Here is a 57,671-nt window from a genome sequence, read left to right as displayed (position 1 = left end):
CCAACATGCAAAATAGTATGAGTGAAGAGATGTACGCAAACGCACCAAATAAGAAGTGCAGGCGGTTTGCCATTTTAAGACCTTTAACGTTCAATAACCCTAAATGCTGTATGTTGCCCTGCACCCAACGACGGTCGCGAATTGCGTAGTCAACAATGTTACTTGGCACTTCTTCATAGCTGCCCGTGGTGTCGGTAAGCAAGTAGGCCTGCCAGCCAGCACGGCGCAGTAGCGCAGCCTCAACAAAGTCATGACTTAAAATTTCACCACCAAAAGGCGCGCGCCCTTCAAGGGTAGGTAGCCCGCAATGCTGCATAAATGGTGCAATACGAATAATGGCATTGTGCCCCCAATAGTTTGCACTGTCTGTTTGCCAAAACGATAGACCTGTCGCCAACATTGGGCTGTAAAGATGAGCAGCAAACTGCACAAAACGACCAAAGAAGGTGTTTTGACGTACCGGCATTGGAATGGTCTGCACTAACGCCGTATCAGGGTTTTGCTCAATACGACGCGCCAAGTCTTGCATGCGCTCTCCAGTCATTACGCTGTCGGCATCTAATACAATCATTGACTCGTAATTTGCACCCCAGCGTTCACAAAACTCTTTAAGGTTGCCCACTTTTCTGTGCAGATTCTGTTCGCGACGACGGTAAAATACTTGGCTAGAGAAGGCACCTAAACGTTTCTTCAGTCGGGAAAAGGCACGTAGCTCTGCATCCGCTTTTTCCATATCGCGGGTGTCGCTGAGCATGAAAAAGTCGAATTTAGAACTGTTGTCACTTTCCATTAATTCGCGAATACAAGCTTCAAACCCCACCATAATACGGCGGGTATCTTCGTTATAAACCGGCATGACCACGGCGTGCTTTTGCGTTAATGGCGCAGTAGCATCAGGAGACGTTTGATTTCTGCGCAAGCTCAACGGGTCGACGTTAAAAAGCTGCAAAAAGAAACCGATAATGCCTGTCCAAAACGCCATACACAACCATGCGAACAGGGTTAGCCCCAACCCCAGCTGTGCAATCTCTAGGTTGGTAAGGCCGTTAGGTAAAAAGATTTCGTACAAACTCCAACCGGCCAGTGCCGTGCTTGGAATAACTAGCATTGCCATGATAAACAAACGCATATGCTCTCCTTTTAAGATGAAATGTGAAGCACGTGCAGTGCCATCACTTTTAACCTGAGGCACGGCTTTAGCCTCGTCCGATACCGCTGCGCAAGCGCGATTATTTTGGTTGGTAGACATAATTCCAAACCTCACTCACACGTTTACCGTCTTTCTCAATGTAAGCGCGCATATCTACCGTCTGCTTTTCTTTCGGCTTAACAAAGAAGGTGGCTCGCCACTCTTGTCCGTCAGCTACGGGGTAAAGTCGCTGCTGAGAGATCGTGCCGTTGGTACCCTGTACCACCAGCTTCATCGACTCGTTATCAAAAGCAATGGCAGAAGGCGCGCTGAAGTCCACGCTGAACTGTCGTGTCGTATTTAGACTGTCGTTTTTAAACTCGTCACCCGGCAACACAGCCTTGCCTTGGCGGGTACGTACTACTGAGGCCAGTTCACTGACAAACGGATTTTGTTCTACGGTTTTAAGCTCGTAAGCGAAATACAGTGATTCGCCCGAATTGAATGGCTTTTCAGGCGTCCAAAAAGCCACAATATTGTCGTGTATTTCGGATTTAGTCGGAATTTCGACGACTTCTAATCGGCCTTTCTCAAAACCAGCTTCTGGCGTCACCCATAGCCCTGGGCGTATATGGTAATTGGCCTCTGCGTCGAGGTAATTATCCCATTCGCCGTCGCGTTGAAGCATGCCGAATCCTTTAGGGTTTGCGTCGCTAAGTGACGTGACTTGAAGGCGTGCAGGGTTAGTCAGCGGGCGCCAAATTTCTTCACCAGCGTGAGTTACCATGAGTACACCGTCACTATCATGCACCTCTGGACGATAGTCGTCATGACGCTTTTCTGTGTTCTCGCCATACAAGAACATACTGGTAAATGGTGCAATGCCTAGCTTGCTCACGTCATCTCTGGCAAATAACCAACTCTCTACCTTAACGCTGGTATCAATATCAGGCTGTATAACAAATTTGTACGCGCCCGCTACAGAAGGGCTTTCAAGACGCGCATAAACAGTAATAGGCTTACCCTCACTCGGTTCTATGACCCAGAACTCAGTGAAGTGGGGGAACTCTTCGCCTTTGGCTAGCGCCGTATCAATCGCAAGACCTCGTGCTGAGATACCGTACACTTGATTTTTACCTACAAGACGGAAGTACGATGCCCCCAAAAACACAGCAAATTCGTCTTTGTACTCTTCGTTCTTGATAGGGTAGTGAACGCGAAACCCAGCAAACCCTGACTTTTCGTCCGTTAGCCCAGCTAACCCTGACGCAGACCCGTCATAGTTGAACATGTCACTGTTGAACGCTAGGCGTTCAGGCTTATTGCTTTCACCAATAGTGTGGATAGTGACGGGGTATTCATATAAAAAACCCGGGTGAAAAAACTGCAGTTCGTAGTCATTCTCACCATGCCAAAGACTCTGCTCGGGCTTGAAGCGAATTGAACGATACGTGGTGTAGTCAATTTCTTTAAGCTTGCTGTTTAACCCGTGATCGTCCTGCTCGTAGCTCTCTGTCGCTGACTGGCGTGCAGCATCAATAATTGACTGAAGAACCGGCGATGCTTTTTGAGGCTGATTGTCGTTGTTAACCTCAACTGCACCTGCTTGTTGAAACGCAAATAATGCGATGACACTGCTCATCGCTAAAAGAAGGTGTGACAGCTTATTGCGCTGACGCACATTCGTTTGTAAATCTTTACCGAAAATTGAAACTGGCTTAGCCATTTGTCCTCTCCTTATGAAAACAATGGTTATCCAGATGACCATCAACAACTCGTTACACGCCTTACCTACTGAAAAGCGTTTTTTACAAAAACGGTATTGATTGAAGCCACGCGAGAAAGGCGCTCTCTTCCTTTCTGTGTTCACTGACATCGCGGATATCGCGAAAGCCGAATTCCTTGCCTAATGGCTTGAGTGAACGTTGGATAACTCATAATGACTTGAGCAAAAGCTGTTCCAACACGAAATAGCCGCCGTTATTTTTTATATTTTTCATAATTTACAATGCTTTACAAACACACACATTGTGGATTATTGGAGAACACTGGCTTGTAAAAATGTCCGATGAGTTAGACAAAAGGATAACTGTTGTTTTTTAGAGACAGTTTTGTGTGCCAACGTTTTACTAGGAATACATCAAACTTTGATTTTGAACATTTCAAATGTGTAGCCTCTAAAAAGCCAGACGTATTTTATCTATAAATATTAGCAACATAGATAAATTAAGACATATCAAAATAGTGATTTAGTACGAAGTTGGCAAACGCTTTGCTATTCATCATGTAGATAAATAAATCGGACACTATTTCTTAACGGAAATAATAAAGATGGCATGAAGACGGTTTTCGTTTCTTTGACCATCAACCCAGTAACACTTTGTTGCGCGCTATAAACGCGCCGCCTTACAACAATTTTTGCAGAACGTCTGAAATGGACGGAAGCAACGTAAGGGGGTTACTGAACATACTAAGGAGTTATCACATGCGTAAATCAATCACACTTATTGCTGCTTTAACTGCAGCGGCACTTCCTCTTACAGCTATGGCCGACAAGCCTGACTGGCGTTACGTAGAAGGTGGTTACACCAAAATGGACTTTGACGACAATGAGTCTTTTGAACCAGACGGTTTAACCGTTAACGGTAAATACCTATTGAATAGCAACTGGTACCTAAACGGCGAGTATAGCTTCTTTGAAGAGGGCAACTTTGACTTTGATATGCTGACACTAGGTGCGGGTTACCGTTTACCTGTTAACGCGACAACAGACGCGTATTTTGGTGCCAACTTAGAGCGTATTGACGGTGACGTAAACGACGAAACAGGTTACAGCATTAATGCTGGCCTTCGCTCGATGATCACAGAGCAGGTAGAGCTGGCGGGTGAAGTTGGCTACTACGATGTAGACGATGGTGAAGCGACATTTAGAGTAGGCGCTAACTATTACATCACGCCACAATGGGCTGTGGGTGCAAACTACAGAATCATTGATGATTTAGACATTATGCAGGTAACTGCACGTTACGCGTTTTAAGCCTTCCTCTCCTCAGGTAGGTAGCCGGGTTGCTCGACCCGGCTTTTTTATGTCTATTGTTCTTCAGCTTCGCTTGGCTCAATATCTTCTTTTCTTTTGATATCTACACTTTCATGAAGCTCTGAATAGACCAGCACCGCCTCACCCGATTTGAGTCTGTTTAACACTTGCTGCACTTTCACATCTAGCGCAACTTCTTCAGCGCCGTAGTCCGTGCCCTCTCGCAGAGCAAAAGACTCAGCCAGGCTATAAAGCGTATCGGCTTCTAGCGCGTCAATGGGGATTATCATTCACACTCCTGATAAAAAGCGTTTGGGTAAATTATTAGGACATCAACATTAGCGACTGACGTAACGACACGTAGTATTTACAGGTAAGGCTTCACTTACAAAGCGTTTCACCCGTTCGTGCAGCCATACTTTAGGATTTAATATAGAACCCTGCATGAACCCAACGTGACCGCCTCGTTCACTTAGCTCCACGATAACGTTGCGCGCAAGCTCTTCTTCCTTAGGCACAATTAAGTGATTCATAAAGGGATCATCTATGCTATGCAATACCAGTGTAGGACAGTGGATCGCGCTTAAAAAGTGATACGCACTACACTTTTCATAGTAGTCTTGAGCGTCTGCAAAGCCGTGAAGCGGCGCTGTGATCTTCTCGTCGAATTGGGTAAAGCTGGTGATCTCTTCCACATCAGTTTTTGTTAGCTGTATAAGCTTGCGATAATCGATGTACTCCATTTTCTTACGCAGCGTATCTTTCATGCTAGTAAGTAAATACTTTTGATATACGCGAGAAAAACCTTGGTTAATTGATTTAGCGCACTCTGAAAGTTTAAGAGGTGAAGAAATGGCAATCGCTGCCTTAAGCCACTTTTGCGCAGGGTTTTCGCCCAACAGTTTCAATAGCATGTTGCCGCCAAGGGAAAAGCCGATGGCCACTTTAGGAATTCGTGGAAATTTATCGTGAAGCCACTCTAAGAAAAAGCTGGGGTCTTCTGTTTCTCCACTGTGATAAGCCCGCGCCTTTAAGTTTGGCACGCCGCTACAGCCGCGATAGTGCATCATCACCACCTGCCAACCATTCACCGACAATTGAGCCATCATATCGTTCGCGTAATGCGACTTAATGCTGCCTTCTAAACCATGAAACATCACCACGATACCCGATGTTTCCTGCGGTTTTGGCCCCCACGCCACATCGACGAAGTCGTCATCGGGTAATGTGAGACGCTCCATGTCGTAAGACAAAGGCAACCGCTTTTGAATAAAACGCGGCCATATGGTTTGCACATGACGGTTCTTCGCCCACCCTGGCACCTTAAAGCTGCTTTTTATTATCTTTCCATGCGATAGCGCTGATTTACTCATTTTGTTTTCTTATTGTGTTTTTACGATAGATGGTTAACCACTAGGCTCACTAGTTGGCGCGCCTCGTTGTTGTCTCGCAGTCCGTATGCATTTATAAACGCTGCGATAGACGCGTTAAATACGTTAGACGATACAGATTGCCCTTGACCCAGATGCGTGACTGGCTGCTCATTGAACGACGCAACAATATCGTGCTGCTGCTGTCTTTCAAGCTCTAGCTCTTGTGCTTTGAGTGCGTCATATTCTGCTTGGTCTCCGCCTTTTTCGGGGCTCGCAGCCTTTCGCCTTGCACGGTGATACTGTAACTTTTCTTCGGTCGCACTTGATGCCGCAATCACTGCCTTAAGCTGTGGCAAATTAATGATGACATTATTCTCTAAACACCAGCAAATCAGCAAGAGAACGTTTACATTAACCTTGTGGTTGTCTTGCAGTAAAAGCGCAAGGGGAGCCATATCACCTTTGGTATAGCGAGAAACGCTATACTCCCAAAACGCGCGGTTTTCGATATTAGGCGTTGGCATTGTCATACTCTTCTCGTTTTAACTCAATTTGCTCTTGGGCATCTAGCCATGCCATCTCTTCTTCCTCAAGCTGTTGCTTAAGCTGAGTTTGCTTGTCGAGTAGGCCCATAAGCTGCGCCTTTTTGTCTTCGCTGTAAAGCGAAGTATCGGCAAGTGACGCTTCCACCTCAGCCAAAGCAGCACCACATTTTTCCATGGCTTTTTCGTGTTTTTCAATGGCTTTTTTAAGTGGCGCAACCCTTTGCCTAAACTCGGCTTCACGGCGTTTTTCTTCTTTACGATCTAATTTGCGTTCCGGCTTACTCTGCGCGCCAGTCTCTTGTAGCTCTTCGTTTTTGGCGTCGCTGTTGGCCTTGGCTTTTTCCGCTGCCTGCTGCTTTAAAATCCAGTCGCGATAGTCGTCCAAGTCGCCTTTAAATGGTTCAACTTCGCCACTGTCTACCAAATAGAAATCCTCACATACCGAGGAGAGTAAGAAGCGGTCGTGCGAGACCAGTACCATGGCGCCTTCAAAACCTTGAAGCGCGATATTTAGCGCATGGCGCATTTCCAAATCTAAGTGGTTGGTAGGCTCATCCAGCAGCAATAAGTTAGGCTTCTGATAAACAATTAACGCCAATACTAAGCGCGCCTTTTCACCGCCCGACATAGGTGCCACGGGCGCTAACGCTTCATCGCCATTAAATCCAAATCCGCCCAGATAGTCGCGAAGTTGCTGCTCGGTGGCTTTTTCGTCAATGCGCTGCAAATGAAGAAGCGGAGTAGCGTTAGCATCTAATGTTTCTAACTGATGCTGAGCAAAGTAACCAATCTTAAGGCCTTTAGCCGTATTAAAAATACCTTGTTTTGGCGCATGCACGCCCGCCAATAGTTTGATTAGCGTAGACTTACCCTGCCCGTTTCGACCTAGAAGACCTATTCTGCTGCCAGGTACTAAATTGAGTTTCACCTGTTGCAGCACAATATGGTCGTCGTAACCCAGCTGTATCTTTTCCATTTGCACAAGCGGGTTTGGCAGTGCCGACGGCGGCGCAAAAGAAAAGCTAAATGGGCTTGCCATATGGGCTGGCAACAAGGTTTCCATTTTCTCCAACTGCTTAATACGACTTTGCGCTTGCTTAGCTTTACTCGCTTTAGCTTTAAACCGGGTAATAAACGAATTGAGGTGCGCTACTTTTTGCTGCTGCTTTTCATATTCAATGTTTTGCAAGCGAATACGTTCAGCGCGCTGGGTTTCGTAAGACGAGTAGTTACCGGTGTAGGTGATAAGCTTCTGTTGTTCAACACTGATAATTTGCGCAACCGTGTTGTCGATAAAAGCTTTATCGTGAGAAATCAGCAATAGCGTTCCCGCATAGCGTTGAAGCCATTTCTCTAGCCAAATAACGGCGTCTAAGTCTAAGTGGTTAGTAGGTTCATCAAGCAGCAGTAAGTCTGAAGGACAAAGTAGCGCTTGAGCTAGGTTTAGGCGCATACGCCAGCCACCTGAAAAATCGCTAACTGGCGCGCTTAACTGCACATTGGTAAACCCAAGACCCGACAGAATGGTCGCTGCGCGAGCTTCCACGTCGTATGCTCCCGCTTGTTCGAGCTGCCCGTGAATTTGGCCAATCTTTACACCGTCGCCGCTTTTTTCAGCGGCTTCTAATTGCGCCTGTAGATTACGTAAATGTTTGTCACCGTCCACCACATAGTCTATCGCAGTTCGGTCAGTTGCTGGCGTTTCCTGTGCCACGCTTACAATTCGCCAGTCATTCGGTACGCTGCAGTCGCCAGCATCGACACTTAACTCACTTCTCAGCAGTGCAAAAAGCGTGGACTTTCCGCAGCCGTTGCTGCCAATCAGCGCTACTTTGTGGCCTGGAAAAACCTGCGCCGACGCCTCTTCTAGCAACATTTTGCGACCGCGAAGTAGCGATACATTTGAAAGCTTTATCATGAGTAACCTGTGATGGAACAAACTAGGGCGCGTATAATATCAAAAACTTAAGGTAAAAGCTGATCAACACTTACCATTTCAAGGTATAATAATCGCGAAATTCTCCAAAGGTGTATGTATGTCAAAACGTGTAAAACGCCGCTTTGTTGCAGGGGCTACGTGCCCCAAATGCCAAGAGCTAGATACGATTTCGTTATATTTTGAAAATAACGTAGAAAAGTTGGAGTGCGTTGCGTGTGGATACAATGAAGCGCAAACTGATGAAAAGGTGAGTGCCGCCACACGCTCAAACGAAAATGTGATTGGCATCTTTAAACCGCACTAACATTCCTACCCACGTCTCAGTAAATCTTACCTTAAAGCCTGTGTAACACCTTACAACGCTGTGCTCAGGCTTTTTGCAAACGTCTCTTCATGCCACGCCAACACTGGGTATCCTCGTTACCTAACGAAAGAGGTTGCTCAGGCATAATTTTTGTATTTCCTTTGCAAAGGAGTGAAATATGAAACATGCTAAAAAACGTGTCTGCTATGTCCTTATAGCCTTGTTGCTTACGCTTATTGCCATAAGACTTTACTTGCCTTACGCCGCAGCGTCATACATCAACACGACGCTGAGTCAGTCAAAAGAGTATAACGGCCGCGTGGGCGATGTAGATTTAATGCTATGGCGTGGCGCATATAGTTTAGAACATGTTTTGCTTTATAAGGCGAACGGGCAAGTAGATAGGCCGCTGTTTAAAGCTGACTATGTGGAGTTTACGCTTTCATGGTCACAACTTTTCAAAGGTGCAGCGGTAGGAAAAGTCATTGTTAATTCCCCCGAGATTAATTTTGTAGACGGCAACACGGAGGAGAGAAGCCAGTCTGGTAAGGATGAAAACTGGTTATCTATCGCCGACCAACTCTTCCCGTTACGCATCGACAAGCTAACTATTAACCAAGGAAAAGTCGCTTTCCACAACCCCGATACTTCTCCGGCTATCGACATTGCGCTTCATGATATTCAGCTTGAAGTGAATAACTTGGTGAATAGCGATAACTTGTCAGACTCACGTGTAGCAACGGCCAAAGCGCAAGGACAAACGGCACAGCAGGGCACGATATCCTTAAACGCTAAACTCAACCCCGCAACAACAGCCCCCACATTTGACGTTGATATTCAAGCTGACAACGTTGGGCTAGTGAACTTTAAGAATCTACTTGATACCTACGCACCGTTTGATCTGGAAGCCGGCACCCTCACGCTTGCGGCTGAAGTGGCGTCTAATGAAGGGAAAGTAAAAGGCTATATCAAACCCATATTGCATAATGTGGAGGTATTTTCTTGGAAGGGTGACATTGAACGTGACGGCGATGGTTTTATTGAAGGCAGTATCGAAGCCATTTCCGCGTTTGTCACCGAACTGTTTGAAAACCAAAGCGAAGACCAAATTGCCACACGCATTCCTGTTGAAGGCGATTTATCAAGCCCTGACACCCAAACATGGGAGGCATTTACCGCGATTTTAAAAAATGCATTTATCGAAGCTTTTAACGGCGATGTGGAGAAAAGTATAGAGTTGGATAGACTCGAGCTGGATAAGTTGGAAGCGCCGGAAGGCTCTGAAAATTAAGAGCCCTCGCCGCTGAGTGCGCTTAAATAGTACAGCTATCGCCACAGTCGTTGGCGCCGTCGCGCATACCTTCAATCTCTTGACTCTCTTGCTTGTCTTTTTCAGCCTGTTTCTCTGCTACTGACTGCTCAACAGAGTCAAAATCGATGCTATCAAACGCATCCATATCAAAATCGCTCATAACTCACTCTCTTAAATAGTAAAAAAGGCTTCTTTTTGCTGAAGCCTTTGTATCGGGGCGCAAGTGTAATTCAAATGTATATCCTGGCTAAATGAAGACTTCGCCTAACTCATAACAAGATGAACTAGCGTGATGTTTTTTCAACACTACTGCACATCAACGAAGCGCCTTTGATGTCTTCTCAGGCCTCTCCCCACGATGAGCGCCCCGCAATAAGTGTCATCGCCAATGGACGTGATCCACATGAATACCGCGTTGCAATTACTAGTGCGCTTCAATTGTTTTAGTAATGCGGAGGCGGGGTTTCTTCTGATTGCTTAGCAATATTAGACGGCTCGATAGACTTAACGCGGTCAACGACATGGCGTACTTTAAAAGCTAAATCGTCAAGCTGCTTTTGTTGCGAAGACAGCGCTTCATTAAGTGCCTCGATAGTGTGTTCTTGAAAGGCTACCTTCATCTGTAACTCTTCAATATAGCTATTGGCGCTATCTATTTGCTGTTGTAGATGCTCAGCGCTTTTCTCTGTCATGTAAATTCTCTATCTCTCTCGTTGCCATTCTTCGGCAAGGCCACTACTGCTTATGGACAATATATTATCATTGGGGAGGAAGGCGACGCCATACACAACTGCGGTTGGTGGTGAAACTGACTCTCGTGATGCAACCTGTATAGACTGCACTTGCTCGCCAGTTTCCAAATCCCACAGGTATACTTTTCTCGCGGGAGAGCCTGTTAGTAAAAACTGACCATCTTTGGAAAACTCAACGTCTGTGAAGATTTTCTGACGCGCTGCATATTTGAGGGATGCCACAGGCTGCCCGGTTTGCACATTCCACACTTGCGACTTGCTCTGGCTGTCCGCAGTAAAAGCAAAGCGGCCTTCATCATCAAGCGCTACTTTTGTTACTCGCGTGGGGTGGGCGAATGTATGAATTATTTGCCCAGTGTCAGTGCTCCATAAATACGCTATGTAATCATTGCCCCCCGTCAATGCGAACTTACCGTTAGGAGAAATATCAATGGAGTTAACCTTTTCCTGATGCCCTAAAAACTCTAGTCGACGCGAAGTACGAGGTTCAAAGTACATAACTTTGCCATTTGAGCGCGCCACCAATATGCCGTTACCATTATTGGTAACCACCACATCTCTAATTGATGACTCGTCAATGCGCCAAAAACCTTCAGGCTCGCCGGTCTCCAGACTCCATAAGGCAAACGCCTCTCGGTCAGCGGTCACAACATAGCTTTTGTCGGCGCTAATGTGTACTGACATGACCAGGTTGTCACCTTCACCTTGGTGGCTCCAGTGATAAAGGGGATCACTTTGTCCAATTCGCCATACGTTTACCCCATTATTCACGCCAGAAACCACCGCTAACGTGCCGTCGGTAGAAATATCTGCGGCATAGGCGCCTTCTTCTACATGACGCCACTGCTGTATTGGCGTAGTATCAGGGACAGAGCATCCCATGGAATTACCTATAAGTACGATGAGTAACGCTATTCTATGGAACATTTGAGGCCTAAACATAATCAAATGGGTTTCGCTTTGTAAACGCTAGGTTTAACATAGCATGGATCACGCATCTTTAACTATCGTGCACACTGCCTTGGATGCAGCAGTATAGACATAGACGCATGATGATAAAAATTTATGGAGACGTTTTTATGCAGAAGTCGCTCGTTGCCTTATCTACTATCGCTGCGCTAGGCCTTTTCGCTTGCCAGCCAAATACATCTGATGAGGCCGCTTCTACAAGCGCTGATAGTGCAAAAACAACTTCTGTTTCAGCAGAAGAAATGACAGATACGCAAAAGCAAGCTTACGCCATGGGCGCAAGCATGGGTTTGTTCGTTAGCAACCGTGCCGAACAACAAGAGCAACTGGGTTTAACATTAGACCAAGATGCGCTACAACAAGGCTTTAAAGACGGTCTAAACGACACCCTTAAGTTTACGCCAGAGCAGATTCAGCAAATCGCTCAACAAGGCGAAGAAGTACTTCGCGCTAAGCAGCAAGAAATGGCAGAACAAGCCGCTGAAAAAAATATTGAAGCTGGCCTAGCATACCTAGAAGAAAACGGTAAGAAAGAAGGTGTGGTAACTACCGAGTCTGGTCTTCAGTACGAAGTACTTGAAGAAGGCGAGGGTGCAAGCCCAGAAGCGACAGACATGGTTAAAGTTCACTACCGTGGCACCTTGCTAGATGGCACAGAGTTCGACTCATCTTACAAGCGTGGCGAACCAGCAGAATTTCCACTTAATCGCGTTATTTCTGGTTGGACTGAAGGCGTTCAATTGATGAAAGAAGGCGCAAAGTATCGCTTCCATATCCCATCTGAACTTGCTTATGGTGCACGTTCTACTGGCGCAATCACGCCAAACTCGACGCTTATCTTTGACGTTGAGTTGCTAGAAGTGGTTAAGCCTGAAGCAGAAGCGCCAACGGAATAAGTTAGTGCTTTAAGAAAAAGAGAAAGCCGACGCATAGCGTCGGCTTTTTTGTTTTAGTGAGTCAGCGTGATCCTTGCTTACCTTTTCCCTACGAGCCAGTGGATTTTCACCACGCGCGTACCCAAATAGTAAAGTGGGTTATTCAATATGCTTGGTGCCTCGAATTACACTACTAAGCTTAGTCTAAATCGACCAAATTTCACGGTCTATTCCAAGCCTTTTTGGAACAATTTCGCCTTAAAACTTCGTGCTTAAAACAAAAGGTTTTAACGCTGAGGGGCGCGCCGTCTTTCTGTGTGTACCTTAAACGTAGCAAAATGATTTAACAGAGACTGACCCACCTTATACATAGCACAACCTAAAATAAGATATATCACGGTTTGCATACTATTTAAGCGAACAACGATATCAAGCAAGGCATACAACAATAACAGCGCGCCACTTAAAAACAGCATAAAACCGATGATAGTACCGCTGGTTTGGAACGGATCGTTCCCCGACCTTCGACGGTTCAACATTGGTATCCTGTTACGCATTCATTTCCCCTAATGGTTTGACTATTATTTATACTACGACACTAAACGAAAGGTTTATGTTCAATAATTATTCAATCTGGCTCTTTTGTCACTTTTTGACGTACAGAAAGATTGCGTTTTGCCTTATTACCCACATAAAGTAGGGGTAATTAGCTGGATTATTTATAGGACATTGTGAAAACACCGCTTATCACTCGAAAGGGCTACTTAAAGCTTAAACAAGAACTGGATTTCTTGTGGCGTGAAGAACGACCTGAAATTACTCGCAAGGTAACCTGGGCAGCGAGCCTTGGTGACAGAAGCGAGAATGCCGACTACCAGTACAATAAGAAGAAGCTACGGGAAATTGATCGCCGCGTACGCTACCTTCGCAAGTGCTTGGAAAACCTAAAGGTTGTGGACTACGATTCACAGCAAGAGGGTAAGGTCTTCTTTGGTGCCTGGGTTGAAATTGAAAACGAAGCGGGCAAGGTGATGGAACTTAGGCTCGTGGGCTACGACGAAATTTTCGGCCGCAAGGATTACATTTCTATCGACTCTCCGATGGCGCGAGCACTGCTTGGCAAAGAAGAAGACGATGAGTTTGTTGTAAAAACCGAGACGGGCACGAAAGAGTGGTGGATAAACCGTATTTGGTACGACGCAACAGACAAACTGTGAGCACTAATATGCCCTATTTAATCACCCATTTGTAACACAATGATCAGACGACTTCCCCTACACCGCGGTGATATACTCACCGCTCCTATTTTCACTACCGACGCTGTGTATATAAGCCTTTCACACACCGTTTATTCGCCATTGCCTGACGCGAATTATTAGTATCTTAGAGCGACTTATGATTATCAATAAAATTGCAGATGAACTTAGCGTTCAACCTTCGCAAGTAACTGCCGCTGTTAAACTTCTTGATGAAGGGTCTACCGTACCTTTTATCGCGCGCTACCGAAAAGAAGTGACACAAGGCCTTGATGACACACAGCTGCGTACCTTGGAGCAGCGCTTAACCTACCTGCGAGAGCTTGAAGAGCGCCGCGATGTAATCCTTAAATCTATCGAGGAACAGGGCAAACTAACCGACGAGCTTAAAAGCAGTATCACCAGTGCTGACAGCAAAACTACCTTGGAAGATTTGTACTTACCGTACAAGCCCCGTCGACGCACTAAAGGCCAGATTGCTATTGAAGCGGGCCTTGAACCTTTAGCTGATACCTTATTTTCTGCCCCAGATACCGATGCTGAAAGTGCAGCAAGCGAATACGTTAACGCAGATAGTGGCATTGCTGATACTAAAGCAGCATTAGAAGGCGCCCGCTATATCTTAATGGAGCGCTTCGCCGAAGACGCTACACTGCTGGCAAAAGTGCGCAAGTACTTAACTGAAAATGCTTATGTAAAAAGCACGGTTGTATCAGGTAAAGAGCAAGAAGCCGCCAAATATAAAGACTATTTCGAACACAGTGAAAAGTACAAGAACGTACCATCTCACCGCGCGTTGGCGATGTTTAGAGGCCGCAACGAAGGCATGCTACACATCCAGCTAGATGCCGACCCGCAGTCAGAAGACAACGGCCCATCGCATTGCGAACATATTATTGCCAGCCATTACGATATTATGCACCGCGGCCGTGGTGCAGATGACTTCTTAGCTCAAGTTGTACAGTGGACGTGGAAAATCAAAATTGGTTTACACATGGAAACTGAGCTATTCAGCGCCCTTCGTGAGCGCGCTGAAGAGGAAGCCATTGAGGTATTTGCTAAAAACTTAAACGACCTGTTGATGGCTGCACCTGCAGGTGCAAAAACCACTATGGGATTAGATCCAGGTTTGAGAACCGGCGTTAAGGTAGCGGTCGTAGACAGCACAGGAAAAGTGGTCGCAACCAACACCATATTCCCGCATGCGCCACAAAATCAGTGGGATAAATCTATTCGCACGCTCACCACGTTGTGCAAGCAATACAAAGTAGATTTAATCAGCATTGGCAACGGTACTGGCTCGCGCGAGACAGACAAACTCGTTGGCGAAATGCTCAAGAACAACAGCGAGCTTACTGCACAAAAAATTATGGTCAGTGAAGCGGGTGCATCGGTGTATTCAGCCTCTGAGCTTGCTTCAAAAGAATTGCCTGACCTTGACGTGTCAATCCGCGGCGCAGTGTCTATCGCTCGACGCTTGCAAGACCCGCTGGCAGAGCTGGTTAAAATTGAACCTAAAGCTATTGGTGTAGGCCAATATCAGCATGACGTAAGCCAAAGCCAGTTAGGCAAGTCGCTAGACCGTGTTATTGAAGACTGTGTAAACGCCGTTGGCGTTGACTTAAACACTGCTTCGCCCGCGCTGTTGAGCTACGTATCGGGCTTAAATAAAACCCTAGCGCATAACATTGTTAATTTCAGAGACACCAATGGTGCTTTCCCAGACCGTAAAGCGCTATTGAAAGTCGAACGTTTAGGGCCTAAAGCCTTTGAGCAAGCGGCAGGCTTCCTTCGCATTGTAAACGGCACAAACCCACTTGATGCCTCTGCGGTTCACCCCGAAGCGTACCCAGTGGTAGATAAAATTGTAGATACGACCGCTGTTGCTGTTAATGACATCATCGGCAATACCGAGCTTCTAAAAAGCCTGTCGCCAGATACCTTTACCAGCGACGCATTCGGTTTGCCAACGGTTAAAGACATTCTAAAAGAGCTGGATAAACCAGGCCGCGATCCTCGTCCAGAGTTTAAAACTGCCGCGTTTAAAGAAGGCGTTGAAACCATCAACGATCTTAAACCAGGCATGATTTTAGAGGGTGTGGTTAGCAACGTGGCCAACTTTGGCGCGTTCGTTGATGTAGGCGTACATCAGGATGGACTGGTGCATATTTCAGCACTGACTAACAAGTTTATCTCAGACCCGCGCGAGGTAGTTAAAGCAGGCGATATCGTCAAAGTAAAAGTGCTTGAAGTAGACGTACCGCGCAAGCGTATCTCCTTCACCATGCGCTTAGACGATACACCGAGTCAAAGCAATAATGCAGGCGGCAAACCAGCAGCAGGAAAGCCACAAAGTAAAGGGGCTGGGCGTGCTAACGCAAAAGCAAACCCTCGTTCAAATCAGGGTGGCGGCAATCGCAATAGCCAACCTCAAAATAGCGCTATGGGCAACGCCTTTGCCGATGCCTTTGCTAAAGCGAAAAAGTAAACGGTAGCGCTTAACCGTGACTTTGAAGCAACAAGGCCCTCTTTTTTAAAGTGGGCCTTTTCTTATCTCAGAGCAGTTTGGAGAGCAATTGAAAAGCCGAATGATCGTTCCGCCCTAGGAGCTAGAACAATAATGCTGCAAAAAAGCTTCGTGAGATGGCATATTTTGCAGCCCCTTCTGTACTGCCATCTCTATGCCTTGTAAGAATCTTTGCAGTTCGTGTACGGGCATACCTCTTACACTGGAGTGATAACTTTTAGGTATTATTCCCTGCCCCAGCATAACTTGCGTCCATGAATCGACTCTGAAAAGCTCTCCGTCTTCCTGAAAGGCATGGCCAAACTCTTCAAACAACTGCATACGGTGCTTCAATGTTTCGGGCACTTCCATGTCATGGCAATACTGCCAGAATGGGCTGTCCTTACGATGCGTAGCGTGATAATGGAGAATAATGAAGTCCCTAATTTTAACAATCTCATCAAGTGTTTGACGATTATATTCCTTGGCAATACGTTCGCTGACTCCACTATTAGGAAAGAGTTTTAAAAAGCGAATGACGCCCATTATGATCAGATGAATACTGGTGGACTCCAGAGGCTCTACAAAACCACTCGACAACCCAAGCGCTAGACAATTCTTATTCCACGCCTGAAGGCGTCGGCCAGTTTTAAACTTTATCACTCTAGGTGTGGTGATCGTTTTACCTATTACGTTATCGAGAAGACGTTGTTTAGCATCATCATCTGACAAATATTGACTGCAATAAACCAGTCCATTACCAGTCCGGTGTTGCAGAGGAATCTTCCATTGCCAACCACTGTCATGCGCTATGGCCATTGTAATAGGGCGTGGGGCGCCGACAGATTCAGTTTGCACGGCTATAGCCCTGTCACAGGGCAGCCATTGTGACCAATCTTCGTAGCCTGTTTTCAACGTTTCCTCGATGAGTAAACCTTTGAATCCGGTGCAATCGATAAAGAAGTCACCATGTATTACTTCGCCCGAAGCGAGTTGAAGATACTCTATATAGCCCGTTTCCTTATTTTGGTGAACGTATTCGATCTTTCCTTCTTTTCGAACAACACCTCTTGTTTCACAGTAATCGTGGAGCATCTGGGCATATAGGCTGGAATCCAGGTGATAAGCATACTGAGTATTTGAATTCTGAGAAGTGGCGAATTTATCTTGCTTAGCAGCTTGAAGCTCAAAACAATAGTTGCCAAAATCTTTAACCACTCCTTGTTCTTTGCCATACAGCCAGAAGTGATGGAAGGGTGCGACAAAACTCTCTCGCCCAGTAACGCCAAATGAGTGAATATAAGCATCACCATTTTGGCCCCAGTTTTCAAACTGTATGCCAAGCTTAAAGGTGGCCGACGTCGCCTGCATAAATTCCTTTTCGTCAATACCCAGCAATTTGTGGAATACGCGCATAGGAGGGATAGTGGCTTCGCCAACACCAACTGTTCCAATTTCGTCAGATTCGACCAACGTGATGCTAATTGTAGGACCCATTTGCTTAGCAATTGCTGCCGCCGCTGTCCAACCCGCAGTCCCGCCTCCAGCAATGACGATCTTTTTCACGCTTTTATTCACTATTGTCTCTCTTTTCTTATCTATTCAGTTTGTTTACCAGCATAGCTCGCAGTTGGCGGGATTTTAGTTCATCTAATGGAGAAAGAAGTCCGTGTGATTCAGGAGGTAGGTGCTGAGTAGGTAATAATTCATCGTTAAAAATATAATAGTCGAACACGTGTTTCCAAGCAGCTTTTTCGTGAGCAGGTTTGTCTCGAAGGCTCAAGATAGAATGGTATAAAGCGTTCATTGCTGAGCCCATAAATCGCTCAGCATTGCTCCACCAGTAGTTAACTAAAATATTAAATTTATCCAATCCTTCTACTTGATGCCACCACATGCTGGGGATAAAAATGGCGTCACCAGGCTCTAATTCGGCAGTGATACCTTTTTCTTCAGCCTGTTTAAACTTAGGGTGTTTTTGATAATCAGGGTCGCAAAAATTTACCATAGAGATTGCTTGTCCTCCTGGCGTAGGCGATAAGGGTCCAGGATACAGATTTTCGATTTGATCTGGTGGAAACAATATGAACTTGCGCCGGCCTTTTACTACACATGCCATGTTATCTGATGCATCGTAATGACATTTGGCGATAGACTTATTGCCTATCCAAATGCTCGGAATCGGAGATTCAGAATTAGGTGCTAGTTTCGCAAACGACATATCGAGATCATTTTTTTGGCGAAGGCCGGGGAAACTTGAATCTATAACGTTTGAAGCGATATACACGCTTGGCGGCGCTGAATCCTCAAGATAAGTTATAATTAGGTCTAAGACATCGCCTATATGAGCTTTTTCTTTTTTGAAATTGAGTTGGGTTGCATTGTCGTTATACCCGTACTGCCCATCGAGCCCAGCTTCCCCAAAGTAGGTCAGGGTAGGCCGACCATTGTAGAAAGCTTTCAGATACTCCGCGGCGGCGATATCGGAATGTAGGCTTTTTTTTACAAGCTCCCAGTGATTAACAAGCCCCCTGAGGACTATAGGTTCGTCGTAACTATGCAAATCGTCTGGTATGTTTCCCGATTTGCTGGGACGAAGTTCTCTCGCTTTTCGAGTAATAGGTATCATCTTTTTAAATACTATTGTGAGAGATGAAGGTTTTTGAGGTTTATAAGCTTTCTTACATTTGTCATAGATGCCACCACTGCGAAGGCAAGTTGTAAGTAACCGGATTTACTTAACGCCTGCAATTCGCTACCTGTCAATGCTGCGAGTCTTTCTTCATGAATTGTATAGTTACCACTTAACCTTCGCTTTTCACCATTACTTAATTCAAATTCAATATTGACAGGCTCTATAAGATCTAACGCTAAAAATTGTTTAAACATATCACTTTGGATTTCCAAACCACTATCTATAACCGACAAACACGATGATATATGGTTCAAATATGGGCTATTTCCTCCATGAGTAAGGAAAAGCGATTGCCCTTCACTGTTACTCACTTTAGGGTGATCCATATCAATGTGTATAACAGCATTTTTTTCTTCGCTGTGACTAGATTGTTGAAAGCCAATTAGAAAAGGCCCTTTATTAAGGACTGCGGGTACGTAATCAGCCTTCCACCCCGATGGATAAGAGGCGTCTAAAAACAAGTTTTCGTTTTTTTCCAGACCCAGTAATACTACACATTGATAACCGTCGAATTCGCCATCTCGACGGAAAAAAATAGGATAGTGTTTTTGTAGTTCAATGAATTCAGATGGGAAAGCTAAAACACTAGCCTGATCATCACCATACCGTGCGGCGTAGTGAGTAATAACTTTTGTATCTTTGTGATTGACGTTGTTTAACAGCACGTGTTTTGTCATCTGTCTCCCCTTAATCACATGGTCTGAATGCACCCAATGTGATTGCTGTGAAAGCCTTTTATATTGCCCACAACAACACTAAAATAAAACATGTAATACACACATTCAGACAATTAAAAAGGCCGCTGTACCGCGGCTAAAAATAGCTATTTGCGCTGGCAAGCTATTGTTGCCAGCGCTTGAAACAACTCACTTAGAACTTATAGCGGGCACCAAGGTTGTATCGCGCTCCAAGCTCCGTCAAGAACCACATTTGCGTTTTGTTTCGTGCAAAGTCTCGTGCGTTCTCGCCCGTTACATTTATACCCTCGACGAAAACACTGAATTGCTCATTTATGTTATAGCTAAGGTTTACATCAACTTGTGTGTAAGCTTCGGTATACCGGGGGTTATTTGAGCCACCTCGGTTAGCTTCAGCTAAAAATTCATCGCGCCAGTTAACAGCTATTCGCGCTTGGAATTTGTCATCTTCGTACAAGCCCACTAGGTTAGCCGTATCGCTTAGCCCAATTAAAGCAAACTGTGACGTATTAGGATCTGCGTTGTTATCAAAGCCTACATCACCGTTTACGAAGGTATAGTTGGCCTGAACGCCAAAGCCTGTCTCGCCAAAGAAATGCTGAACAGCAAACTCTGCCCCGTAGATTTTCGCAGAGCGGTTGTTATCAGGAGTGTTAGTCCTAAACACATACTCTGGGTCTGACTCATCGGCGAGAATATCCCATCCTGGAGTTTCTGCGAGTTGCTGTATCTGTTCGGGCGTGCCAGTGTAGTCAGCCGCTCCGTTAGGAAAGGCTTCTGGCTGGCTTAGCAATACGGTCATTGCGTATAAAGATGTATCATCTACAGCGATACCCAAATCTTGGAGAGCGGCGGCGGCTTCCAGAGCACGAGGACCCGCGGTTGGGTTGCGTATACCTAGAATGGTCTGGTCTACTTGACGGCTGCCTAAGAAATTAGCCACATCTTTTTGAAAGAATCCTGCAGAAACATAGCTCGTAGAATCGTAGTACCATTCTAGCGACACATCTGTATTCGACGACTCAAGTGGCAACAAGCCTGGGTTTGAGGCGTTCGCCGTAGGTATTGCACCTAATAACGTAGAACCGCCGCCACCACCGAAGTTGCTCGCCGACACACCGAGACTGCCAAGTCCTGCACGAGCAATAGTTTTGCTATAAGAGAAGCGACCAATCAAATCTTCGCTAATTTCCAGTTTCAAATCTAAGCTAGGTAGTAAATAATCATAGCTGTTCTCAGCTGATGCTGGCGTTGGGGGGACATCAGAATTTACAAAGGGAACGATATCGTTATTATCTTCCCAACGGAATAAAGTTTGACCTACTAGAGAGGTTGATTTCACATCTGTTTCTTCGTAACGAAGCCCGGTTAGCACGCTGAAATACATGCCGCCAAGTTCTCCATCTAATGAAACTTGTGCATACGCCGCTAAAGTGTCCTCTTGAATTGTATCGTCAAACGACAAGGCTTGCTCGGTTGACGATGGAATGCCTGGATATAAAGATTCAGCGGCTGTATAAAGTTCACGAGCGTCAGCAATAAAACCAAAGCCACCCGGTAGTACACCGTAATCGTCAAATTCACCAGGTAGATCGAAAGGTTGAATTAAGTCACCAAACTCGCCAGGATTAGCAACCCCCCAGTTACCTAAGGCAATGTTGTTGCCTGCGGTTTGGAACGAACGAGATTCCATTTCCCGAGCTTCAACACCAAAGTCGAAACGACCATTATCTAACACATATTCGCCGTCTAATTTAAACTGTGTGATCTTCGAGCGCTGAGCTGCGTTACGAATACGCGCAATTGACGAACCTACATCACCGGCATCAACTACTCCGTTATTATTGGCACCACGAATACTGTCGTCGTAAACATTTAGATAAGTAGGTAGCTCCGAATCGTAGAACCACTCCCTCTCTACTACAGTAGGGGCGCCTAAGCCCACCGCAATTTCTCCCGAGCCACGTGGGCCGGTACCACGACTGTGCATCTCCGAGTCATGCGCATCAAACGTAAGTGAAAAGTCGTTATTTACTAAATATTTAAAGTTTACACCTATTGAGTCTAGCGTATTAGTTTGCTCTCGCCACTGTTGCTCATAGCCTTCATCTGTTCCGCCAGCATAGGTCTCTCTCATATAGATAGGAGTTTTTACAGTGCTGTTATCGAATTCCACAACCTGTGTATTGCTGCCAGTTTGCACCCAGTTAGTAATTTCGCCACGTTGTTCAACTATTTCGTTTTCAGCAAAGGTGTAGTCAACGGAGGCTGTGAACTGCTCTGTAGGAGCAAACTGAAGAGTTAACTGCACATTATCGCGAACGCGCTGAGTATTTGAGAATGCGTAACGAATGTCATTTGGGCGAGCGTATAACTGGCCTTGCTGGGGAGCATTGATATATTCAGCACTTGTCGTATTCCACAGCCTATCTGGATCAGCAAGATCGTCCCAATAATCGATATTCCAGTCATTTACCGTCGCACCGGTGTAACCTGAGTCACGCTCTTGGTGGATCGCAGCTACGCTAACGCCCCAGGTCGCGTCATCGTTAGCGTAACTAACAATCGCCGAGGCCTCTGGAGTTACATCGTCTCCCGTTCTATTTGTCGTGTCATGTACCGCTTTTACACCCGCAGTAGCCGTAAAACCTTCATTGTCTAAGGGTTTAGCTGTCACGATATTAATGGTTGCACCAATGCCGCCCGTTGCAATATTGGCCTTACCTGTTTTATATACTTCTACCGCTCTAACGGCCTCTGAAGCCAAATTTTGGAAATCAAATGAACGGGTGTTACCCCCACGAGTTGTTCCGTCAGCACCAGAACCCGCACCATAAGTAATAGCCGCAGGCATTGTACGACCATTGAGTGTAATCATATTATTACCACCCGCGAAACCGCGAACAGTCACTTCTGAACCTTCGCCGTTAGTCCGGCTGATTGAAACACCGGTAATACGCTGTAACGATTCTGCGAGGTTAGTATCTGGGAACTTACCAATATCTTCAGCTGAAATTGCATCTACGATACCAGCAGAATAACGCTTAATAGATGCGGCTTCTTGCAAACTACCTCTTATACCTGTTACTTCGATAATCTCTGTTTCTTGATCATCTTGTTCCTGAGCAAGTACGGGAGTTGAAATTGTAACTCCCAAAATTAAGGATAAACTTGTTGCCAACTGTGTTTTGGCAAACTTTCTTTTCGACATGTGCCTTCTCCAGATCCCGCATTAATGAGTGTATTAATTCGTTAACATCATCTGTACCGCTATTCGTTATTTTCAAATTACACCGATGATTGTTTAACGCCTCAATAATAGCGCTCGAGATAAGACAAAAGCTTTTATGTAATTTATCAAACCGTTAACTAAATTTTAACATGGCGTGAGTTTTTACTGCTCTAAGTAGGATTAGTTCGACAAGTATGAGCATGAAATAAAATCGTATAGTAATTACCACTGGGCTCGAACCGAACTCTTTTTCGCTGAGGATAGGTAGTGCCATTGTTGCAACTTAAAAACTAGCCACTTTACTTTCCTTACCCTTTTGATTTTCGCTTCTATAAGCTGATGGCGTTGAATTAAAGTGCTTGTTGAAAACAGAATACATATATTGGAGTGAGGGATAACCGCATTTTTCGGCAATGTCATTAATTGACATCTCTGATTCGGCGAGTAGCTTACACGCGCGAACAAGTTTCTCGTTATGAATTGCTGTATGAACACTGTAGCCATGTTCTTGTTGAAAACGGTTTTCGAGATTAGACCTGGAAATACCTACGAAGTCTGTTACCTGATCAACCTTGATACCTTTAGTGGCAAACTGTCGTATAAAGTGAACGGCTTGAATTACATAAGGGTCAGGCAATGCTTTAAATTCTGTCGATTGACGTGCTTCAACGCCTACTGGACCCACTAATACCTGACTTTCAGGCACCTTTTTACCTTCTAACCGCTTGTGAAGAAGTTTCGCGGCTTTGTACCCCATTTCGAAACAACCTTGTGTCACTGAACTCAAGCTAATCCGGCTTAGGTTTCTTGCTAAGTCGTCATTATCAATGCCAATAATTGATACTCTTTCAGGAACCTCTACCCCTAAGTGATCACATGCTTGGAGTAGGTGCCGTGCTCGGGCATCGTTTACCGCAATAATCCCTATAGGCTTTGGCAGATTCTCTATCCAATCGCTTAATTGCTTAAACGTGGAATGCCATGTTTTACGGTTTGTGGCATGGCCTTTATAAATTTGGTAGCTATATTCTTCTTTACTTGCCAACTTCGCGAATGCGCGCTCACGCTCGATAACCCACCGATGATGTTCATCGAGGGGTACGCTATACATCGCAAAACGTTTTAATCCTTTCTCTTTTAGGTGTTTAAACGCAGATTCAACCAGCGCGAAATTGTCTGATGCCACGTAAGGAATATTCGGGTATTGTTCTAGGTCAGAATAGGAGCATCCTACACCGATAACCGGTTCAGATATGTTGTCTACAATTTTCTTGATTTCTAGGTCATCATAGTTAGCTATTAATCCATCACAGCGCCATTCACTAACATCATCACCGTGAAACCTAAAGTCCTCTTCTAAAAAGACGTCCCAATCGACTTTAGTGGTATGCAGGTAGTGTCCGATACCCTCTAGAATTTGTCGATCATACACGTTATTAGCATTAAAAAGCAGCGAAATGCTGTGTTTTGATTCATACATACTCGGACCTGAACCTGTTAATCGACCAAATGTAGTATTACTTGATACTCTGAATTTGAATACATTTCAAGCCTAGTTGAAAGCCGTAATCTCGTTAAAAATGCAAAACGAGAACAAGTATCTTAAAAAACATAATTGTTAATAATAGCGGCAAGTTGCAACATGATGATAACAAATTTTTATTACACTTATTCCACTTTTCTTTTCTATATGTAAGTAGACGCAGTAAATGAATGCACAAACCAATTCCATATCTATCACAGAAAAAATAGGCTATAGCCTCGGTGACTTAGGCGCCAACCTTATATTTCAAACACTGATGACTTTTCTGGCTTTTTTTTACACAGATGTTTATAAAATCCCGCCGGCCACGGCTGCAACAATAATTTTTGTTGGCGGCATGATAGGTGCTTTTTTTAATCCTGTGATGGGTGTGATAGCAGACCGTACTCATACACGCTGGGGCAAGTTTAGGCCATGGATACTATGGACTTCAGTTCCTTTAGGTATAATCTCCTTACTTGCCTTTAGTACACCCGCGTTGAGTGACCAAGGAAAGTTAATATACGCTTTTACCACATATGTATTGTTGGTCGTGATTTATTCTGCGAACAACCTTCCGTATTCAGCCCTAAGCGGCGTGTTGACTGGCAACATGAAAGATCGAAACAGTCTATCGGCCTACCGTTTCGTCGCGGTAATGATTGCTCAATTTATTATTCAGGTTTTGTTGCTACCTCTTGTGTTGATTTTAGGAGATGGGGATAAAGCAGCAGGCTTTCAAAATACCATAATGATATTTTCTGTTGTGGGTATTATTTTCTTTCTGATTACTTTTATAACTACGAAAGAAAGAGTGATCCCTTCACCAGGAATGTCTTCGAGTATCAAGGATGACATAACAGATTTGATGGGCAATCGGCCTTGGTTAATTATTCTTTGCGTCACTATTTTAGTTTTCGTCACGCTTGCTTTAAAAGGCGGTATGTATATCTATTATTTCGAGAATTATTTAAGTGCAGCTCACATTCAAATATTCCTAAATGATATTCAATTCAACGCGTCTATAAATGCACTCAACAAAATACTCGTTAATGCTGGCCTGACCGAATTTCGCTGGCCTGAAGATGCGGCGACATCTGGCTTTAGTTTGTTTAATGCTGGCGGCATTATTTTTATGATTGTTGGGATAGGGTTTTGCAAACCTTTAGCTGATAAATTTGGCAAAAGAGATGTATTTGGATGCGCTCTATTTGTCTCAACACTTTTTATACTCGCTTTCTACATTATACCTCCTACAGAAATAGGTTGGGTGTTTTTGAGTCAAATTATGCATGGCTTCTTTTATGGCATTACGATCCCCTTACTTTGGGCAATGGTGGCGGATGTTGCGGACTATTCAGAGTGGAAAAATAACCGTAGAGCCACCGCGATTATATTTTCCGCAATGATATTTGGGCTTAAATCTGGCCTAAGCATAGGGGGAGCGTTAGTCGCGGGCATACTGGCTACCTATGGATATGATGCAGAATTGTCATCGCAAACCGTAGCCGCGGTTGAAGGAATTAAATTATCGGTGAGTGTCTATGCTGCTATACCTTTTTTACTTTGTGTTATTGCTGTGCTGTTCTTGTATAGCATAGACAAGAGTAAAGAGACTCAAATTGAAAAGGAATTAATGGTAAGGCGGGCTGTGAAGGTAGAGCTTTAAGGAGTATAAAATGCCAGAGAAACAATATGAAAATGAGATCGAAACATATAAAGAGTCTGCGATATCCAAGCCTCTTGTAGAGCACATCTACACCGCAGACCCTTCTGCACACGTATTTGAAGGAAAAATTTACATTTATCCCTCTCACGATATTGAAGCGGGAATACCTTTTAACGACAATGGCGATCACTTTGCTATGTGCGACTATCATGTACTTTCCATGGACTCGCTAACATCACCGGTGCAAGATCATGGTGTAGCATTGCACGTGGATAATGTGAAATGGGCAGAGCGCCAAATGTGGGCACCAGATGCCGCGACTAAAAATGGTAAATATTTTCTTTATTTTCCTGCGAAGAAAAGCGATGGAATCTTTCAAATTGGCGTTGCTGTAAGCAATACTCCTCATGGTCCATTCATGGCACAGCCTGAACCTATCGGCGGAAGTTATTCTATTGACCCAGCCGTGTTTGAAGACGACGACGGAACACATTACATGTATTTCGGTGGTATATGGGGTGGACAACTGCAGAACTATAGAGATAACAAGTACAACGCTTCTTTTGCAGAACCCCAAGACGGCGAGCCTGCGCTTGGTCCAATAGTGGCCAAGATGAGCGGTGACATGCTGGAATTTGACCATACGCCCAGAGAGATACTGATTGTAGACGAAGGTGGCAAACCTTTATTAGCGGGTGACCATGAGCGTCGCTTCTTTGAGGCATCGTGGATGCACAAACATAAAGGGAAGTATTACTTCTCCTATTCGACAGGTAATACCCACTATCTTTGCTATGCAATTGGCGATAGTCCTTACGGGCCATTCGTTTATGCTGGACGAATTCTTGAGCCCGTGGTCGGTTGGACAACGCACCATTCAATTTGTGAGTTTGAAGGTAAACACTATTTGTTTTACCACGATAGTACACTCTCGGGTGGCGTAACTCATTTGCGTTCCGTTAAGGTGGCACCGATAGAATATGACGATGATGGAAAAATTATAACGCTCTCCCCTTACGGCGATGTACGCGTCGAGTAATGTAGAAGAAAAGTAGGGTTAAAGCGGCATTCAACCGAAAGCGGTTTAACATATTACAAGTGTAATGCCTTTAAAGAGGTTTCGTTAAAACCTCTTCGTGAGAGCTAGTGTATCGTCCATATCACATTGTACGTTTTCGCCTTATGTTTTAAGGCTTTATACGTCGGTCTGTTAAGGCGATACACTAATTTTATTAAAAGTTCACTACCGACAGTTCGCTCTCTTCAGGCATCAGAATGATATGTGTTCAACGAGCTCTCGTGTCTCCTCATAGTTACCTCCTCCACACTAAGCCCTGTCAATTAATCTTGGATAAATTACAAATTGGCCCCGAGAAATTTATCAAGAAAAAGGAAATGCGCTGGACCGAAAAGCCGGCCAGCACACCGATATTCATATTCATAAAGCCAGAGGACTTCAAATATCATTAGTGTCCGTAGCAGGCTAGCCACCCGCTCCTAGTCACTCGATAAAAACACTCTGCTCTGGGCCAAGATAACTCGGTTTTAAGCGACCTGTGTCCACAATTATTTTTTGAATCACTACACCAGGGTCAATGGCGTAGATCTTTAGGGTTTTCGCTCCGGGTGTCTTTAAAGTATGGTGACTTATCGCATAGCGAACGCCCTTTTTAACTGAATCCTGCCATGCTTTGTCACTGTTATCCTCTAGAATATCGATGATCTGAGGAGGCTCTTCACCCAGTGAAATTGCGTAGCGCAGTCCCCGATCAGGAACAAAGTTTAGACTTGGCGCTACAATTGTTTGAATGCTTATGTCGCCGCTGCTAAACAGATGAAGGTCGTATTCAATGACTGGCGAAGCAGTTAAATCTTCTACAAATGTTTCATCGATAGGCATTGATACTGCCATAGATGAGCGGGTGCGGCCATGTAGTGGAATTTCGTACCATAAGCCGCTATCGGTGCTTTGCCGTCGTTGTGTATTGGCTGCCTCTATTGAGATATATCCGTCAGCTTCCACAAAACCTTTGATACTTTCTTGTTGTCGTTTAATTGCCGATATACTGATTTTTGCTTCACCCCAAGCTGCTCCTGAGATCACAATATGACCGGCATGGTGGCCTATCGTTAAATTTTCCCAATCTATACTGACTAATACGCGTTTATCATCTTTTACTTTTCCTTCTTGCTGGCTTAGACGTATCCAAGGAGCAGAGACCTCTGCGGTAAAATCAAAGGGAACAGTACCTTTGTTATATATTTCAATGTAGCGTTGGGATTGGCCGAAAGATTCGAACGTTAGTTTCATATTGCTATTATGAGGCCATGATGTACCGCTATCCTGTGGCCAAGCTGCGGCACTGCCTTCAATAGACACGCCCATATCAGACACAGCATTTGGTTTGTTGATATGTAACACCGGCATGGTGTCTTCTGGTGGGTTGTTCCAGTTGGTATAACCAATATGGGGTTGAGACATAAAATGGTTCCAGCGCCCATTATTTAGCTCGTGGTACCTTCTTTCTAGAGCAGCATCTTGTGCAAACCACTTTCGCGCTTTTAGGGCATAATCATTCGCACTCGCACGTTCTTGCAGGGCGTACAGTCTGTTTTTCGCAAGGTTGTGGTTTAATTCGTAGACAATGCGCACAGCTTTAATTGGATGAAGGACAAGCTGAAAAAAGGCATCTTGATAGGATGTTTGTAAGTCTTGGTAAATCGATTCTGCCTTTAGCTCTAGTGCAGCAAGTTCTTCAGAAATACGGTGAGCTTCGTCGTATACATATATACTATATGTAGAGGGCGCAACAAGCTCAGGTTTACGCCTGCCATTATGGCGCGTATAACCTTCAACGATATCTGCAATTTCCTTTGCGTGTTTTTTACCAAATTGTTGGCTAGCCCAATTTAATCCAAAGTTTGCAAGCGCTTCGGTATCCATAAGTGTTGGATCCCACGCCATGTTCAAAAAGAAATCAATTGGATACTCCATGGGTTTCAGGTCCCCCACATTGGTTATCCATATTTCTCGTGCTTCGAATTGATAAGCCAACTGCATCTGTTCCCATATTTTGGCGATAGGAACGGTATTAATCCAGCGATAGGAACGCGGCCCCCCCACATAGTCAAAATGATAATATACGCCAGCTCCACCTTTTCGTTGGCGCTCTTCTGGTGTAGGTAAACGTCGAATATTGCCCCAGTTATCATCAGCCCATAGGAGTGTGACATCGTCGGGCACTCGCATTCCATTTTCATAATAGCCTTGAACTTCTTTATAAAGGGTCCACACCTGTGGTATGTCAGACACATCCTTTTCAGTAAAAACATCGGATAATATCTTTCTTTGGTCGGTGACCACCTTTTCTAAAAGTGCGATATTTTGAGTTTCACTCATCGGCGTGTCTTCTTGGCCACGCATACCTAGTGTGAACACACTATCGAAACTTTTATGACGTTTTGCTCCTTCCGTCCAAAACTGATATAGATTGTCTTGATTTACCGCATAATCCCATTTTCCCTCCCCGAACTTGTTCCATTCTTTATCTGCCCGCATCATCGGTTCATGATGGGAGGTGCTCATTACAATGCCCATATCATGTGCCAGTTGAGCATTCATTGGATCGTCAACGCTAAACGCATTGTTCCACATAGCTGGCCAGAGAAAGTTGGCTTTTAACCGTAGGAGTAGTTCGAATATATGCTGGTAAAATTCATTGTTATAGTTGCCAAATTTGTCTTTCACGTACCCCGTTAACGCAGGTGCTTCGTCATTTAAAAAAATGCCTCGGTACTTTACTTTTGGCTGGTCTATGATCTGAGTTTTATGATGTATATAGATATTTTTATGAGTGCTGACGGGAACATCGGCCCACCAATACCAAGGTGAAACGCCAAGTTGCCGTGCGAGTTCGTAAATGCCATAAATCGTCCCCCTGCGGTCACTACCGGCGATCACTAACGCTTGTGCTATGTTTGGCATGGGGGAGGGAATTACCTCAATATGATATGCCTCCCATTCACCCCTAATACGCGAGAAGTCGACTTTCCCTTGCCGTTCAAGCATCTGTAATTCGGGGCTGTTATCCAATGTCCCGATAATGACAACAGCCGATTGTTTAACTTGTGGCTCGGCGATAGATGGACTATTTCCTGTTACTTTCTTAATGTCACCTTTGAGCTGTTCAATCGCCATGATTACGCCTTTAGGTTCACCATTGTTGAAGATCAGTGGAGCTGGCTGGCCATCGACTGCGAAAGGTAAATCACCGCTATCGCGCTCAAAGTGCACAAATGACTCAGCTGCGATTACTGGACTATTTATCCCTACCCAGAACACGATCAATAAAGCAAATGTTCGTATCAAATCAGTCATGTTTCCTCCGAAAGCTGCCCACCTAACTTGGACATTAATTTACTCACACCTCTAAGATGCTCGCGCAATCTTAAGGCAGGCGAGTATGTTAATTTTTTGTTTTTTTTGAGTTTCCTCTTATAAAACTTTGTAAAACTAAGCCCAAGACAATAAAAAACGGTTAAAAGGAGGGGGTAAGAGTGAGGTTTAGGACAATAGTACACGCAATATAAAGTGATAATGACCATGACACACGCAAGTCAAATGCACTTGTTAAATCTGCATGTTTTCTTCCATGCAGAATTTAACAGTTACGTGTTTCCTATAAGCAAAAGCTAATGCCTGGTACTAATCCAAATTAAAACGAAATGGAGCGGCAGGTAACCCATCTTTGTTATATAGATTCGCGGCTGGGTTGTCTGCCCAAGCATAACGGACGGCCGAAGGGTGCTTTACATCGGGGTGCCAAACCTGAACACGCTCCCCCTTAATCTCTGCTTTTGCCCAGTGAAACACTTCACTTTCATCCGCGATTTCAAACCCTGTCAAATTAGTACCCGAAGTGGACAAGCCACCGCCTTGATACTTAAAGTTAATCCACACATGGCTTCCTTTTAGAGTTACCTTTGTTGCCATAGGGCCGCTGTACACAATGTCTTTACCGTAAACTTTATGGAGCGCATTTTTGGCGAGTCGCTCACCAACTGATTCTTTATCTAAAGGATGTATATCATTCCATTCACCTACGTCGATGGCCACCGCCATGCCCGTGTTGGGCAAAGACAATGCGGATGCTTGCTGTTCTCTTAACTCAGCCCAACCGCTTTGGGCTGGCGTTGACAAACGCGGGTTAAAGTTAGCCAACTGAACAAATAAAAATGGCAGCGTGGGGTTGTTCCATTTATTTCGCCAGTCTTCAATCATGGTTTTAAACATATCACCATACTTATCTGGATTAGCTGTATTTGACTCCCCCTGATACCAAATAACTCCTTTGATTGGTAAAGATGTCAGTGGGTTGATCATGGCATTGTACAGGCCCATGGGTTTGTATTGAATGAAGGTGGTTTGCTGAAGATGTTCATGGACAACGCCAAGTTTGTAGTGCCATTCGCCGTTTAAATCTACGCGAGTTTCACCTGCGCCAATCCAGTATTCCTTGTCAGAAACGAACCCGCTGTGGTCCCTATGACTTTCTAAGCGAATAGTAATAGTATTGCTTCCAGGTTTAAGCACATCAGCGGGCACCGTGTAACGGCGGGGAGGATACTTATAGGTAGTTTGCCCCACTTTGGTGCCGTTTACATAAGTCGTGTCCGCATCGACAAGTGCTCCAAGCACAAGTGTCGCTTGTTCACCTACAAGGTGACGAGGCCACTGAAAGCGTTTTCTGAACCAATGCACGCCATTAATAGGCTTTTGCTCCGCGTCGGTTAGAAAACCAGGCACCGAAAATAAAGTCCAGTCACTTTCGTCAATGTTGTTTGACCACCAATAGGGCGATACATTACCTTTATCGTGAGTTGATATGTAATCTTCCCATTGTCGTTGTCGCTCAGCATCTTGGGATATAATTGAGTTAATGACATTATCACTTTGGAAGTGCTTCGCTTCTTTCAAATCCTCGGGAAATGAGGCCAATGCATCTTCACTCATCCACGACTGTATTGGCGTTCCACCCACTGCACTTAGAACAATACCTACTGGTACATTCACATCGTCCTGAATTGCGCGTGCAAAGAAAAAACTAACGGCTGAAAACGATTCTCGCTCTCTAAGTTTATCGGCCGATTTCCATTGTGCGTCTTTTACATCGATATTTGGCTGCTTGAAATTGTACTGCATAGGTACACTAAACTCGCGGATCAACGGTCTGCTTTCATTTGCTACAATGTCAGGAAACTTTTCCTTTATTCTGGCTAGCGGTAACACCATGTTAGATTGCCCAGACGCCAGCCACAGGTCCCCGAAATATACGTCTTTGACTTCAACAGTATTGTTGCCAACAAATGTCAGGGTATGAGGTCCGCCCGCAGGTTGTTTGGGTAGTGAGGTGCGCCAAATGCCGTCTTCTTTGTCAGCTTTTGTAACAGCCAATGTTTCACCATTTAGGAAAATGGTTACTTTTTCCTCAGGGCTAGACCATCCCCAAAGAGAAACTGGTATATCGCGCTGAAGTACGGCGTGATCGGACAGCACTGAGGGAAGCTTTACCTCAGCGAAGGCCGAACGGCTACTGAATATGAGTAATATTATGGTGCACCTAAACACTACTTGTTTCATCCGATTCTCCTTTCATTCTAATGCTACTTATTAGCAGTAAACTATCCGAGAAATAAAAAACCAAAAATTGTAAATGCAATACCGTTTTTTGTTATGAAAATGTTACTGACAATTCTCTATTCTCCACTATAACCAAACGTCACGTTTGGCCTTATTACGTTATTACTAAGTTAAATTTCGTTTTTTAGTAATGACGGAGTGCCCCCCAATAAATAAATTAGGAATATAGCTATGTTGGTTTATCGAAGTATTTTATTAAGCTTATTAATGCTCTATTTGCCCGCTGTGAACGCAGCAATTCTTGAAAACGGCGATTTCTCAACGTGTAATTTTGCAGGATGGGAACGAGATACAGATGGCGCTGGCATTATAGCGTCGGGAAATGACTTTTCCATAAATGGCACCGCCCCCAGTTGTGAGGCTGTAATTAGTGTTGACTACACAGATACAGAAGCCTTTTTTGCAAACACATTATTTCAGTTTTTAGATTTCAGCTCAGCGGGAAGTGGACCACTCACTCTGAGCATGGATATTGAGGTAAATAGTGAATTATCAGACATCGATAATAGCTTTATTGCCGATTATTTTGTTATTAGCTTTTTTGATGGCATCAATTTTTATAGTAATACGGGCTCTACCGGGAGCCTTTTTGAAGCCGATATTAACGGCTTGGCCAGTTACACTCTTTCTTTTCTGCTTGAGCCATCGCTTACATCAATCTCGAATTTGTCCCTAGATTTTCAGCTTCTGTTAGGTGCAGATGATGATGGTTTTACCGATTTAGGTGGTTCTACTCTTCGAATAGATAACGTATCCATTACTGAAAACAGTGTGCCGGTTCCAGCGCCTAGTGGAGTAATACTTATGATGATTAGTTTGGCTGCTTTAGGCGCGCGAACGTCGCGAGCAAAGCAGTTATGTTGGCAGAGGAGCTAGTACAATGAAAAAATTTTTACTGAAACTAATTATAGTTACTTCTTTAACTTGGCTAGCTTCACCCGTTTTCGCCGACTGGACTGATATTGAAGAAATATCGATTAGCAAATCTCGACCTTTATTTGACAGAACGAACAGAGTCTACGTTGTTAATGTACAAATACAAAATGATAGTGATGAGGACATTCAAGGCCCTCTAAGAATGCTTGTTAAAAACGCTACCATTGGGGTGACGGGCGAGGATGGTCTAAGCGAAAGTGGTGCGCCATATTTTGTAGTTAGTGAAGCATCATTACCTGCTGGTCAAAGCGTCTCGGTTAAAACGACGTTTGAACCGAATCGAGCGAGGCTCGCCTTTGATGCTGTTATTCAAAAGGCAGATCCTAACGTTGCAATTTATGCAGAGGCAGAGGGCGGGAGTGCCGGCACGCTACTGTTTAAAGGTAACGCCTTTAGTGTTATTGAGGGCGACCCTAGTTTCGTGACCATCAATGAAACAGACACTAATGCGCCAACCGATGATGCTCGTGTTATCGAACTTGAAGTCGCATTCCCTGATGCCGGAGAATATACGCTATATGCGAGAGTGCGTGTTGGCCCAAATACAGTTGAAGACGACAGCTTCTTTCTCCCTACTGAGTTTGGTAGAAATAATGGCTGGGAAACGCTTAATAATATTACAGGATTTGTGGTGCCTGGAGAGCCGGGCTATGAAGCGAACAGTTTAGTTATCTCGGGAGGTTCAGCTGCAAGCAACGTGTGGAAATGGACACGGATAGCAGGCCCGACCTATACGGTACCTGATAATAGCTTAGATCAGGTGTTTCGATTTGCTGGTCGCGAAGATGGTTTAGCCATTGATAAGTTTGCATTTGCCAAAGAAGATCTTCTGTTCACTATAGAAGCTTTAGAAAATGGCCGTGCTGGTAACCTTATTGAACCGCCTCCACCTTTCGTTCCCGCTGGACCTCCACTTGCTACAGGGCAAGAGAAATTCCTCGGGGGAGTTTGCTGTGGACGACAGCGACCTAACTTCGAAGCTTACTGGAATCAGGTTACGCCCGAAAATGCAGGCAAATGGGGATCAGTGGAAGGTACCAGAGATGTAATGAACTGGGCTGAGCTTGATGAAGCCTATGAGCTCGCCAAAGCCAACAACTTCCCTTATAAGCATCACGTTCTCGTATGGGGGAATCAGCAGCCTGAATGGATAACAGATTTGCCTGCAGAGGAACAACTTGAAGAAATTCTGGAATGGTTTAATGCCGTAAACGCAAGATATGAAGCTATCGACTTTATTGAGGTGGTAAATGAATTTGATAATGATCCGCCAAATCTGGCCAATGATGGCCCAGGCTATATTGATGCGTTGCGTTTATTTGATCCGCAAACCACTTCGGAATTAATTAGCCAATTTGAAAATAATGGCTTATCAACGCCCGAAGCCACAAATAAGGCCGCTAAGTTCGACTGGATCATCAATGCATTCCAGATGGCACGAAATATTTTCCCTTCAACTACCCGCTTGATGTTTAATGAGTATAATTTAATCAACTCTGCCTCTCGTACTGACCTTGCTATTGAATTAGCGAAGTTACTTCAAGCACGTGGACTACTTGATGACTTTGGCTTTCAAGGCCATGCTTTTTCTACAACTGGTCCTAACGAAGCTATGTTAGAAAATCTCGATAGAATCGCGTCAGAAACAGGATTAGATGTTTACGTTACTGAGCTTGATATCGATGGCCCGACCGAGCTTATTCAATTACTGGATTATCAAAGAATATTCCCCCTATTTTGGGAACATCCGGCAGTTAAAGGGATAACTATGTGGGGGTATTTACCGGGTCACTGGCGCGAAAATCAAGGTGCTATATTAGCATTGGAAAACGGTTCGGAAAAACCTGCTCTGAAGTGGTTACGCAGTTACATGCGAGGCCTCTCTCCTACCATCACAAATCCGGGTCTGCTGGAGGTTAGCGCAGATGCACCAATCGGGACCTCTGTTATAGTCCTTGAGTCTAAAACATTTGACGGCGTGGTTAACACCGAAGGTGAACCCGTCACTTGGTCAATCTTAGGTGGCTCGGGTGAGGGGGAATTCACTATCGACAGTGAAACGGGTGAAATTACCACTACTGAAAATTTACGTTCTGCATTGAGAAATCTTTACGTACAAGTTGAGCAGGACGGCTACACCAGCTTGGTCTTGGATCTACAAATCTTCATTCCAGGTGACGACTTAGAGCCCGTTGTGATTGAGTACGATTTTCTGAATGATGTTCAAGGCTGGCGCGGTGATTATGGTACTGGAGCGTCTGTAGATTATGATGAGGCGGCACAGGCGGCTGTAATGATACCAGACTGGGCCGGTAACGCGAATGAGCAGGTGTATATTCGCGAGATAGCGTTAACTGACCTAACCGATGCAACCGTGGACTATTCCGTAACGGTTTCTCAAACGCTTGCGGACGCAGGTCTAACGATTCAAGGCTTTATCCAAACCGGAGCGCCAAACTATACGCGTATGTATGGTGAGGCGTTTACGCCAGTGGCGGGCGAGAATACGTTCAGAATAAGCCCGCTGGATAATGGTAATGGTGACATTGAAATTATTGAACGAATAGGTTTTCAACTTAACGGGCCTTTAACCGGGGCGTTAGACGAAAACGTATTGTTAAATAGTGTGATTGTTACTATTCCTGTAACGGTTCCGGCGAGTAATGTAGTTGAATATGATTTTGAAGAAACTGTTGAAGGCTGGCAAGGTGAATACGGCACAACTGCAAATGTGGTGCACAACGCGCTGCGCGAATCGGCTGAATTACTTCCAAACGGTTCAAGTGCTTCACATAACTATATAGTCCAGTTTTCCCCTACTGATTATACAGGTGCAAGTCTAAAATATACGGTTACAGTAACCGAGGAGCAGGCCAACAATGGATTGAATGTGCAGGGCTATGTTCAGACAGGAGCGCCTAGTTACACACGACTGTACGGAAATATTCAAAATGTGGTGCCAGGTGAAAACGTCTTTACTTTCACTCCCGTTGACAATGGTAATGGCGACATCGCAAACGTTGAAAGGATAGCATTTCAAATTAATGGATCGTTTTCAGGCGCAAGTGAGGATACTGTGTTGCTTGATAACGTGCTAGTGACATTTCCTTAAAGAATGATGTAGCCCCGGCTACTAGAAAAAATAAACCCCTCTGACAAAAGAGGGGTTTATTATTGAACTAATGACTTAAAATACAAAGGTTTTATATTACACTGGGCACCTAATTAGATTCGCTATTTTAGACTGGTATAGTTCATACAGTAATTTGTGACTTTCGCTTGAAAGAGGAGCGATAGTAGAAGCGTTTACGTTTTGCATAACCTGTTGTGCAGAGCTGGCTCCTGGAATTACAGTTGTTACTTCTTCATGGTCTAAAATCCACCGCATAGCGAAGTTTGCCATCGTTATTTCAGAGGGCTTTATCTGCTGCAACGCCTCTACCAATTTAAGACCTTCATTAAAATCAATTCCAGAAAAGGTTTCGCCAACACTGAAAGCTTCGCCATCTTTATTGTAGTTTCTATGGTCGGATTCAGCGAATGACGTTGAAGCGTTATACTTGCCACTTAATAAACCGCTGGCAAGGGGAAGGCGCGCAATAATACCAACTTGGTTTTCTTTGGCTACTTTGAATAAAGCATCTTTAGGAGCCTGTCTAAATAGGTTAAAAATAATTTGCAGAGAAGTTAGGTCTGGGTGTGCTACACACATCATCGCTTCATCAATGGTTTCAACACTAGCGCCAAAATAATCGATAAGGCCTTCTTGTTGCATTTGTCTTAAGAAATCAAAAATGTGACCTTTTTCTAAAACCGAAGGTGGTATGCAGTGAAGTTGAAGAAGATCAATTTTATCGCGACGCAGCCGATCACGAGAGCGTTGAATAGCGTCGCGCATATCTTGAAGCGTATAACCACTGGGGTAGGTGCCTTCACCACGGCCGTATTTAGTGGCTATTTTTACGTCTGCTTTTGTTTGCTCCAGCCGTTCACCAAGAATAGACTCGCTTCGCCCCGCTCCGTATACATCAGCGGTATCGAAAAAAGTAATACCGTTTTCTAAGGCAGCTTCTATGATATGAATAGCATCTTTTATAGCGATTGGACCAAAATCTCCTCCCAATTGCCAGCATCCCAGACCAACTTCGCTCGCGAAAATAGAAGATTTGCCAAGTTTTCGTTGTTTCATATTTTTCCCTTTAGATATCGTCTTCACCGGTTAATTAAAGTGGCGTCCGCCCTTTCAGCCCCTTAAAAAGTGTTCCGTTTTGCGAGAGCTTTTCGAGCTTTTGCAATCACATTGTCCACGGTAATGCCAAAGTGTGAGAACAGAACCTCGCCTGGTGCCGATTCCCCAAAGCTGTCCAGGCCAAGAATTTCCCCCGCAGGCCCCACGAACTTGTGCCAGTAATCGACATGTGCGGCCTCTATGGCTAGCCTACATGTTACGTGAGGGGGCAATACCTGTTCTTGGTAAGTAGATTCTTGACGCAGAAATACACTTGGGCTGGGTAAGGATACGACACTGGCTTTAATATCGTGCAAGTTGATCAGTTGTTCAGCGGCTTCAACAGCAAGTGGGACTTCTGAACCAGTGGCAATGAGGATAATGTCAGGTTCGCCCTCGCAAGGGCGAAGAGTATAGCCACCTTTTTCAATCTTGTGTAATTGGTCATAGGTTCTTGCTTGGGGCTTCACACTTTGCCTACTAAAAACTAAAGCGGTGGGGCCGTTTGAGCGCATAAGTGCTATCTTCCATGCTACCGCCGTCTCCGCAGCGTCACAGGGCCGCCATGTATCCAAATTAGGCGTCATACGCAGCGTGGCAAGTTGCTCAATTGGCTGGTGAGTAGGGCCGTCTTCGCCTTGACCGATTGAGTCATGGGTATAAACGAAAATACTAGGAAGGCCCATTAATGCTGCCATTCGTACAGCATTTCGAGCATACTCCATGAAAATTAGAAAGGTAGCACAAAATGGTTTAAGACCACTGTGGATGCTAATTCCATTAGCAATAGCAGTCATTCCAAATTCTCGCACTCCGTAAAACAGATAGTTTCCTGAAGCATTTTCTGCGGTTATCGGTTGAGATGAGTTCCACATGGTTAAATTGGACCCCGACAAGTCAGCTGAGCCTCCGATTATTTCAGGTAGAAGATTCGCATAAAATTCAATAGCGTTTTGGGACGCTTTACGTGTTGCCATAGGTTGCATTTCAGCTTGCGCTGAGTGGATGAAACTATTGGCGCTTTGTGAAAAGTCTTCTGGCAACTGGCCAACAGTGCGTCGTGTAAATTCGCTCGCTAGTCTAGGATGCGCTTCATTAAACCTCTTGAATAAGGTATTCCACTCATTCTCCCACGCTGCGCCGGCCTCTCTGGCGTCCCACTCATTGCAGATATCACTAGGGATATCAAAAGGCTCATGATGCCAGTTGAGGGCTTTTCTCGTAGCCCGAATTTCACTTTCTCCGAGCGGTGAACCGTGGCTACTGTTTTTACCAGCCTTATTTGGCGACCCAGCACCAATCACCGTTTTACAGCAAATTAACGTGGGTTTGCCCGCGCACTTTTTCGCTTCTAAAATAGCATTGTCGATAGCCTCATGGTCGTGACCATCAACGTTAGCGATAACTTGCCAGCCATAAGCTTGGAATCGGGCTTGCGTATCGTCAGTGAACCAGCCTTTCACTTCGCCATCTATTGAAATACCATTGTCGTCCCAAAATACTATAAGCCTTTCCAATCCCAGCGTCCCTGCCAAAGAACAAGCCTCGTGGGAAATGCCTTCCATCAAGCAACCGTCGCCAGCAAAACAATAGGTATAATGGTCAACTACCGCATATTCAGGTTTATTAAACTGTGCGGCCAAAACTTTTTCAGCAATAGCCATCCCCACAGCATTGGCAAGTCCTTGACCTAGCGGCCCAGTGGTGGTTTCTACCCCCGGGGTGTAGCTATATTCAGGATGCCCTGGCGTTTTAGAGTGTAGCTGACGAAATCGCTTTAGGTCGTCGATAGAAAGGTCATAGCCAGTTAGATGAAGCAGTGCATAGAGCAACATAGAACCATGACCGTTTGACAAAACAAATCTATCGCGGTTGAACCAGTCAGGGTTAGATGGGTTATGTCTGAGATGTTTTGTCCAGAGCGTATAGGCGATATCCGCCATTCCCAGAGGAGCTCCGGGATGACCAGACTGAGCTTTTTCTACCGCATCCATGCATAAAGCACGTACAGCATTAGCCATAGGGTTCGAAAATTTCATAATTATTCCAAAAAGATAATGAAGTGATGTTGATGAAAATCGAGTGAGAAGACTAAAGGTAAAAAGCGGGCTAGAAATTCTTCCAGCCCGCGATGTAGGCAAAATTAGCCAAATAGTGCGCGGTTTAGTTTATTTTCGAGTAGCTCTTGTTGACCACTCACGGCTTTGGGCGCTAAGTTATTCGATACACAATGCTCTGCTAATGATTCTAAGCTGTGTTTACCACTATCAATTGCTTTACCTAAATCACTCTGCCAGCCTTTATATCTTGCTTCTTTAGCTTGCGCCAGAAAGTCGTTCTCGATGATTTTTGCTGCTTTTCGTAACGCTAAGGCCATATGGTCCATGCCCCCTATATGACCATGGAATAAATCTGCCGGGGCGCAGCTCTGGCGACGAAGTTTACAGTCAAAATTCAGTCCGCCAGTAGTAAAGCCACCATTTTTTAAGATTTCATACATGACCAACGTTAACTCATCAACAGCATTTGGAAACTGGTCAGTATCCCAGCCGTTTTGTGCATCACCACGATTAGCATCAATGCTGCCAAAAATACCTAATGCTATTGCTGTTGCTATTTCATGGTGAAAAGAGTGGCCAGCAAGCGTAGCGTGATTCGCTTCGATATTGACTTTGAACTCGTCCTCTAGTCCATAACGTTTTAGAAAACCATACACAGTGGCCGAGTCGTAGTCATACTGATGTTTTGTAGGCTCCTGAGGCTTAGGTTCGATGAGTAGCGTTCCTTTAAAGCCAATCTTATGCTTGTGCTCTGCGACCATGGTAAAGAAGCGCCCCAACTGTTCATCTTCCTTTTTAAGGTTGGTGTTAAGGAGACTTTCATAACCTTCTCTTCCGCCCCATAGTACATAATTCTCACCACCCAACCGTTTGGTAGCGTTCATAGCATGGAAAACTTGTGTTGCGCCAAAAGTAAAAACTTCAGGATTGGGGTTTGAGGCACCGCCAGCACAATATCTTGGGTGGCTAAATAAGTTCGCTGTACCCCATAAAAGCTTCAGTCCTGTTTGTGCTTGCTTCTCTTCAAGCACATCGACCATAGATGAAAAGTTGCTGACATACTCATTAATGCTGTCTCCGCCAGGCGCCACATCGGTGTCATGGAAACAATAATAAGGAACATTCAATTTACTGAAAAAATCAAATGCGACATCAGCTTTTTCAACTGCGCGTTTCATGGGGTCGCCGTCTTTCAACCACGGTCTGCCAAAGGTGCCTTGACCAAACACATCAGCGCCATCCCAACAAAAGTTATGCCAGTAACACGCTGCAAAACGCAGGTGTTCTGCCATGGTTTTTCCCAAAATAACCTCTTCGGGGTTATAGTAATGAAAAGCTAAATCGTTGTCTGATTCAGGTCCTTCATATTGAATAGGTTTAATATTTTCAAAATAAGCTGACATAATTTAGCGCTCCGTTGACGTTTGAGATAAAGGCGATACCGCTTGCTGAATAGCGGGATAAAGCGAAACGAATAGGTTTCGTCTTCGCTGATAAATTTGATGATGCTCTGCATTTGGGTTGTGGATATCAACCAGAGGTGGCGATCCACACACATTTTGCACTTGACTGTTTTCGCAGGTTCCCAGTTGAGCCAACCTTGCAGCTCCTAGTGCTGGGCCGACATCTCCTCCCTGCTTGTAAGAAAGTTTTAGGTTTAAGATATCCGCCATCATTTGTCGCCAATAGGCGCTTTTAGTGCCACCGCCAATTAAACAAATGTCATTCGCAGAGGTACCTGAGGCATGAACAGCATCTACACCATCAGCCATAGCAAAACAAACCCCCTCCAAAACAGCGTAAGCCATATCTTTTGTGGAATGTTGGTGTGTAAGACCAATAAAGGCGCCAGATGCATTAGGGTCGTTGTGCGGCGTACGTTCACCACTTAAATATGGAAGGAAAAACGGCGCATTTTCCGACGGGCCGTCTTCATTTTCTAGCAAAGAAAGTACAGCTGGAACATCTTTTCCAACTACTGATTTGGCGAACCAGTCAAGGCAGTTGGCGGCACTTAGCATTACCGACATTAAATGCCAGCGGTCAGGTAAGGCATGACAAAAGCTATGTACTGCTTTCTCAGGGAAGCTGCTGAATTGATCAGCTACGACAAAGTAGACGCCAGAGGTGCCCAGTGAAATCATGCCTTGACCAGGCTCAGTCAACCCAACGCCTATTGCGCCGGCTGCATTGTCTCCTGCACCGGCCACAATTGGGATTTCGTCTATTCCCCACTTCCGGGCTAGCTCGGGTAATAATGTCCCCGTTACTTGGGGCCCCTCGACCAACTCTGGCATGTGCTTTTTCGTAAGCCCACATGCAGCCAAAAGCGATTCATCCCAACAGCGTTCTCGGGTGTTCATCCACATTGTGCCTGACGCATCTGACATATCAGAAAAGAACGTGCCGCACAGCCGAAATCTCAAATAGTCTTTGGGCAAAAGCACTTTATGAATTCTCTCAAAATGCTTAGGTTCATTATTCTTGACCCACAGCAACTTGGGTGCAGTAAACCCTGGCATCATAATATTGCCAGTCAGTCTTCGGCTGTCTGAAACAACCCCTTCAATTTCCAAACACTCCGCTTGGCATCGCCCATCGTTCCATAAAATTGCGGGCCTTATTACGCTTCCAGCTTCATCTAATAAAGTAGCGCCGTGCATTTGCCCAGAGAGCCCTATCGCTTTTATCTGTGAAACGATATGAGACTGTGAAAGCTGGTCAATAACCGACTCTACTGCTGACCACCAATCAAGTGGGTTTTGCTCAGACCATAGGGGGTTGGGACTGTTCACAGACAACGCCGCAGATTTCGTGTCGATGATATTACCTACGTCGTCCATAAGTGCCGCTTTTAAACCAGATGTTCCTAAATCGATCCCTAAATACATAACTACATTCCAGAACATAACCAGGCCGAAATGGTCATTCTTTTTATCGGCTATCGCAATTATGAAATGTGGAAATGAAATTCTTTAATTTTGTAATTTATTTGTTATTTAGTGGTTATTTCACTTTTTTGGAAAAGGTATAGGCTATGTTTTTTCAGTCAGATTTTTCGCAACACCAATATCCAAAATCATAATATCTGCGCCCTGTATTTGCGATTTACATTAATACTCAAAGTTCTTCCGAACTGACCTAAAGTCCTTTTAAATAATCACAGAGTAAAGAAATGAAAAATCAGTTAGATGCATTGAGGGATATGACTACCGTAGTTGCAGATACAGGAAACGTGGAAGCAATTAAAACGTATCGACCTTATGATGCCACTACCAACCCATCCTTAATTTTAAAAGCCACTACTTTGCCTCAATATCAGCATTTGATAGATAAATCAGTTAGCTGGGCAAGGGCACAGGCTAATAATAAGGAACAGCAAATTCTGCACGCCAACGACATGCTCTGTGTACTTATTGGTAAAGAAATAAGCGAGTTTGTACCTGGAAGAGTATCTACGGAAGTAGATGCTAGACTGTCCTTCAATACATTTTCCACTATAGATAAGGCTAAACAACTCGTAAAACTATATGAGGAAGAAGGCGTCGACAAATCTCGTATTCTTATAAAGATAGCCTCGACATGGGAGGGAATTAAAGCCGCTGAGCAGTTAGAGCGAGAAGGCATTAATTGTAACCTTACGCTTTTGTTTAACTTTGCGCAGGCACGAGCGTGTGCCGAAGCAAATGTGTTTTTGATATCCCCGTTCGTCGGCAGAATATTAGACTGGTACAAGTCTCATCACAATATTGCTGAGTACTTACCTAACGATGACCCTGGAGTTAAATCGGTCACCGAAATCTATAATTATTATAAAGTTCATGGTTATAAAACCGTTGTTATGGGAGCGAGCTTTAGAAATATCGGTGAGATTCAGGCTTTGGCTGGGTGTGACAGATTAACTATTAGTCCAGAGCTTCTGGAGGCACTGGCAAACTGTTCAGATCCGCTACCTCGTATGCTTTGTGATACAAATGAGTACCAAGTTCCCCCTGCACCACTAGATGAGGCAACCTTTCGCTGGGAAATGAACCAAAACGCAATGGCGACAGAAAAGCTTGCTGAAGGCATACGCAACTTTGCTATCGATCAACAAAAGCTGGAAAACATGCTTGCTGACAGACTATAGGAAATACTGTGAGATAACGCCCTCATCTAGGTGTTACCATTGATAGTTCCCCAAGTGTTTAAAGCGATATTGCAACAATGTTGAAACTGGGAACTATCATTCTGTGGTAATTGTATAGTCGATTATGTGTTGTTGAAGCGTATTTGCTGGAAGTAACCCCAAGGGATGATTTTTACAATTAGGCATGTCAGGGCCGAACTGCGGTTCTATACAAACGCTCTGGTTTTTACAAAAAGGCTCACTTAAATGACCTCCGGTATAAAGCTGCATGGCAGGGTAGTCTGAAGATACTTCCAGCTTCAAATATCTATCGAAACTTTCCAAAATAGCCTTGGAGCACGAATTGGAAAAAATGAAATTGTTATCGAGAACCTCAGCCCCCTTTTGTTGAGTTAAAAGATACCGCTTTGAATAGTCATATTGCGTATGTTTTACTGACTGAGGAGGGCGGATTGGTAGGCCGTTCGAATCGTTAATATTTACGTGAGTTGCACATGTGGTAAGCCACTGCTCTAAGCCACCTCGATGGCTATTAACTCCGTTAAGATTGAAGTAACTATGGGCTGACATTCCCGCGACTGTGTCTTTCTCCGAGAGTGCACTTACGCGAAGTCGAAGCCGGTTATTCTCTAATGTGTATTCAGCTGTAAGTTCTAGTGCTCCAGGGTAACCATTCCACATATCCTGAATAACTAATTCCAGCCGTACAGCGCTCTGTGAACAACGAGTGATTTGCCATACCTGTTTATCTATTGCATTTTCCCCTCCGTGCAAATGATTAAGGCCTTCGTTGCGGTCAAGGTGCAATACTTGGCTTTCTCTAATATCTACCCTCCCATCTTTAATTCTGTTTGCAAATGGGCCAACAATTGCACCTAGGTAAAATTGGTCGGATAAATAATCTTCTTCGTTATTGTACTTAAGCACAATCGACCGATAGCTGCCGTTTACTTGTACCTGCCAATCGAGGATGCGAGCACCAAAATCACTTATAGTGACACGCATTGCATCAGATTTAAGTTCGATGATTTTCATAAACTATTATTTTTTGCTCTCTGTCAGCGTATATACCAAGCGTTGTTTCCACGTATACCAATTACTTGAAAGTAACAGTGAATTTATCGGGCAATTGGTTGACGACGCCTTTTTCCTCAACCGGATTAAAAATCCCGCTCGGAGCTAACGCAGGGACTTCCGGTATTTCAACCGCGCCCTGCACATAAACCTACTTAGCACAAGGGAAGTAGCAAACGTGCGATAGATGCCTTTTCAACAGGACAACAACATGTTAGCGCAGGATGTAAATAATCTGTTTATGAATTGTTGTAAGTCGTTTGTGTTTTTTATGCATCGCGTAGTGGTGATTATTTTTTCTGGCAGTATTACACCATCAACAATTTTTGATGGTTTAAAGAGATGTCAAAGGTCCATTATTTTTCTGCGTTAGCTTTTGTATTTTTGGCTTCTTCTTGCACGGGTATGGAAAAAAAGAACACAACTATTTATCGAGAAGACGTTCCTAAAATAGAACCTAAGGCGTGGCCTTCACAGCAATCTCCAATAACGGTAAACCGTGAACACGAAAAGAAAATCGCTACGTTACTTAATGCAATGACTGTGGAAGAGAAGGTGGGGCAGATTATTCAAGCTGACATCAATTCTGTCACCCCTGAAGAAGCTAGAGAATTTTATCTTGGCGCGGTATTAAATGGTGGAAACTCTGCGCCAGAGAAAAATAATCGTGCAGAAGCGGACATGTGGCTGGCGCTAGCTGACGAATTTTGGCTGGCCTCTACTGATAAATCTAACGGCAGAGTCGGCATTCCTTTGCTGTGGGGAAGTGACGCTGTTCACGGACACAATAATATTGTAGGAGCAACTATTTTCCCTCACAACATTGGACTAGGAGCGGCCAACGACCCTGCACTAATGGCAAAAATAGGAAAGGTAACCGCCACTGAAATGCGAGTAACGGGGTTAGACTGGACATTTGCTCCAACCTTGGCTGTGGCACGAAATAGCAGATGGGGAAGAACCTACGAAAGCTTTTCTGAAGATCCGGCCATTGTTGCGAGCTATGCTGAACCACTCGTTTCCGGTATTCAGGGAAAAGTGAACACGGACCAGTTTTTAAATTCACATCATATTATATCAACCGCTAAACACTTTATTGGTGATGGGGGTACGCGTAATGGTGAAGACCAAGGTGACAACGTAGATGATCAGATAACAATGCGCGATGTCCACGGCGCTGGGTATCCACCCGCAATACAAGCCGGTGTGCAGGTAATAATGGCGTCATTTAATAGCTGGCACGGTATAAAAATGCATGGACACAAGACCATGCTCTCCGATGTATTGGTAGCTCAAATGGGGTTTGATGGCTTTGTAGTGGGCGACTGGAATGGGCACGGACAAGTTGAAGGCTGCACTAATGTGTCTTGTGCTAATGCGTTTAACGCAGGTCTTGATATGTTTATGGCGCCAGATAGCTGGAAGAAGCTCTATCAAAATACACTTGAGCAAGTAAAGTCAGGAGAAATTACGTTAGCTCGTTTAGATCAGGCTGTGGTCCGAATACTAAGAGTAAAACTGCGAGCAGGTCTGTTCGATGCAGGATTACCATCATCACGGCCACTAGCGGGTGACTATAAGCGTTTGGGTTCCGAATCTCATCGAGCCGTGGCGCGAGAGGCGGTCAGAAAATCACTGGTATTATTAAAGAATAACCAGCAATTAATACCGCTTAGCCCGAATCAACGTATTCTTGTGGCGGGTACAGCCGCTGACAATATTGGCCAAGCTAGTGGCGGGTGGACGTTAAGCTGGCAGGGTACAGGTAATGCCAATAGCGACTTTCCCAACGGAGAGTCAATTCTTGCCGGCATTAGATCGGCGGTAGCCGGTAGTGAGGGTACAGTCGATTATCATCCAGAGGGTGAATTTGAAGTACGACCGGATGTAGCGATCATCGTTTTCGGTGAACAACCTTACGCAGAGTTCCAAGGAGATAGACCCCACGTAGATTTCACCGATAACACTGGATTAGAACTTCTTCAAAAATTCAAGGCGTTAAATATCCCCACTGTCTCGATATTTATTTCCGGACGACCTTTATGGGTGAATCCAGAAATAAACGCATCCGATGCGTTTGTTGCAGCTTGGTTGCCTGGAACTGAAGGCGGCGGAATTGCAGACGTAATAATGCGTAATGAGCAAGAAAAAATTAACCATGACTTCATTGGGCGCCTAAGTTTCTCGTGGCCCAAAAAAGCCGACCATGATGTTTTGAGTGGTGAAAATGCCAACTATGACCCCTTATTCGCTTTGGGATATGGACTCTCTGTAACGGACGGTGTCAGCGTTGAACAGCTAGATGAAACCCAAGCAGAGACAATAAGCGACTATCACATATCAAACTTTTTGATTGCTGGAGCAGCGGTATCACCATGGCGACTAGTGTTGAGCGATGTCAAAGGTCGCAATCAGTACCTACAGGGAAAAAGCAGCAGTGCGGGTGGCAACATGAATGTTGAATCGGCTGATTATCTCGCCCAAGAAGATTCGGTTATTGTGAACTGGTTAGATAGAGGAAGCTTTTTAATAGAGGGAGAACCGATTGACCTTGAACGTCAGTCGAATGGTGATATGGCTCTACAGATAGACTACCAGGTGTTATCAGCAGACATACAGCGCGCCTCAATAAAGCTGGGGTGCGAAAGTCAATGCAAGTCCAACCTGGACGTGACGACAACAATACAAGCAAAAGCAGGCGGGGGATGGCAGCAAGGCTTTTTGAAACTCAGTTGTTTTGCTGATACAGGCGCTGATATGAAAAACATAAAAGTTCCTTTTGAGTTAGAGGTAATTGGCACTGCGTCCATTCAACTAAACACAATTAAATTAGTGGCAAATCAGGGTCAGGCGAGCTGCCAGTTGTAGTGCTCTTATATTAATCTTTTAGGTGGTAGTTTTGTGAAAGATAGCAAAGAAAAAGAAAATCTTATTTTTATTTTCCTTATTAGTGTGGTGGCTACTATCGGTGGCTTTTTGTTTGGCTTCGATAGCGGGGTAATTAACGGCACTGTCGACGGGCTGAAACTGGCTTTTAGTTCTGACTCTGTTGGCACCGGGTTCAATGTTGCCAGTATGCTGCTTGGGTGTGGAGTTGGTGCCTTCATCGCAGGAAGGCTCTCGGACATAGTAGGGCGTAAAACCGTTCTTTTGTTATCGTCTTCATTGTTTATTGCTAGTGCATGGGGGTCAGGTATAGCAATAAGCTCTACCGAATTTGTGGTTTATCGCGTTATTGGCGGGTTGGCAGTCGGAGCTGCCTCAGTGATTGCACCTGCTTATATTAGTGAAATTGCTCCAGCAAACATACGGGGTAAGCTTATCACTATTCAACAAGTAGCCATCATTTTCGGCTTATTTAGCGCATTCGTCAGTAATTATGTTGTAGCCAATATGGCGGGGGTATCAACAGCTCCTTTTTGGTGGGGATATGAAGCATGGAGGTGGATGTTCTGGATAGAATTGTTTCCAGCCGCACTATTTCTTGCAAGCTTATTTTTCATTCCTGAAAGCCCACGTTTTTTAGTTATGAAGCAAAGCAGTAAACGAGCGCTGGCCATTTTACAGAAGTTGTATGGTCAAGAAGCAGGACAAAGAAAACTTTTGGAGATTGAAGCATCTTTAGTCAAAAAAGACCGAAAACCAAAGTTTTCAGATTTAATCGACAAAACGAGAAACCGTCTGCGTCCCATTGTATGGGTAGGTGTCGGATTGGCTACATTTCAGCAGCTTGTAGGAATAAACGTGGTTTTTTATTACGGAGCGGTGCTATGGCAAGCTGTGGGATTTTCAGAGGCTGATGCACTTTTAATTAACGTTATCTCAGGCGCTGTAAGTATCGCTGGTTGTGTTATCACCATGTTTCTCATTGACCGATTAGGGCGTAAACCTTTTCTGATTATTGGTTCAATAGGAATGTCTATTTCTCTCGCATTCATGGTATTCACCTTCGTCAACTCATCGAGCGACATCAACGGAAATTTGATTCTTGGCGGATTAGGTAGTGTGGCGCTTATTTCCGCCAATGCTTACGTTTTCTTTTTCAATTTATCCTGGGGGCCTGTAATGTGGGTTTTACTAGGTGAGATGTTTCCTAACCAAATCAGAGGCTCTGGTCTCGCTGTAAGTGGCTTAGCACAATGGCTAGCTAACTTTGCAGTCACCATGACTTTCCCACTCATGCTAACTGGGATTGGATTGGCAGGCGCTTACAGTATCTATACTACGTGCGCGCTTCTTTCAGTCTTTTTCGTGTTTAAATTTGTTCGCGAAACTGCAGGGAACGAGCTCGAACAAATGCAGGGCTAATCTGTAAGGGAGAATAGCCCTATTTGGGCTATTCAGCAGAGCTATTTAGTAAGTCGTTAGCGGCATGTACAAGCATGATATAAGACGCTGCGATATTTATTACGTATTCATTTTGGCCCCAGAAAAATGGCCATTCTTCATTATTTTCTGGCAGGTCAGGTTTAATTATTAAAATACCCGGGACAACCCCACCAGAAATAAATGAAAAATCTGCGCGATTCATACCGTAGGCTACGCGTTTTGATACGGTGCCGACATTTGATACGAGGGAGATATCTGAATCTGGATGCGTCCCGTAGAGATAATGCAGCCCATCATAAACAGCGTCTGGTTCGAGTAGCCCAGGAAACGCCTTGACCAAATAGTAATGATGAATAGCATCGCGTATTATCCGTCCATTTCCTGCCCATCCACCTTCTGTAATTGTGACATTAAACGGGTTAGCTTGCGTAATGTGCCTACCTTCATTCACATAGTCCTTAGCTAGCAATTCAATTTTGTGCTTATATTTATCGCCCATTAAAGGAATTAAGCGAACTAGAGTACCAATGTGCTGCGCAAAATGTGCCTCGACTTCGGGCCAAAGGGTATTAATTGCCTGCTTATACTGCTCGTCCCCCGTGCTCATCAATAGTTCTGCTGCCGCCGAAAGCTTTTCTGCGTCAAGTCGTCCTCCTGTTGTATTCCCATGATGAAACAAGAAGGGAGGGTGAGATCGCTCTTCTTGCCAAGCTAACTCGGCTGTATTGAGCGCTTCTGTAGCGAGCTCAGGATTATGATCCCGTAGTGCACGGGCAGCAGCACTTAAAGCGGCGATGGAGCCAAAGTTAACGGCTGAGGAGCGACTGGTAAATACCCATCTATCATCAGGGACCCCGCTGTGTTTTCCATCTGCTTGTAAAGGTGTCATTGTAGGGTTGTATACCAGATTGTCGGTCATGGTGATGCCATCACCCAAGTGCGTATACTGGGATATGTTAGGCACAATGATACCGTTTATTGCTCTGCCAAATGCTCGGTGTTGTGCAATTAGTGCTAAAGTGCCGTGCTCAATTTGCTGGAGTATGTCGGGTTTACCATCTGGCACATGAATATCAACAAACTTTCGATCGTAGTCAACAAGGGTAGTATCGCGTTTTGGCGCAAACTGATCCCATACTTCAACAAGACCTAGAACGGCTCTGTATTGCGACTGAGTACGAATGTCGTAATCTCCCGCATCATACCATCCACCAATATTTAACCCCGGTACATGCTCTAAAGGCGCGAATTGAGTATCGGTTGTCGGCCCCTGGGCATATAAATCAAAATGTTTTTGGTTGATCGGTGCCTGCAAAGCATCATCTAAGTGGGAAGCACCATGCCAAACTCTGTAGGCTTCGTTTACTAAAACATGGTCCATTTGAACCGGAAAAAAAACGTCTAAGGTTGGATGCCAGGCTTTGCTGAAAATATCTTTACTTATTCTGAACGGCGCGGTGATGGTGTCATTGTACTTAAGCTGATAAAGGCCACTTTCACGTACCGCTGAAAAGTCGAATTTTGCATATTGATATCGTTTATATTTCCCCCAATCCATTGGTTTTTTAGACAAGACCGCGTTCTTTTCACCCGACGGCATTATTTTAAGTAAGGAAACTAGGTTTTCGCCTATGACGTGCTTCGGGTCGAGTTCCAGTACCGCTATTTTGTTTTGATTAGGGTGGTAGCCTACCTGAGAGTGCGCAATTATTGGCGACCGTTGCCAATCCTTTATACTGCTAACGTTTAGAGACCATTCCAGCACTTTACCGCTTTTATTTGCCGGGATCATGGAGCGCGCTACAAACCACCCGTTTTGGGCCTTTGTTCTTCCATCATACAGATAGATAGGTTGCTGTTTCGACTCAATACTTATTCTGCGCTCTGCGTCTTCTGGTGCTAGGACTAAATGGTACGCGGTGGCAAGCGGCGTTGGTGCTTGTAAATCATTTTGTTCTTTTGGCCCAGAAGGGTAAAGAGGAAACGTACCGGTTGCGTCATCGGCGATAAAAGACTTATTAAAATATGCTGAAGGCATAAATTCGAGGTTAAACCCCGCCTTGTTCACTAGCTCTTCGGGTAAAGGGGCATCGGTGTGTACGCTAATGTTGAGATGCTCTTTCGTCGAAGTAACTTTGACGCTGAAATTAAATTTGTGTTCTGGATAATGTAGTGAAGCTCTAATGGCACCTTTTTCGGCATCAACATCGCGTTTGATGAAAGTCGGAATACTATCCCACTGTTCGGGAGTATCATTTAGCCTAACGTCACCATTAGTGGCGATACGCTTGCCGTGCTGAATAATTTCAATGCCACTAATCTTTGAATCGCTGAACAGCCCATCGTACCAGTTGCTATATACCAATACATTGGCTCCTGGAGCCTCAAAATACTCTGAATCATTAACTTTCATAGGGAAGGAAGTTTGCCCCTTAACTGTTAAAGCACTGATTAAAAAAACACTGCCGCACAAGAGTTTTAACCTCATGTTTGTTCCTTTCTTGCTACTTGTGAATTGATTTTTCATTATGCTAGTAGAAAGCGGAGCAACACATATTACTGAATTTGTTAACCTCATTTCGATTATTTGTTAATAGGATGAATATAGATTCATCACCGCTCACTAACCTCTATACTGACTTTCTTTAACTTGTGAATATTAAAGGAACAGTAATCATGAACATTTGGCTCCGTTTCGGACTCATCGTGATGACTTTTGGACTCAGTTCAGTCACACCTGTAAAGGCGCAATTTTATGGTGGACCTTATGGGCCAATCTCAAAAAGCTATGCGCAGCCAAACGCTAAGACAATATATTATGTATCTCCAGAGGGACAACCTCGGGCAGATGGACTCACACTTGATAATCCCACTTCGCTTAGCTCTGCTATAAGTAAAGTAACATCGGGAGATGCAATAGTTTTAAGAGGTGGTACTTATCGCACTGGCAATTTAATACTTAATCAAGGGATAACTTTACAACCCTATAAAGACGAAAAACCCATTTTGAAAGGAACTCAAGTAGCCTCGACCTGGGAACAAAAACAAGACAATGTGTGGGTTACAAATTGGAAAACCTTGTTTCCTTCTAAACCTATGTTTTGGTGGCGTCAGGAGCGCCACATTGATAAAACGCCGCTACATCGATTTAATAATGACATGGTTTTTATTGATGGTGAGTTTTTACAGTCGGCTGGCAGTATCGAAGAGTTAACGCCTAATACATTTTTTGTTGATTATGAGAAGCAGCAGGTTTACATCGGTACTGATCCAAATAATAAATTAATCGAAATCACCGCTTACGACACAGCGCTGTTGCGTACATCGAACGACGTCCACAATAAACGAAGTGACAAGATTGGCCCTAAAATCTATGGGGTTACGTTTACTCAATACGCTTGGCGGGCTATCGGTATAGAAGGTAAACGAACCTTTTTACCAGAAGACGAGCCAGTAGATGAACCTGTTGGCGTTGCCGATCCTTTAACCTATGGTAAAGAGGTCATAAACACGCTACTTGAAAATGTCACCATCACATATTGCTCGCGTGTCGCAGGCTATTTTCGCGGTGACGGTTTAATAATAAGACACTCCCTGATTTCTGATACCAGTACTGAAGGTATCTATATTATTGGTTCTTCAGACGTTTTACTCGAAAAAAACATCATTCAGCGTAACGATATTGAGAACATCACTGGTTATTATGTTTCCGCAGTGAAAATCATTAATCAAACGTACAGAGTAACAGTACGGGATAACTTGATTATTAATCATCCAACATCAAAGGGTGTATGGTACGACGTGGGAAACCGTGAAGGCCTGTTTATCAATAACTATGTCGAAAACACGCAGGCTGGGTTATTTTTTGAGATATCGGATGGCATTACTGCTGTGGGTAACGCATTTGTAAATAACGACTTAGGTGTGTGGGTGCTCAACTCAGCGAACGCCAATATTGCGCATAATACGTTTGTTAACAGTACGCTGCGATTTACAAGAACTGCTCGAAGTGCCACAGATGACCACTTTGGTTGGCACCCCGAGACAGGGCCTGATGTATTTGAGCGAGATGGTCATACAGTAAAAAGTAATTTGTTGACGGCAGATGAGCAACATCACGGTCCTTTACTAAGTGTGGATCAAGAGGACGCTTTATGCGCCCAATACAAGAAAGCTCAACTTGCTGAACTGGACGGAAACGCTTATGTAAAACCTGAAAATCAACAGCCGCTGATAACATTATCTACAAGTAGTTCAGAGCCCTGCAATCGTGAAATAAATACACTCGATAAATTGCAAGACAGCACAGCTCAATATGAAACCAATGGTCAACTGATTAACGGACATCCCAGAACAGTCTTTGTCTCCCCTGACTTAAAGCGGTTTGAACTACAGCGCCATATTTCCAAAAAAGTGAATATAGTCTTGCCAGAGAAGGTAACGAACGCTTTTGAAAATATTGGTGCGTTACCGTCGGCATCGGATAATCAAAGTCGATAATTAACACAAGATTACAACTGCGCCGGTTAGGCAACTGAGTTAAAATTGAGCACTAGCATCCCACACTTTACCAGTCGCCTTACCGTCCTTTGCAGGATTAAATACTTCTACTGCCATAACTTGATATGTAGGGTCGTCGCTTGCGTCAAAATTATTCATATCAGGAAGAATCCAGCCTGCGTCAGCCCAAGCTGCCACGTGATCGGCAAAGATAATTTTATGATCTTCGCCTAGAGGCATGGGTTTAGACGGTTTACTCCAATACTGATAAAACGTGGCCGTATTATTTATAGAGGGCTTTCGCTCTCGTATAGTTCGATAAGTTGTGTATTCAACGCCGTTACTCACAAAGGTCTTACCGAAAATGCCGTTTTGGCTAGGATCATAGGTCCAGCGCTGAAGAACATAATATTCAACTAAGTGAGCAGGATTGTCTTTAGACATGTTGCTGTCGTATCCCCATCCATAGAGTGCAATATAACTAGCGCCACTCTCCTGTTCAAAGCGATAGCCAATTTCGCGGCTCACATCTCCGTAATGCCACCCGGGGCCCCCAACATAATTATATCCGCCGCCCTCCCAACTCACTTCAAATTCTCCGCTTTGACTTAGTTTGAGAGAGGCTTCGCCACCGTCTTTCCAGTGGGTAAAAAAGAGATCCCCAACATGTCCTGTTGCGTGGTTTTTAGACATGTGTATGTCATCGTCGAATTGCTTAGTATAGGCTTTATATTTAGTAATAGCTTGCGGCTTGAAAGCTTCAGAGTCATTATCAAGACTTATTCCGTCACCTTGATGAGGTGAGCAGCCAATAAGAAGAGTAATACTCGCTACAGTCATCGCAATTTGTCTAATAAGTAATATCTGCATAATTCTTTCTATTCTTATAAAAAACATTAATGTTAAATGAAAGCGCAAACTGAACGCTTAAATTATATTACGCCCCACTGCTTTTGCGGGTCTGTTCACACCATACTTTTTGATTAAAGCTGGCCTAAATTAAGCACCATCAGCGACTTTGCTGGGACGACTATGACGGCCTTACCATCTTTAACGCCAGTAGAGTACTCATAAGGTTGAATATTGTTCGGGTCATCAAAGGTATTGTGCTCGTCCATTTTATCGCTGGTTAATACTTCCCCTTTGACCTTTTTTATCTGATTAAGCTCTACTTCAATTGCATTATTCAACTGCGTATTCACTATAGAAATATAGGTGTTACCGTCCTGTGCCTTGGCTGCTGAAGCACTGATACTTGGAATGCTTATCTCTGCGTGTTTATTTAATAGTGGCTTACTTAGGCTAACTGGAAGGTAGGTCGCGTTTTGAAACGGTATGTGCATCTTAAATACGTGATATGTGGGCGTTAAAAGCATTCTTTCGTTATCAGTGAGTATCATGGCTTGCAATACGTTAACCATCTGAGCAATTACCGTCATTTGTACGCGTTCGGCGTGACGATTGAAAACGTGAATATTCAGTGCAGCTATAATCGCATCTCTCAACGTATTTTGCTGATACAAAAAACCAGGGTTAGTCCCCTCATCAACGTCGTACCAGGATCCCCATTCGTCGACATAAAAACCGATTTTGTTTTCAGGATCCATTTCTTTAAGAACGGCGAGGTTCTTCTCAATAAATGCTTCAATTTGCAAAGTGCGTTGTATCGCTGAATACCATTGATCTTCGGGGAAACCTGTGGCGCTTCCTTTATTACTCCAATCTCCGGTCGGAAGTGTGTAGTAATGATGGCTTATCGCGTCCATTTTTAAACTCCATGAAGAGTTAATTTTCTCGGTGAGTACTTTTGTCCACTCTGTTTGATCGTCAGTACCACCGCTGGCAATAAACTTAGGTTGGTTTCCTTCTGGGGCTTTGAGGAATGCAGAATATTGCTTGTAAAGATCAGCGTAATATTCTGGTGTCATGTTACCACCACATCCCCAGCTTTCATTGCCAATGGCGAAGTAGTCCACTTTAAACGGCTTATCTCGGCCGTTTCTTTTACGTTCGCGAACAACCGTCGTATCTGCATCAGAGGTCATATAGTGCAGCCACTCTACCATTTCCCGGGGATTGCCTGTTCCCAGATTGCCGTTGACGTAAGTTTGTGCGCCTAATAACTCTGCAAATTGGAAAAATTCATGGGTGCCAAACGCATTATCTTCAATAACCCCTCCCCAATTACTATTGATTGTTCTTGGGCGTTTATCTCGCGGACCTATACCATCTCGCCAATGATACTCATCTGCAAAGCAGCCCCCTGGCCAGCGCAATAAAGGTACCTTTAAATCGCGTAATGCTTGTAGTACATCTAATCGGAAGCCATCTTCATTAGGTATGCCTGAGTCTTCACCTACCCAAATGCCTTCATAAATGCCTCTGCCTAAATGCTCCATAAACTGGCCATAAATATTTTTATTCAATATCGGACCAGAGCTTTCGACATCAATATTTAACTTTACGTCAGCGGCAATGGCCACCGTCGGTGTCGCTAGTATAGAAAAACAATAAAATAGCAATGGCGTTATTTTAAACATTTAAGTCTCGCCTCAATACCAAAAACAACATTGATAATACAAGTAACTTTTCTAAAAATTTATAACGACATTTACGATCCAATTTATGTTGTTTCGTAATGGCGACATCGTATTGAAAGCTTTGTCTCTTCCCCTTCTTCGTTGATGTTGCGCTAGCAGCGTTGAAAAACGGCAAGTGTTGGCTTAGCAAGCCAATAGTTAACTAAATAAGGCAGCTCTTTTATCTCACTTCCCTTTGCCTTGCCGCTTTTGCTACATTAGTTTGTGTTACATTAGATGGGACGCATGGAAATTCATGCGCCCTGATACTCTTGAATAAAGAGTGTCAAACTACAAAATACCGAAACAATGAAAAGGTGTGGGTCACACCGAAACCGAAGTTCGTATGTTGTTAGCGTTTAGCGAGGCCGTTGACATGCTGTAAATGCCTTCACGTTTGACGAAGGTAATGTCGCTCATTTGACCACAGCCTTTTTCAAGGCAGCACTTTCGGACAACCGTAATGAGCTAAGGGCTTTCGACCTTTGGTGTACGAACGTTTCACCTGTCTGTACAGCAAGGTTCATTTGCCCTAATCAAAGGATGATTTTATGAACTCGCCTGTCTCAAAAAATATGCTGAATGTCAGCGCCGATTACCCCGACCTTAGGGATCGTTATTACCAACCAAATCTCACGCCACTTAAGCCTTTTATCGACCCGCCGGGCAATTTGGTTATCTTAGATCAAGGGAAAGATGGTGCCTGTACGGGCTTCGCATTGGCGGCAACCATCAATTTCATTTATCGTCAGCAGGGCCGAAAACATACTGTTAGCCCGTGGATGCTTTATGCTATGGCCAAACGTCACGATGAATGGTTAGGCGAAGCCTATGAGGGCTCAAGCTGCCGCGGTGCAATTAAGGGGTGGTACAACAGTGGCGTATGTAACGAGTCACTAACTGAAGATATTAAGCACAGCAACGAATTTGAAATGACCCTAGCTATTGCTAACAATGCAAGCAATCACAGGCTAGGTGCGTACTACCGTATTGAACGAGAAATTAGCGATTTTCATGCGGCGCTTAACGAAGTGGGCGTAATCTTTGTTTCTGCCAGAATTCATGAAGGCTGGAAAGATAGCGAAGGTGATGTAATAAGCCTAAGGCCTGAACCCATGGGTGGCCATGCGTTTGCCATTGTTGGCTATAACGATGAAGGCTTCTGGATCCAAAACTCCTGGGGGACGGATTGGAAAAAGTCAGGGCTGGCACTTTGGCGTTACGATGACTGGGCGTTAAACGTTATGGATGCGTGGGTTGTTCAACTCGCACTTCCTATTTCAGGTACAGGCACTTACCACCAAGCTACGCGCTCTATTGCAC

Annotated in this window: 40 protein-coding genes (2 of these 40 cut by a window edge); 15 read left to right on the top strand and 25 right to left on the bottom strand. The window is 44.4% G+C overall.

All coding sequences use genetic code 11. The features are described 5' to 3' along the window. Together mdoH and ACFI6J_RS04685 are read right to left on the bottom strand one after the other, a co-directional pair. A protein-coding gene (gene mdoH / locus ACFI6J_RS04690; RefSeq protein WP_156087257.1) for a glucans biosynthesis glucosyltransferase MdoH crosses the window boundary here: on the bottom strand, positions 1-1,249 show its 5' portion. It extends 743 nt beyond the left edge of the window; the window shows 1,249 of its 1,992 coding nt (coding positions 1-1,249); its start codon is at positions 1,247-1,249; its stop codon lies off the left edge, out of view. Beyond that, a complete protein-coding gene (locus ACFI6J_RS04685; RefSeq protein WP_156079023.1) occupies positions 1,230-2,855 on the bottom strand; it encodes an OpgD/OpgG family glucan biosynthesis protein in 1,626 nt (541 codons plus the stop codon). The genes mdoH and ACFI6J_RS04685 overlap by 20 nt, the downstream gene beginning before the upstream one ends. A gap of 759 nt (positions 2,856-3,614) precedes the next feature. Between ACFI6J_RS04685 and ACFI6J_RS04680 the strand changes: the two genes are divergently transcribed. Then, positions 3,615-4,166, top strand: a complete 552-nt coding sequence (locus ACFI6J_RS04680) for an outer membrane beta-barrel protein (protein WP_156087258.1) — start codon at positions 3,615-3,617, stop codon at positions 4,164-4,166. 53 nt (positions 4,167-4,219) lie between these two features. On the opposite strand, the gene ACFI6J_RS04675 is transcribed toward ACFI6J_RS04680, so the two are convergent. From ACFI6J_RS04675 to ACFI6J_RS04660, 4 genes are read right to left on the bottom strand one after another with little or no spacing between them, the layout of a single operon-like run. Further along, positions 4,220-4,456, bottom strand: coding sequence for a YheU family protein (locus ACFI6J_RS04675; protein ID WP_156087259.1), 237 nt, complete (start codon positions 4,454-4,456; stop codon positions 4,220-4,222). Positions 4,457-4,504: 48 nt separating this feature from the next. Further along, on the bottom strand, positions 4,505-5,539 hold the full coding sequence (locus ACFI6J_RS04670; protein WP_156087260.1) for a hydrolase: 1,035 nt from the start codon (positions 5,537-5,539) through the stop codon (positions 4,505-4,507). 20 nt (positions 5,540-5,559) lie between these two features. After that, entirely contained in the window at positions 5,560-6,069 is a 510-nt protein-coding gene (locus ACFI6J_RS04665; RefSeq protein WP_231506589.1) for a TIGR02444 family protein, read from the bottom strand. Next, positions 6,050-8,002, bottom strand: coding sequence for an ATP-binding cassette domain-containing protein (locus ACFI6J_RS04660; RefSeq protein ID WP_039235745.1), 1,953 nt, complete (start codon positions 8,000-8,002; stop codon positions 6,050-6,052). The genes ACFI6J_RS04665 and ACFI6J_RS04660 overlap by 20 nt, the downstream gene beginning before the upstream one ends. Positions 8,003-8,120: 118 nt before the next feature. Between ACFI6J_RS04660 and ACFI6J_RS04655 the strand changes: the two genes are divergently transcribed. Further along, the gene (locus ACFI6J_RS04655; RefSeq protein WP_012520152.1) at positions 8,121-8,327 is read left to right on the top strand and encodes a YheV family putative zinc ribbon protein; all 207 of its coding nucleotides are present in this window, start codon (positions 8,121-8,123) and stop codon (positions 8,325-8,327) included. Between the two features lie 178 nt (positions 8,328-8,505). Continuing rightward, a complete protein-coding gene (locus ACFI6J_RS04650) occupies positions 8,506-9,618 on the top strand; it encodes a DUF748 domain-containing protein (protein ID WP_061486831.1) in 1,113 nt (370 codons plus the stop codon). Positions 9,619-9,640: 22 nt separating this feature from the next. Here the strand turns inward: ACFI6J_RS04650 and ACFI6J_RS04645 are convergent, their stop codons facing one another. The 3 genes from ACFI6J_RS04645 to ACFI6J_RS04635 form a co-directional block, all read right to left on the bottom strand. After that, positions 9,641-9,799: a hypothetical protein gene (locus ACFI6J_RS04645; protein ID WP_012520154.1), complete on the bottom strand. Its 159-nt coding sequence runs from the start codon at positions 9,797-9,799 to the stop codon at positions 9,641-9,643. Positions 9,800-10,082: 283 nt separating this feature from the next. Continuing rightward, a complete protein-coding gene (locus ACFI6J_RS04640) occupies positions 10,083-10,331 on the bottom strand; it encodes a SlyX family protein (protein ID WP_052234916.1) in 249 nt (82 codons plus the stop codon). 9 nt (positions 10,332-10,340) lie between these two features. Further along, on the bottom strand, positions 10,341-11,273 hold the full coding sequence (locus ACFI6J_RS04635) for a WD40 repeat domain-containing protein (RefSeq protein WP_081106124.1): 933 nt from the start codon (positions 11,271-11,273) through the stop codon (positions 10,341-10,343). Between the two features lie 197 nt (positions 11,274-11,470). Between ACFI6J_RS04635 and fkpA the strand changes: the two genes are divergently transcribed. Then, entirely contained in the window at positions 11,471-12,256 is a 786-nt protein-coding gene (gene fkpA / locus ACFI6J_RS04630) for an FKBP-type peptidyl-prolyl cis-trans isomerase (protein ID WP_014951335.1), read from the top strand. A 266-nt stretch (positions 12,257-12,522) separates the two neighbouring features. On the opposite strand, the gene ACFI6J_RS04625 is transcribed toward fkpA, so the two are convergent. Then, complete coding sequence (locus ACFI6J_RS04625) at positions 12,523-12,792, bottom strand: hypothetical protein (protein ID WP_170826521.1); 270 nt, start codon at positions 12,790-12,792, stop codon at positions 12,523-12,525. Between the two features lie 174 nt (positions 12,793-12,966). Between ACFI6J_RS04625 and greB the strand changes: the two genes are divergently transcribed. Further along, a complete protein-coding gene (gene greB / locus ACFI6J_RS04620; protein ID WP_014951337.1) occupies positions 12,967-13,452 on the top strand; it encodes a transcription elongation factor GreB in 486 nt (161 codons plus the stop codon). Positions 13,453-13,630: 178 nt separating this feature from the next. Then, on the top strand, positions 13,631-15,979 hold the full coding sequence (locus ACFI6J_RS04615; RefSeq protein WP_061486833.1) for a Tex family protein: 2,349 nt from the start codon (positions 13,631-13,633) through the stop codon (positions 15,977-15,979). Positions 15,980-16,093: 114 nt separating this feature from the next. Here the strand turns inward: ACFI6J_RS04615 and ACFI6J_RS04610 are convergent, their stop codons facing one another. The 5 genes from ACFI6J_RS04610 to ACFI6J_RS04590 all read right to left on the bottom strand — a co-directional run bounded on the left by ACFI6J_RS04610 (position 16,094) and on the right by ACFI6J_RS04590 (position 24,102). Then, positions 16,094-17,575 (bottom strand): tryptophan halogenase family protein, encoded by a 1,482-nt coding sequence (locus ACFI6J_RS04610; protein ID WP_015000054.1) that lies wholly within the window; start codon positions 17,573-17,575, stop codon positions 16,094-16,096. A 16-nt stretch (positions 17,576-17,591) separates the two neighbouring features. Beyond that, positions 17,592-18,626, bottom strand: a complete 1,035-nt coding sequence (locus tag ACFI6J_RS04605) for a cupin-like domain-containing protein (protein ID WP_156087261.1) — start codon at positions 18,624-18,626, stop codon at positions 17,592-17,594. 11 nt (positions 18,627-18,637) lie between these two features. After that, positions 18,638-19,369 carry a SapC family protein gene (locus ACFI6J_RS04600; protein WP_156087262.1) on the bottom strand — a complete coding sequence of 244 codons (732 nt, stop codon included), beginning with the start codon at positions 19,367-19,369 and terminating at the stop codon, positions 18,638-18,640. A 193-nt stretch (positions 19,370-19,562) separates the two neighbouring features. After that, positions 19,563-22,601 (bottom strand): TonB-dependent receptor, encoded by a 3,039-nt coding sequence (locus ACFI6J_RS04595; RefSeq protein ID WP_076012274.1) that lies wholly within the window; start codon positions 22,599-22,601, stop codon positions 19,563-19,565. Between the two features lie 304 nt (positions 22,602-22,905). After that, positions 22,906-24,102: a XylR family transcriptional regulator gene (locus tag ACFI6J_RS04590; protein WP_462585747.1), complete on the bottom strand. Its 1,197-nt coding sequence runs from the start codon at positions 24,100-24,102 to the stop codon at positions 22,906-22,908. A 229-nt stretch (positions 24,103-24,331) separates the two neighbouring features. Here ACFI6J_RS04590 and ACFI6J_RS04585 point away from each other — a divergent pair, with 229 nt between their 5' ends. Both ACFI6J_RS04585 and ACFI6J_RS04580 read left to right on the top strand, forming a co-directional pair. Continuing rightward, the gene (locus tag ACFI6J_RS04585) at positions 24,332-25,813 is read left to right on the top strand and encodes an MFS transporter (protein ID WP_014951345.1); all 1,482 of its coding nucleotides are present in this window, start codon (positions 24,332-24,334) and stop codon (positions 25,811-25,813) included. A gap of 10 nt (positions 25,814-25,823) precedes the next feature. Further along, positions 25,824-26,852, top strand: a complete 1,029-nt coding sequence (locus ACFI6J_RS04580; RefSeq protein WP_014951346.1) for a glycoside hydrolase family 43 protein — start codon at positions 25,824-25,826, stop codon at positions 26,850-26,852. 462 nt (positions 26,853-27,314) lie between these two features. Here the strand turns inward: ACFI6J_RS04580 and ACFI6J_RS04575 are convergent, their stop codons facing one another. Both ACFI6J_RS04575 and ACFI6J_RS04570 read right to left on the bottom strand, forming a co-directional pair. Continuing rightward, a complete protein-coding gene (locus tag ACFI6J_RS04575) occupies positions 27,315-30,191 on the bottom strand; it encodes a glycosyl hydrolase 115 family protein (protein WP_156087263.1) in 2,877 nt (958 codons plus the stop codon). Between the two features lie 327 nt (positions 30,192-30,518). Next, the gene (locus ACFI6J_RS04570) at positions 30,519-32,453 is read right to left on the bottom strand and encodes a sialate O-acetylesterase (RefSeq protein ID WP_156087264.1); all 1,935 of its coding nucleotides are present in this window, start codon (positions 32,451-32,453) and stop codon (positions 30,519-30,521) included. 231 nt (positions 32,454-32,684) lie between these two features. Between ACFI6J_RS04570 and ACFI6J_RS04565 the strand changes: the two genes are divergently transcribed. Beyond that, positions 32,685-33,389, top strand: a complete 705-nt coding sequence (locus tag ACFI6J_RS04565; RefSeq protein ID WP_014951350.1) for a hypothetical protein — start codon at positions 32,685-32,687, stop codon at positions 33,387-33,389. A gap of 4 nt (positions 33,390-33,393) precedes the next feature. Next, complete coding sequence (locus ACFI6J_RS04560) at positions 33,394-36,561, top strand: endo-1,4-beta-xylanase (protein ID WP_156087265.1); 3,168 nt, start codon at positions 33,394-33,396, stop codon at positions 36,559-36,561. A gap of 96 nt (positions 36,562-36,657) precedes the next feature. Here ACFI6J_RS04560 and ACFI6J_RS04555 read toward each other — a convergent pair whose 3' ends face one another. From ACFI6J_RS04555 to xylB, 4 genes are all read right to left on the bottom strand, one after another. After that, positions 36,658-37,638: an aldo/keto reductase gene (locus ACFI6J_RS04555; protein WP_014951352.1), complete on the bottom strand. Its 981-nt coding sequence runs from the start codon at positions 37,636-37,638 to the stop codon at positions 36,658-36,660. 62 nt (positions 37,639-37,700) lie between these two features. Then, positions 37,701-39,716 carry a transketolase gene (gene tkt, locus ACFI6J_RS04550; RefSeq protein ID WP_156087266.1) on the bottom strand — a complete coding sequence of 672 codons (2,016 nt, stop codon included), beginning with the start codon at positions 39,714-39,716 and terminating at the stop codon, positions 37,701-37,703. 104 nt (positions 39,717-39,820) lie between these two features. Further along, a complete protein-coding gene (gene xylA / locus ACFI6J_RS04545) occupies positions 39,821-41,140 on the bottom strand; it encodes a xylose isomerase (protein ID WP_014951354.1) in 1,320 nt (439 codons plus the stop codon). A gap of 3 nt (positions 41,141-41,143) precedes the next feature. Further along, a complete protein-coding gene (gene xylB, locus ACFI6J_RS04540) occupies positions 41,144-42,628 on the bottom strand; it encodes a xylulokinase (protein WP_156087384.1) in 1,485 nt (494 codons plus the stop codon). 284 nt (positions 42,629-42,912) lie between these two features. Here xylB and tal point away from each other — a divergent pair, with 284 nt between their 5' ends. After that, positions 42,913-43,866 (top strand): transaldolase, encoded by a 954-nt coding sequence (tal, locus tag ACFI6J_RS04535; RefSeq protein WP_014951356.1) that lies wholly within the window; start codon positions 42,913-42,915, stop codon positions 43,864-43,866. Positions 43,867-43,962: 96 nt separating this feature from the next. Here tal and ACFI6J_RS04530 read toward each other — a convergent pair whose 3' ends face one another. Further along, positions 43,963-44,901 carry an aldose epimerase family protein gene (locus ACFI6J_RS04530; protein ID WP_156087267.1) on the bottom strand — a complete coding sequence of 313 codons (939 nt, stop codon included), beginning with the start codon at positions 44,899-44,901 and terminating at the stop codon, positions 43,963-43,965. Positions 44,902-45,282: 381 nt separating this feature from the next. Between ACFI6J_RS04530 and ACFI6J_RS04525 the strand changes: the two genes are divergently transcribed. Both ACFI6J_RS04525 and ACFI6J_RS04520 read left to right on the top strand, forming a co-directional pair. Further along, entirely contained in the window at positions 45,283-47,808 is a 2,526-nt protein-coding gene (locus ACFI6J_RS04525) for a glycoside hydrolase family 3 protein (RefSeq protein ID WP_156087268.1), read from the top strand. 33 nt (positions 47,809-47,841) lie between these two features. Further along, positions 47,842-49,248 (top strand): sugar porter family MFS transporter, encoded by a 1,407-nt coding sequence (locus ACFI6J_RS04520; RefSeq protein ID WP_014951359.1) that lies wholly within the window; start codon positions 47,842-47,844, stop codon positions 49,246-49,248. 28 nt (positions 49,249-49,276) lie between these two features. Here ACFI6J_RS04520 and ACFI6J_RS04515 read toward each other — a convergent pair whose 3' ends face one another. Next, a complete protein-coding gene (locus ACFI6J_RS04515) occupies positions 49,277-51,682 on the bottom strand; it encodes a glycoside hydrolase family 9 protein (protein ID WP_014951360.1) in 2,406 nt (801 codons plus the stop codon). 263 nt (positions 51,683-51,945) lie between these two features. Here ACFI6J_RS04515 and ACFI6J_RS04510 point away from each other — a divergent pair, with 263 nt between their 5' ends. Further along, positions 51,946-53,769, top strand: coding sequence for a NosD domain-containing protein (locus tag ACFI6J_RS04510; protein ID WP_156087269.1), 1,824 nt, complete (start codon positions 51,946-51,948; stop codon positions 53,767-53,769). 39 nt (positions 53,770-53,808) lie between these two features. On the opposite strand, the gene ACFI6J_RS04505 is transcribed toward ACFI6J_RS04510, so the two are convergent. Then, positions 53,809-54,639, bottom strand: a complete 831-nt coding sequence (locus ACFI6J_RS04505) for a glycoside hydrolase family 11 protein (protein ID WP_156087270.1) — start codon at positions 54,637-54,639, stop codon at positions 53,809-53,811. 113 nt (positions 54,640-54,752) lie between these two features. Further along, positions 54,753-56,309, bottom strand: coding sequence for an alpha-N-arabinofuranosidase (locus tag ACFI6J_RS04500; protein WP_156087271.1), 1,557 nt, complete (start codon positions 56,307-56,309; stop codon positions 54,753-54,755). A gap of 590 nt (positions 56,310-56,899) precedes the next feature. Between ACFI6J_RS04500 and ACFI6J_RS04495 the strand changes: the two genes are divergently transcribed. After that, on the top strand, positions 56,900-57,671 hold the 5' end (the start) of the coding sequence (locus ACFI6J_RS04495) for a C1 family peptidase (protein WP_156087272.1). Its footprint extends 1,007 nt past the window's final position; only the first 772 of its 1,779 coding nucleotides appear in the window; its start codon is at positions 56,900-56,902; its stop codon lies off the right edge, out of view.

The sequence above is a fragment of the Alteromonas sp. G4i13 genome, from assembly GCF_054960505.1.
Note: the sequence above shows the minus strand (reverse complement) of the source record. Positions and strands in the feature narration are given on the sequence as shown.

What these genes read in the sequence shown, in the direction of transcription:
- ACFI6J_RS04685 (WP_156079023.1), bottom strand. Translation starts at nt 2,855, where the DNA reads ATGGCTAAGCCAGTTTCAATTTTCGGTAAAGATTTACAAACGAATGTG.
- tal (WP_014951356.1), top strand. Translation starts at nt 42,913, where the DNA reads ATGAAAAATCAGTTAGATGCATTGAGGGATATGACTACCGTAGTTGCA.
- ACFI6J_RS04665 (WP_231506589.1), bottom strand. Translation starts at nt 6,069, where the DNA reads ATGACAATGCCAACGCCTAATATCGAAAACCGCGCGTTTTGGGAGTAT.
- xylB (WP_156087384.1), bottom strand. Translation starts at nt 42,628, where the DNA reads ATGTATTTAGGGATCGATTTAGGAACATCTGGTTTAAAAGCGGCACTT.
- ACFI6J_RS04600 (WP_156087262.1), bottom strand. Translation starts at nt 19,369, where the DNA reads ATGACAAAACACGTGCTGTTAAACAACGTCAATCACAAAGATACAAAA.
- ACFI6J_RS04625 (WP_170826521.1), bottom strand. Translation starts at nt 12,792, where the DNA reads ATGCGTAACAGGATACCAATGTTGAACCGTCGAAGGTCGGGGAACGAT.
- ACFI6J_RS04570 (WP_156087264.1), bottom strand. Translation starts at nt 32,453, where the DNA reads ATGAAACAAGTAGTGTTTAGGTGCACCATAATATTACTCATATTCAGT.
- ACFI6J_RS04680 (WP_156087258.1), top strand. Translation starts at nt 3,615, where the DNA reads ATGCGTAAATCAATCACACTTATTGCTGCTTTAACTGCAGCGGCACTT.
- ACFI6J_RS04605 (WP_156087261.1), bottom strand. Translation starts at nt 18,626, where the DNA reads ATGATACCTATTACTCGAAAAGCGAGAGAACTTCGTCCCAGCAAATCG.
- ACFI6J_RS04635 (WP_081106124.1), bottom strand. Translation starts at nt 11,273, where the DNA reads ATGGGATGCTCTGTCCCTGATACTACGCCAATACAGCAGTGGCGTCAT.
- ACFI6J_RS04515 (WP_014951360.1), bottom strand. Translation starts at nt 51,682, where the DNA reads ATGAAAGTTAATGATTCAGAGTATTTTGAGGCTCCAGGAGCCAATGTA.
- ACFI6J_RS04670 (WP_156087260.1), bottom strand. Translation starts at nt 5,539, where the DNA reads ATGAGTAAATCAGCGCTATCGCATGGAAAGATAATAAAAAGCAGCTTT.
- xylA (WP_014951354.1), bottom strand. Translation starts at nt 41,140, where the DNA reads ATGTCAGCTTATTTTGAAAATATTAAACCTATTCAATATGAAGGACCT.
- ACFI6J_RS04565 (WP_014951350.1), top strand. Translation starts at nt 32,685, where the DNA reads ATGTTGGTTTATCGAAGTATTTTATTAAGCTTATTAATGCTCTATTTG.
- ACFI6J_RS04660 (WP_039235745.1), bottom strand. Translation starts at nt 8,002, where the DNA reads ATGATAAAGCTTTCAAATGTATCGCTACTTCGCGGTCGCAAAATGTTG.
- ACFI6J_RS04505 (WP_156087270.1), bottom strand. Translation starts at nt 54,639, where the DNA reads ATGCAGATATTACTTATTAGACAAATTGCGATGACTGTAGCGAGTATT.
- ACFI6J_RS04590 (WP_462585747.1), bottom strand. Translation starts at nt 24,102, where the DNA reads ATGTATGAATCAAAACACAGCATTTCGCTGCTTTTTAATGCTAATAAC.
- ACFI6J_RS04595 (WP_076012274.1), bottom strand. Translation starts at nt 22,601, where the DNA reads ATGTCGAAAAGAAAGTTTGCCAAAACACAGTTGGCAACAAGTTTATCC.
- ACFI6J_RS04530 (WP_156087267.1), bottom strand. Translation starts at nt 44,901, where the DNA reads ATGAAAATCATCGAACTTAAATCTGATGCAATGCGTGTCACTATAAGT.
- ACFI6J_RS04560 (WP_156087265.1), top strand. Translation starts at nt 33,394, where the DNA reads ATGAAAAAATTTTTACTGAAACTAATTATAGTTACTTCTTTAACTTGG.
- ACFI6J_RS04650 (WP_061486831.1), top strand. Translation starts at nt 8,506, where the DNA reads ATGAAACATGCTAAAAAACGTGTCTGCTATGTCCTTATAGCCTTGTTG.
- ACFI6J_RS04655 (WP_012520152.1), top strand. Translation starts at nt 8,121, where the DNA reads ATGTCAAAACGTGTAAAACGCCGCTTTGTTGCAGGGGCTACGTGCCCC.
- ACFI6J_RS04640 (WP_052234916.1), bottom strand. Translation starts at nt 10,331, where the DNA reads ATGACAGAGAAAAGCGCTGAGCATCTACAACAGCAAATAGATAGCGCC.
- ACFI6J_RS04555 (WP_014951352.1), bottom strand. Translation starts at nt 37,638, where the DNA reads ATGAAACAACGAAAACTTGGCAAATCTTCTATTTTCGCGAGCGAAGTT.
- ACFI6J_RS04575 (WP_156087263.1), bottom strand. Translation starts at nt 30,191, where the DNA reads ATGACTGATTTGATACGAACATTTGCTTTATTGATCGTGTTCTGGGTA.
- ACFI6J_RS04675 (WP_156087259.1), bottom strand. Translation starts at nt 4,456, where the DNA reads ATGATAATCCCCATTGACGCGCTAGAAGCCGATACGCTTTATAGCCTG.
- tkt (WP_156087266.1), bottom strand. Translation starts at nt 39,716, where the DNA reads ATGAAATTTTCGAACCCTATGGCTAATGCTGTACGTGCTTTATGCATG.
- ACFI6J_RS04615 (WP_061486833.1), top strand. Translation starts at nt 13,631, where the DNA reads ATGATTATCAATAAAATTGCAGATGAACTTAGCGTTCAACCTTCGCAA.
- ACFI6J_RS04510 (WP_156087269.1), top strand. Translation starts at nt 51,946, where the DNA reads ATGAACATTTGGCTCCGTTTCGGACTCATCGTGATGACTTTTGGACTC.
- ACFI6J_RS04580 (WP_014951346.1), top strand. Translation starts at nt 25,824, where the DNA reads ATGCCAGAGAAACAATATGAAAATGAGATCGAAACATATAAAGAGTCT.
- ACFI6J_RS04585 (WP_014951345.1), top strand. Translation starts at nt 24,332, where the DNA reads ATGAATGCACAAACCAATTCCATATCTATCACAGAAAAAATAGGCTAT.
- fkpA (WP_014951335.1), top strand. Translation starts at nt 11,471, where the DNA reads ATGCAGAAGTCGCTCGTTGCCTTATCTACTATCGCTGCGCTAGGCCTT.
- ACFI6J_RS04525 (WP_156087268.1), top strand. Translation starts at nt 45,283, where the DNA reads ATGTCAAAGGTCCATTATTTTTCTGCGTTAGCTTTTGTATTTTTGGCT.
- ACFI6J_RS04645 (WP_012520154.1), bottom strand. Translation starts at nt 9,799, where the DNA reads ATGAGCGATTTTGATATGGATGCGTTTGATAGCATCGATTTTGACTCT.
- ACFI6J_RS04500 (WP_156087271.1), bottom strand. Translation starts at nt 56,309, where the DNA reads ATGTTTAAAATAACGCCATTGCTATTTTATTGTTTTTCTATACTAGCG.